The 57671-nt window shown below is 38.1% G+C and carries 51 protein-coding genes and 2 pseudogenes (2 of these 53 cut by a window edge); 27 read left to right on the forward strand and 26 right to left on the reverse strand.

Features of this window, described 5'->3' with window-relative positions:
* Positions 1-2, forward strand: partial view of a hypothetical protein gene (locus L655_RS0116975; protein ID WP_007581829.1) — a 2-nt sliver only. Its footprint begins 244 nt before the window's first position; a 2-nt sliver of its 246-nt coding sequence is all that appears in the window; its start codon lies off the left edge, out of view; only part of the stop codon is in view: it crosses the left edge, with 2 bases visible at positions 1-2.
* Between the two features lie 9 nt (positions 3-11).
* On the opposite strand, the gene L655_RS0116980 is transcribed toward L655_RS0116975, so the two are convergent.
* Positions 12-848 carry a patatin family protein gene (locus L655_RS0116980; RefSeq protein WP_024605671.1) on the reverse strand — a complete coding sequence of 279 codons (837 nt, stop codon included), beginning with the start codon at positions 846-848 and terminating at the stop codon, positions 12-14.
* A 166-nt stretch (positions 849-1014) separates the two neighbouring features.
* Here L655_RS0116980 and L655_RS0116985 point away from each other — a divergent pair, with 166 nt between their 5' ends.
* Positions 1015-1887, forward strand: coding sequence for an SMP-30/gluconolactonase/LRE family protein (locus L655_RS0116985; protein ID WP_024605672.1), 873 nt, complete (start codon positions 1015-1017; stop codon positions 1885-1887).
* Positions 1888-1921: 34 nt separating this feature from the next.
* Here the strand turns inward: L655_RS0116985 and L655_RS0116990 are convergent, their stop codons facing one another.
* The 3 genes from L655_RS0116990 to L655_RS0117000 all read right to left on the reverse strand — a co-directional run bounded on the left by L655_RS0116990 (position 1922) and on the right by L655_RS0117000 (position 4922).
* Entirely contained in the window at positions 1922-2377 is a 456-nt protein-coding gene (locus tag L655_RS0116990) for an NfeD family protein (protein ID WP_024605673.1), read from the reverse strand.
* Between the two features lie 21 nt (positions 2378-2398).
* Positions 2399-3352 (reverse strand): slipin family protein, encoded by a 954-nt coding sequence (locus L655_RS0116995; protein WP_007581832.1) that lies wholly within the window; start codon positions 3350-3352, stop codon positions 2399-2401.
* Between the two features lie 85 nt (positions 3353-3437).
* The gene (locus tag L655_RS0117000; RefSeq protein WP_024605674.1) at positions 3438-4922 is read right to left on the reverse strand and encodes a diguanylate cyclase; all 1485 of its coding nucleotides are present in this window, start codon (positions 4920-4922) and stop codon (positions 3438-3440) included.
* A 218-nt stretch (positions 4923-5140) separates the two neighbouring features.
* Between L655_RS0117000 and L655_RS0117005 the strand changes: the two genes are divergently transcribed.
* Complete coding sequence (locus tag L655_RS0117005; protein WP_024605675.1) at positions 5141-6034, forward strand: cation diffusion facilitator family transporter; 894 nt, start codon at positions 5141-5143, stop codon at positions 6032-6034.
* A 79-nt stretch (positions 6035-6113) separates the two neighbouring features.
* On the opposite strand, the gene L655_RS0117010 is transcribed toward L655_RS0117005, so the two are convergent.
* Entirely contained in the window at positions 6114-10613 is a 4500-nt protein-coding gene (locus tag L655_RS0117010; RefSeq protein ID WP_024605676.1) for an EAL domain-containing protein, read from the reverse strand.
* 166 nt (positions 10614-10779) lie between these two features.
* Between L655_RS0117010 and L655_RS0117015 the strand changes: the two genes are divergently transcribed.
* The 3 genes from L655_RS0117015 (at position 10780) to L655_RS0117025 (ending at position 13447) form a co-directional block, all read left to right on the forward strand.
* The gene (locus L655_RS0117015) at positions 10780-11331 is read left to right on the forward strand and encodes a hydrolase (protein ID WP_024605677.1); all 552 of its coding nucleotides are present in this window, start codon (positions 10780-10782) and stop codon (positions 11329-11331) included.
* Positions 11332-11472: 141 nt separating this feature from the next.
* Positions 11473-12939 carry a methyl-accepting chemotaxis protein gene (locus L655_RS0117020; protein ID WP_024605678.1) on the forward strand — a complete coding sequence of 489 codons (1467 nt, stop codon included), beginning with the start codon at positions 11473-11475 and terminating at the stop codon, positions 12937-12939.
* On the forward strand, positions 12923-13447 hold the full coding sequence (locus L655_RS0117025) for a DUF6436 domain-containing protein (protein WP_024605679.1): 525 nt from the start codon (positions 12923-12925) through the stop codon (positions 13445-13447). Before L655_RS0117020 ends, L655_RS0117025 begins: the two co-directional genes overlap by 17 nt.
* Before the next feature lie 61 nt (positions 13448-13508).
* On the opposite strand, the gene L655_RS0117030 is transcribed toward L655_RS0117025, so the two are convergent.
* Positions 13509-14066: a TMEM165/GDT1 family protein gene (locus L655_RS0117030; RefSeq protein ID WP_024605680.1), complete on the reverse strand. Its 558-nt coding sequence runs from the start codon at positions 14064-14066 to the stop codon at positions 13509-13511.
* A gap of 315 nt (positions 14067-14381) precedes the next feature.
* Between L655_RS0117030 and L655_RS0117035 the strand changes: the two genes are divergently transcribed.
* On the forward strand, positions 14382-14576 hold the full coding sequence (locus L655_RS0117035) for a (2Fe-2S)-binding protein (protein WP_002960627.1): 195 nt from the start codon (positions 14382-14384) through the stop codon (positions 14574-14576).
* A gap of 65 nt (positions 14577-14641) precedes the next feature.
* Here the strand turns inward: L655_RS0117035 and bfr (L655_RS0117040) are convergent, their stop codons facing one another.
* The 5 genes and pseudogenes from bfr (L655_RS0117040) to L655_RS0117060 form a co-directional block, all read right to left on the reverse strand.
* A complete protein-coding gene (gene bfr / locus L655_RS0117040; protein WP_002958984.1) occupies positions 14642-15106 on the reverse strand; it encodes a bacterioferritin in 465 nt (154 codons plus the stop codon).
* Between the two features lie 12 nt (positions 15107-15118).
* On the reverse strand, positions 15119-15589 hold the full coding sequence (gene bfr / locus L655_RS0117045; protein ID WP_002958985.1) for a bacterioferritin: 471 nt from the start codon (positions 15587-15589) through the stop codon (positions 15119-15121).
* A gap of 274 nt (positions 15590-15863) precedes the next feature.
* Positions 15864-17994: pseudogene (locus L655_RS01000000125800) on the reverse strand (TonB-dependent receptor).
* Between the two features lie 72 nt (positions 17995-18066).
* Positions 18067-19137 carry a PepSY-associated TM helix domain-containing protein gene (locus L655_RS0117055; protein ID WP_024605681.1) on the reverse strand — a complete coding sequence of 357 codons (1071 nt, stop codon included), beginning with the start codon at positions 19135-19137 and terminating at the stop codon, positions 18067-18069.
* 57 nt (positions 19138-19194) lie between these two features.
* A complete protein-coding gene (locus L655_RS0117060) occupies positions 19195-20070 on the reverse strand; it encodes a cation diffusion facilitator family transporter (RefSeq protein WP_024600553.1) in 876 nt (291 codons plus the stop codon).
* A 257-nt stretch (positions 20071-20327) separates the two neighbouring features.
* Between L655_RS0117060 and L655_RS0117065 the strand changes: the two genes are divergently transcribed.
* The 8 genes from L655_RS0117065 (at position 20328) to L655_RS0117100 (ending at position 30248) form a co-directional block, all read left to right on the forward strand.
* Positions 20328-25091, forward strand: a complete 4764-nt coding sequence (locus tag L655_RS0117065) for a PAS domain-containing protein (RefSeq protein ID WP_024605682.1) — start codon at positions 20328-20330, stop codon at positions 25089-25091.
* A 12-nt stretch (positions 25092-25103) separates the two neighbouring features.
* Positions 25104-25586, forward strand: coding sequence for a GNAT family N-acetyltransferase (locus tag L655_RS0117070; RefSeq protein ID WP_024593105.1), 483 nt, complete (start codon positions 25104-25106; stop codon positions 25584-25586).
* Between the two features lie 79 nt (positions 25587-25665).
* The gene (locus L655_RS0117075) at positions 25666-26172 is read left to right on the forward strand and encodes a hypothetical protein (protein ID WP_024605683.1); all 507 of its coding nucleotides are present in this window, start codon (positions 25666-25668) and stop codon (positions 26170-26172) included.
* A gap of 22 nt (positions 26173-26194) precedes the next feature.
* Positions 26195-26806, forward strand: a complete 612-nt coding sequence (locus L655_RS0117080; protein ID WP_024605684.1) for a superoxide dismutase — start codon at positions 26195-26197, stop codon at positions 26804-26806.
* Positions 26807-26884: 78 nt separating this feature from the next.
* Entirely contained in the window at positions 26885-28237 is a 1353-nt protein-coding gene (locus L655_RS0117085) for an AlkA N-terminal domain-containing protein (RefSeq protein ID WP_024605685.1), read from the forward strand.
* Positions 28237-28707, forward strand: a complete 471-nt coding sequence (locus L655_RS0117090) for a methylated-DNA--[protein]-cysteine S-methyltransferase (RefSeq protein ID WP_024605686.1) — start codon at positions 28237-28239, stop codon at positions 28705-28707. The genes L655_RS0117085 and L655_RS0117090 overlap by 1 nt, the downstream gene beginning before the upstream one ends.
* Positions 28708-28779: 72 nt before the next feature.
* The gene (locus L655_RS01000000125805; RefSeq protein WP_240917420.1) at positions 28780-29469 is read left to right on the forward strand and encodes an amino acid ABC transporter substrate-binding protein; all 690 of its coding nucleotides are present in this window, start codon (positions 28780-28782) and stop codon (positions 29467-29469) included.
* A gap of 185 nt (positions 29470-29654) precedes the next feature.
* The gene (locus tag L655_RS0117100; RefSeq protein ID WP_007582344.1) at positions 29655-30248 is read left to right on the forward strand and encodes a thymidine kinase; all 594 of its coding nucleotides are present in this window, start codon (positions 29655-29657) and stop codon (positions 30246-30248) included.
* Here L655_RS0117100 and ltaE read toward each other — a convergent pair.
* Together ltaE and rlmF are read right to left on the reverse strand one after the other, a co-directional pair.
* Positions 30222-31226 (reverse strand): low-specificity L-threonine aldolase, encoded by a 1005-nt coding sequence (gene ltaE / locus L655_RS0117105; RefSeq protein WP_024605687.1) that lies wholly within the window; start codon positions 31224-31226, stop codon positions 30222-30224. The two genes, L655_RS0117100 and ltaE, sit on opposite strands and share 27 nt — an antisense overlap.
* Before the next feature lie 40 nt (positions 31227-31266).
* Positions 31267-32199 carry a 23S rRNA (adenine(1618)-N(6))-methyltransferase RlmF gene (gene rlmF / locus L655_RS0117110; protein WP_024605688.1) on the reverse strand — a complete coding sequence of 311 codons (933 nt, stop codon included), beginning with the start codon at positions 32197-32199 and terminating at the stop codon, positions 31267-31269.
* Between the two features lie 128 nt (positions 32200-32327).
* Here rlmF and L655_RS0117115 point away from each other — a divergent pair, with 128 nt between their 5' ends.
* A complete protein-coding gene (locus L655_RS0117115) occupies positions 32328-33236 on the forward strand; it encodes an alpha/beta hydrolase (protein WP_024605689.1) in 909 nt (302 codons plus the stop codon).
* Here L655_RS0117115 and L655_RS0117120 read toward each other — a convergent pair.
* From L655_RS0117120 to L655_RS1000000126765, 3 genes are all read right to left on the reverse strand, one after another.
* The gene (locus L655_RS0117120; RefSeq protein ID WP_024605690.1) at positions 33233-34666 is read right to left on the reverse strand and encodes a sulfotransferase; all 1434 of its coding nucleotides are present in this window, start codon (positions 34664-34666) and stop codon (positions 33233-33235) included. The genes L655_RS0117115 and L655_RS0117120 overlap by 4 nt on opposite strands.
* A 250-nt stretch (positions 34667-34916) precedes the next feature.
* A complete protein-coding gene (locus L655_RS0117125) occupies positions 34917-37499 on the reverse strand; it encodes a TonB-dependent receptor (RefSeq protein WP_024605691.1) in 2583 nt (860 codons plus the stop codon).
* Between the two features lie 310 nt (positions 37500-37809).
* Positions 37810-37980, reverse strand: a complete 171-nt coding sequence (locus tag L655_RS1000000126765) for an oxidoreductase-like domain-containing protein (protein ID WP_010553991.1) — start codon at positions 37978-37980, stop codon at positions 37810-37812.
* Positions 37981-38092: 112 nt separating this feature from the next.
* On the opposite strand from L655_RS1000000126765, the gene L655_RS0117130 reads away from it, so the two are divergent.
* Together L655_RS0117130 and L655_RS0117135 are read left to right on the forward strand one after the other, a co-directional pair.
* The gene (locus tag L655_RS0117130; RefSeq protein ID WP_007582356.1) at positions 38093-38515 is read left to right on the forward strand and encodes a hypothetical protein; all 423 of its coding nucleotides are present in this window, start codon (positions 38093-38095) and stop codon (positions 38513-38515) included.
* An 87-nt stretch (positions 38516-38602) separates the two neighbouring features.
* A complete protein-coding gene (locus tag L655_RS0117135; RefSeq protein ID WP_024605692.1) occupies positions 38603-39967 on the forward strand; it encodes a leucyl aminopeptidase family protein in 1365 nt (454 codons plus the stop codon).
* A 38-nt stretch (positions 39968-40005) separates the two neighbouring features.
* On the opposite strand, the gene L655_RS0117140 is transcribed toward L655_RS0117135, so the two are convergent.
* Together L655_RS0117140 and L655_RS0117145 are read right to left on the reverse strand one after the other, a co-directional pair.
* Positions 40006-40392 (reverse strand): VOC family protein, encoded by a 387-nt coding sequence (locus tag L655_RS0117140; RefSeq protein WP_024605693.1) that lies wholly within the window; start codon positions 40390-40392, stop codon positions 40006-40008.
* 70 nt (positions 40393-40462) lie between these two features.
* A complete protein-coding gene (locus tag L655_RS0117145) occupies positions 40463-41545 on the reverse strand; it encodes a ketoacyl-ACP synthase III (protein WP_024605694.1) in 1083 nt (360 codons plus the stop codon).
* 153 nt (positions 41546-41698) lie between these two features.
* On the opposite strand from L655_RS0117145, the gene L655_RS0117150 reads away from it, so the two are divergent.
* The 6 genes from L655_RS0117150 (at position 41699) to L655_RS0117175 (ending at position 46083) form a co-directional block, all read left to right on the forward strand.
* Entirely contained in the window at positions 41699-43006 is a 1308-nt protein-coding gene (locus L655_RS0117150) for an amidohydrolase family protein (RefSeq protein ID WP_024605695.1), read from the forward strand.
* A gap of 8 nt (positions 43007-43014) precedes the next feature.
* Complete coding sequence (locus L655_RS0117155) at positions 43015-43425, forward strand: DUF4440 domain-containing protein (protein ID WP_024605696.1); 411 nt, start codon at positions 43015-43017, stop codon at positions 43423-43425.
* 61 nt (positions 43426-43486) lie between these two features.
* Entirely contained in the window at positions 43487-44728 is a 1242-nt protein-coding gene (locus tag L655_RS0117160) for a histidine kinase (protein WP_029752066.1), read from the forward strand.
* Positions 44725-45252 (forward strand): response regulator, encoded by a 528-nt coding sequence (locus L655_RS0117165; protein WP_024605698.1) that lies wholly within the window; start codon positions 44725-44727, stop codon positions 45250-45252. Before L655_RS0117160 ends, L655_RS0117165 begins: the two co-directional genes overlap by 4 nt.
* 27 nt (positions 45253-45279) lie before the next feature.
* Entirely contained in the window at positions 45280-45702 is a 423-nt protein-coding gene (locus L655_RS0117170; protein WP_024605699.1) for a DCC1-like thiol-disulfide oxidoreductase family protein, read from the forward strand.
* A gap of 102 nt (positions 45703-45804) precedes the next feature.
* A complete protein-coding gene (locus tag L655_RS0117175; RefSeq protein ID WP_002959014.1) occupies positions 45805-46083 on the forward strand; it encodes a peptidylprolyl isomerase in 279 nt (92 codons plus the stop codon).
* Between the two features lie 61 nt (positions 46084-46144).
* On the opposite strand, the gene L655_RS0117180 is transcribed toward L655_RS0117175, so the two are convergent.
* Positions 46145-46876 (reverse strand): MauE/DoxX family redox-associated membrane protein, encoded by a 732-nt coding sequence (locus L655_RS0117180; RefSeq protein WP_024605700.1) that lies wholly within the window; start codon positions 46874-46876, stop codon positions 46145-46147.
* A gap of 599 nt (positions 46877-47475) precedes the next feature.
* On the opposite strand from L655_RS0117180, the pseudogene L655_RS1000000128090 reads away from it, so the two are divergent.
* Positions 47476-47665 (forward strand): annotated as a pseudogene (locus L655_RS1000000128090) (peptidylprolyl isomerase); the annotation flags it as partial.
* 187 nt (positions 47666-47852) lie between these two features.
* Here the strand turns inward: L655_RS1000000128090 and drt4 are convergent.
* From drt4 to L655_RS0117210, 6 genes are all read right to left on the reverse strand, one after another.
* Entirely contained in the window at positions 47853-49445 is a 1593-nt protein-coding gene (gene drt4, locus L655_RS0117185) for an antiviral reverse transcriptase Drt4 (RefSeq protein ID WP_024605701.1), read from the reverse strand.
* Between the two features lie 230 nt (positions 49446-49675).
* On the reverse strand, positions 49676-50335 hold the full coding sequence (locus tag L655_RS0117190; RefSeq protein WP_024605702.1) for a DsbA family oxidoreductase: 660 nt from the start codon (positions 50333-50335) through the stop codon (positions 49676-49678).
* Positions 50336-50449: 114 nt separating this feature from the next.
* Positions 50450-51670 carry a Xaa-Pro peptidase family protein gene (locus tag L655_RS0117195; RefSeq protein WP_024605703.1) on the reverse strand — a complete coding sequence of 407 codons (1221 nt, stop codon included), beginning with the start codon at positions 51668-51670 and terminating at the stop codon, positions 50450-50452.
* A gap of 101 nt (positions 51671-51771) precedes the next feature.
* Positions 51772-52380 carry a flavin reductase gene (locus L655_RS0117200; protein WP_024605704.1) on the reverse strand — a complete coding sequence of 203 codons (609 nt, stop codon included), beginning with the start codon at positions 52378-52380 and terminating at the stop codon, positions 51772-51774.
* A gap of 9 nt (positions 52381-52389) precedes the next feature.
* Positions 52390-53112, reverse strand: coding sequence for an SDR family NAD(P)-dependent oxidoreductase (locus L655_RS0117205; protein ID WP_024605705.1), 723 nt, complete (start codon positions 53110-53112; stop codon positions 52390-52392).
* Positions 53109-53507 carry a DUF393 domain-containing protein gene (locus tag L655_RS0117210; protein ID WP_024605706.1) on the reverse strand — a complete coding sequence of 133 codons (399 nt, stop codon included), beginning with the start codon at positions 53505-53507 and terminating at the stop codon, positions 53109-53111. The genes L655_RS0117205 and L655_RS0117210 overlap by 4 nt, the downstream gene beginning before the upstream one ends.
* Before the next feature lie 120 nt (positions 53508-53627).
* Between L655_RS0117210 and ppc the strand changes: the two genes are divergently transcribed.
* Both ppc and cdd read left to right on the forward strand, forming a co-directional pair.
* On the forward strand, positions 53628-56273 hold the full coding sequence (gene ppc / locus L655_RS0117215; RefSeq protein ID WP_002959021.1) for a phosphoenolpyruvate carboxylase: 2646 nt from the start codon (positions 53628-53630) through the stop codon (positions 56271-56273).
* Between the two features lie 136 nt (positions 56274-56409).
* Complete coding sequence (cdd, locus tag L655_RS0117220) at positions 56410-57336, forward strand: cytidine deaminase (protein WP_024605707.1); 927 nt, start codon at positions 56410-56412, stop codon at positions 57334-57336.
* Between the two features lie 90 nt (positions 57337-57426).
* Here the strand turns inward: cdd and udp are convergent, their stop codons facing one another.
* Positions 57427-57671: the 3' portion of a uridine phosphorylase gene (gene udp / locus L655_RS0117225; protein WP_007375563.1), read on the reverse strand. The gene runs 511 nt beyond the window's last position; the window shows 245 of its 756 coding nt (coding positions 512-756); its start codon lies off the right edge, out of view — the gene reads right to left on this strand; its stop codon occupies positions 57427-57429.

Genomic DNA, 57671 nt, shown 5'->3' on the forward strand with positions numbered 1-57671 from the left:
AAATAATGCAGTTATTTAGCTAAAAAGGCCTTAGCAGTATCAACTCCCATGTTGTAACCACTATTAAGTATTTCAAACTTTTTAGTGGTACGCCCAACTTTAAAATTAGCCGGTGGTGCAATGATATTGATTTTGCAGTCATTTGGTGGATTCATAATAAAATCGATAGACTTATTATAAAAATCAGCCCTATTTAAGGTCGTTTGAATTAATGCGGGATAGTTTTTATACATTTTTTTAGTAAGCCAAGGTGCCTTACTTGGTTTTTTACGATAGCCTAAACATTGAGACAAAATAACGGTGATTTCGCGTGCACCCATTTCGTAAGCTTTTATAACCGGAATTGAATCAGCAACACCGCCATCGGTCATCGCTATGTCATTAATAATAGGGTAGTCACGATATGCAATGGGTATAGCGCATGATGCTTTTAATTGATGCACCATATCGGCGCTGGTGGCTTTTAAATAGTGTGCTTTGCCTGATTCGATTGCCGTAGATACAATATAAAACTCGTGTGGAGTTTGTTCGAATACCTCTGTATGAAGACGTATTTCGCGAATCGTTTCTTGCCATAACCAATCTAAATCAAATAAATGACCACCTTTAATAAAGCGCGCTAAATTAATAAATTCAGGACGGCATGAATAGTCAGTAATCACTTTATAATTTCGCATTGGTTGTTTGCATAAAAATGCGGCTATATTAGTGGCCCCGGCTGAAACACCAAAATAGCGTTCAAACGGCTGATATTGCTGTTTTAAAAACTCATCAAGCACACCTGCGGCAAATATACCGCGCATTGCACCGCCTTCAACGACGAGTGTATTTTTATTATTGTTGTTCATGGTCAATCCTTTTTATTAAATTTGATGTTATCAACTCAGTCTAAAAAATGCGATAGAGATTACTGAAGGTGTTGATAAATTAAAGCCAGGTACACATCGCGAAATCAACTGTTTTCTGGTAAGGTTTGGGTTACAAGGCTTTGTTAATAATAAAGAATAAGTATTTATGTTTGACCCTAGCGTAACCATTTTTGAAAGCACACAGAATCGGCTTGCAGAAAGTCCTCTTTGGCACCCTATGCTGAATACTTTTTATTGGGTCGACATAAATAAAAAATTACTTTTAAGCAAAAAAATACACAGCGAAAGCCAACTAAAAACAGTTAATATGCCTGATACACTCAGTGCAATAGCGTGGATTGATGAGCAGCACTTGTTGCTAGGTACAAGTACTGGTTTATACAAATACCATATTAATTCGTGCACTCGCCACCTTATTCTTAATATTGAAAATACACAACTAAATAGGCGTTCAAACGACGGCCGCGCTGATCCATGGGGTGGTTTTTGGTTAAGTACAATGGACGTAAATGCTAAAAAAGGTGACGGTAAGATATACCGTTATTATAAACACCAGCTTAAAGTCGTTGTAAGTAACTTGAGTATCCCAAATGGATTGTGCTTTGATAAGCCACGTTTACGCGGTTATTACTGCGACTCTTTAACGAGTTGTATTTATGTATTAGATTTGGATGAGCAAACTGGCGAACCTTGCTCTGAGCCACGTGTTTTTTATCAATTTAATAATACTGATGTTGACCCCGATGGCTGCGTAACCGACCAATTAGGTAATTTGTGGCTAGCTGTGTGGGGAATGGGGTGTGTTATGTGTTTATCCCCAGGCGGTGAGCTAATTAAAACAATAAAGCTTTGCGCAATAAAACCGACATGCACTGCATTTGGCGGTAAAAATGCTGAATTGTTACTTGTGACATCGGCATTTGATGAATCGATTAATAATACTGTTACTGAACAAGGCGCTGTATTTCAAATCTCAGGCATAAAAAACGGGCAGTTTGAGTCGCCCGTTTTACTGTAATTTATTATACACAGTGCTTGTTTTAAAGTGATGGTTAGCTTTTAGGCTTAACCCACATAACACCCACTTCTTTTTTGGTTACTAAAACCTCAGTACCGGCGCTAATTGGTTGCTCACTTTTGAGTTTCCAGCTAATACCTGAATATTGATGGGTAGTTAAACCTTGTTCTGTTACATCGCTAGTAAGTACAAAAGTAAGTTCAGCAAAATCACTATTCACTTGCTTCTTATCTACGCGATTTTGCATTTGTTTTAATGGTTTCCAAAGTGCAACGGCTAAGCCAGCTGTTACAACTGCATTACTCCAAAGGGCTGTTGCTAATGAGTCAGGTAAAATACCAAAACTCATTAATAATCCTGTAAGGAATAGCGATAATCCAAAAAACAACAAAATAAATGTAGAAAGGCCAAGTACTGCTACTTCTATTATTAAAGCAACAATACCAAGTACCATAAGTGTTTGCGGTAAATTTTGCGTAATAAAATCCATACAAACCTCTTTATTTAGTTATTAACCCAAATGCTTTTTATTTAAGCTATTAATGATTGCCATACCTTGGGCAACCATTGAGCTTGCATCTGTCGCGTTGTCTGGCAGTAATACAATTGATGATTCACGAGCAATCGCTTCTTTAGCCGCGATTGCTTTAGTTGCTAAATCTAACTGAATTGCTTTTTGACCTTGCTCTGTATCTGCAGCTTCGCCTATTTTAATAAGTGCATTTGCTTGTGCTTCTGCAACCGTAGTAATAGCTGTTGCTTCACCTTCAGCGCGTAAAATTTGCTCGGCTTTGTCGGCTTCAGCAGCAAGTACTTGTGCTTGTTTTTTACCTTCAGCAACGTTGATATTTGCTTGGCGATCACCTTCTGACTCTAAAATTTGAGCTCGTTTAACACGCTCAGCTTTCATTTGTGCTTCCATCGCTTCCATAATAGAGTTAGGCGGCACAATATCTTTAATTTCGTAGCGAAGTACTTGAATACCCCAAGGCTCAGATGCCTGGTTTATAGCTGCAACAATGTTGGTATTAAGTAAATCACGCTCTTCAAATGTTTTATCAAGCTCCATTTTACCTAATTCTGAACGCATTGTTGTTTGTGAAAGTTGTACAACTGCAAACGTATAGTCGTCAACGCCATACGTTGCTTTGTACGGGTCTAGTACTCTAAAGTACAGTACGCCATCAACTATAAGTGAGATGTTATCTTTAGTGATAGCTGACTGCGATGGTACATCTTGAGCTTGTTCTTTTAAGCTACGATCAGCCGAGATTCTATCAATAAATGGAATAATAAAGTTAAGGCCGGCTTCTTTAGTTGATTGGTATTTACCAAAACGTTCGATTAACCAGGCGCGGTTTTGTGGTACAAATTTAACGCTACTTTTTAAAAGCACGATAACAAAAACAAGTAAAAAAGCCTCAACAGTAAAAACCATATCGAGAATTTGTGTGACTGGATCCATTTAAACATTCCTTATAATAATTAAACGCTGAGTGGTTGTATTGTTTATAATTTCAGCGTGTATAGATTATCACTACAGCGAACTTTTAACCACTAAAACTCACTGTAGCGCGCCGGCTTAGTAGGTTTTTGTAAAAACTGGCTATTTTATTTCTGCCTGTTTCTTTTGCGTTATAAAGGGCTATGTCAGCGTTAGTTATAACTTCTTTAGATGTTGTTTTTTGATTGGGTATAAGGCTATAAAACCCAATGCTTAAAGTGAGGTATTTACTGACAGTTGAAAAGTTATGTTCAATTGCAAGTTCTGCGATTTTTTCCTGAATAAGAACAGCAAACCTTTGACAGTGATCTGTGTCGACTGCAGGTAAAATTATCGCAAATTCTTCACCACCGAAACGAGCGGCTAAATCACCTTCACGTTTACAAAGATCATACAGCGCTTTGGCAACTTGTTTTAACACTTCGTCACCTAGCTGATGCCCATAGTTATCGTTATAACGCTTAAAAAAATCAATATCACACATTATTAAACTAATGGGTTCTTTATTACGTGCGCCGCGCTTAATTTCACATTTTAAAGTTTGATCAAAACAGCGTCGGTTAGCAATGTTTGTAAGGCCATCAGTATTAACTTGTTTGTTAAGTTTATGATTGGCATTAATGAGTTGCTGCTGAGCTTGTTGTAGCTCTTTCTTGTAATTTAAACTTTTGAAAGCATTAGCAAGCATCTCGCCTACTAACCTTAAGCGAATGAGGTCTAAATCAGTCCAATTTCGCTTTTTAACTACGCAATCACAGCCAATAAAACCAACGAGTTCTTTGTCATAACGTAAACCAATACAAAGTACCGATTTTATTTTTTGCTGTTGAAAAATTGTTTTTTCACTTATTGCCTGAATAGGTAACGTCGCTACATTATTAACTCTGAATAAGTGAGTGCGAACCATTGAACTAAAAAAATAAGGGAGAGTGTTTTTTGGAAGATCCTGTAAGTCCTCTTTAAATGCTTGTATACCATTATTGACCCATTCGTGAGTATTATTCATGGTTTTACCATCTTCGGCGAATTTAAAAAGATAACTTCGGTCTGCTTGGCAAACTGTACCGATTGCTTTTAATGCATAATTGATATGCTTATCAACATCGTCATTTTGAATATCAATTAAGTCAGTTGAAATTTTCGAAATGATATTATCGAAATCATACTGTTCATCTACATTGTTATTTAATATATCGATGATGATAATAGAGTTTGAGTTAGATAATTTTGCAAATTTTACATTGAGTACTAATTTACATGCTTGTTTTGATAAAACAAACTGGCATTGGTTATTTGCCATAAAATAATCAATGAAGAGTTCCTCTATTAAGAGCTCTTTTTTACTATGATGATTGGTTAACGTAATATGTGAAAAATCAGCTTTTTTAAAATGTGGTTGTTCTTTTAAGTCAAATAAACTCAGTGCCTGACTGTTAACTTTGAATATATCTTCATTGGCATCATAAAGTAATATACAAAATGGCAGTAACTTCATGTTTTGCCACATTTCATCTGATCGATTATTACTCACTTAACTCTCCATGTGTTTAAGCCACAATTAAATTGTTATCTATTGTATTTTTATTGTTTTTACCTACTAATTATTAGCACATTTTTTTTGATTTACTAAGTTTTTAGTGCGTTTGATGGCGGTACGTATTATAATTGATACTGTATATCATTACCCATTTCTACTCTAAGCCATCTTTGGCTTATTTGCACTTTAAGTATAGGTTATTCAAGCATTTCATGACAGAAATCACTACACACCAAGCTTCTCGTCGTCGGTTACTCATTGCGCTAGCAATTACGTGTTCGTTTATGGTAATTCAGGTTATAGGTGCTTATTATTCTAATTCGCTTGCTGTACTTGCCGATGCGGGGCATTTGTTTGTTCACAATAGCTCGTTATTCATCGCACTTATTGCATCAAGTCTCGCTATTCATTTTGCTAAAACTTATAACGATGGTCATCAAAGAGCCGAGCTTTTGGGTGGTCTGGTGAACGGATTTTTATACCTAGCAATCAGTTTAATTATTTTGTATGAAGGTGGTGAGCGCTATGTACACCAGCATGAAGGAAATGAGCTGGCTATTAATAGTTATTTAATGTCGGTTATTGCTGCTATTGGTTTTTTGTTTCATGGTGCTGCTGCATGGGTTTTATATAAAGGCCGCAAAGCGAGTATTAATGTTTACGCGGTATTTTTACATTCATTCTTTGATTTGATTTCTACCGTATCGACATTTGTGGCTGGTATTCTTATATATTTTACGGGCTGGGTTGTTATCGATATTTTATCGAGCATGTTAATCGCCTCTTTCGTGTTGTTTACCGGTGTTAAGGTCATTATTAGTTGTATAAAAGGTTTACGCTTAAATAAGGCCAAACTCCCTAAAGTAGCAGATATTGAAAGTGAGATTACAGATATGGAGCATGTTCATAATGTCCATAACGTCACTGTAACGCGCAAGTATAATGGTATTGTAGTAGGCGCACACGTTGTCCTTAAAGAGCATTGTACGATTGAAAAACATGATGAAGCGTGTCGTATGAAGGTAGAGCAATTGTTAGCCGAAAAATTTAATGTACGTAATAGTGTATTACAAATTGAAAGCCATGAATGCCATCATATCCATTAGTAGCATTTAATTAATATAAAAGCGTGTAATAATGATTAGCACGCTTTTAATGTTTTAAATCAAATCAAATCAAATCAAATCAAATCAAATCAATGATATTGCTAAAACAATCGCTTTTACGTAAGTCTTTAGCATCCATTGGCCTTGCAAAGTAATAACCCTGCAATACATTGCATCCAATTCCAGCTAAAAAGATCATCTGTTCGCGCGTTTCTACTCCTTCTGCAATACAGTAAAGATCTAGGTTTTCGGCCAATGAAAGAATGGTCTTAATAATCGACTCATCACCTTTATCTATACCAATACTGTTTACAAAGCTTTGATCTATCTTAATAACATTAATAGGAAATTGGCTCAAATAGGTGAGTGATGAGTAACCAGTACCAAAATCGTCAAGCAGTAATTTAAACCCAGCAGCTTTTAGGTTTTGCAGCTGTTTGGCTGCTTTAAGCTTATCTTCTAATAAAATACTCTCTGTTATTTCAAGTCTTAATTGTCTTGGATGAACTTGAGAGTCCGCTAATATAGACATTAGCCGCTGTGTTATGTTTGTTTTTAAAATGTGTTTAGGCGATAAGTTTAAAGATATATAAAACAATGGGTTTGCGCTGAGTATAGGTGCAATTTCAATAAGAGCTCGTTGCAATGCTTGCTCAGTAAGGAGTTCTATTAAACCAGTTTCTTCTGCTACCGGTATAAAAAGTGCTGGCGATACCAACTGTCCTTGATTTTTCCAGCGCATGAGTAATTCCACGCCATTTATTGTTTTTTCTTCTATGTCGATAATGGGCTGATAGTGATTAAAAAATCGGTTGTCTTTTACTGCATCTTTTAAATCATTTTCGAGCAGTAACTTTTGTTTTATCAGCTCATTCATTTCATCGCTAAAAAACTTAAAGTCGTTTCTCCCGCCTTGTTTAGCGTGCATCATCGCAACATCGGCATTACGGATAAGTATATCGGTGGTTACAGCATCGAACGGGTATAAAGCGACGCCAATACTGGCTGAAATATTAATAGAGAAGTCTTCAATAATTACTTTATTAGCTAATTCATTACTAATTTTTCTTACTGTATCGCGAAGAGACTGAAGCGATTTTATATTTTGAATCAGCACTAAAAATTCATCACCACTTTGGCGGCCAAGTTTAGCATTTTCGCCAAGCATACCGTTTACTCTTTGGGTAATATTACACAGTAGCTTATCGCCTACTGCGTGGCCAAAAGAGTCATTAACAGGTTTAAATTTATCTAAATCAATAAATAATAATGCGCATTGTGTATTACTTTCATTGGCATGTTTAATCGCTTCTTCAATATTTTGATACATTAAACTACGATTAGGTAGATGCGTTAGAGGGTCAAAATTAGCCAAATAGCGAAGTTCGTTTTCTGCACGTTTTTGCTCGGTTAAATCTGTAATAACAACAACATAATAGCTTGCGGTATCTTTAGTTACAGCTGTGGCACTTATATGAATAGGATGCTTGTTATTCTTTGCTGTTTTTATGTAAGCATCACTTTGCCAGTTTTCAGTCGGTTTTAATTTTTTTAAAATACGAGCAAATTCTTTACATTTATTTTTACCAATCGCTTTTATGAACAATTTAGGACTAATTTTAGTGGCTGCCTGTTCATTTGAAAACGTTTCAATAAAGCTGTTATTCGCAGAAAATGGCATTAAATGCTTATCGAGTATAAGTAACCAGTCGTTTATTTGGCTAAACGCTTCACCTAAAATTTTTGCTTGTTGCTCATTAGCACGTTGCTCAGTTATGTTGGTATATATGCCAGAAACATATAAAGGCTCATTTGTTTGAGGGTTATAAATAACTTGCCCTGTATCTTGATACCACAGCCAGTGGCCTTTTTTGTGTTGTAAACGATAGGTTGCTTGCCAATTTTGCTGTTTTTTATATTTGAAATAGTTTTCCCATTGGCTTTCAAAACGACGACGATCATCTGGATGTATAAGTACTAAAAATTGGCCTATGTGCACGCGTTCAGGTAAGTCTGAGTAACCTAGCTCACTTCCTCTAAGTGTGTTTACAGAATTATCTTTAAAATTATAATCCCAAACACCGCTTTTATTATTTTTAAGCGCGAGTTCTGTTTGTTTTTGTGAATGAATAGTGGCTCTATGGGCTCGTTCAATTGCAACTTGGCGGCTGCGGTATTGCCAAAAAATGAAAAACAATACGGCAAGTATTAAAATTACATAGGCGGCAATAGAAAAGGGCGATTTCCAAGGAGCGTAGGCTACGTTGATGTTGAGTGTGGCTGGTTCGCTTGTAACAACACCATCACGATTATGTGCTGATATTGTTAGTGAGTAGCTACCTGGTTGAAGCTTTGTGAAAAACACTTGATTAGATTGTAAGTCTTCATATGTAAGGGATGTTGGCCCTGAAAGAATTACCTTATAATACGCTTTGTCTATATTGGGGTAAGAAAAGCTAGAAAAACTAACCGTAAGACCCATATCCTCATAGTCAAGCTCAAGCGGTTGGCTAAGGTATTTCTGCGGATAATAATTTAGTTCTTTGGTAAAGAGATTTATATCAGTAATAGCTAAGTTATTTTTTTTAAATAACTCTTTCTCATCAAAATCTAAGGGATCAAACAGTAGAGCTCCCGCATTGCTACCAAAAATTAATTTGCCATCATTTAATGTTGTTGCTGCGATTTGTGTGAATTGGTTTATGTTCAACCCGTCTTTTACTGAATAACTCACCACATTGAGTGTATCTAGGTTTATTTGATATAAACCATTGTCGGTACTTGCCCATAAAAAACCATTTTCATCAGGAAGTAACGAATAGATAGAGTCAGTATTAAATGAATTTTTTAATCCTATGTAGTGTTTTCTCTCATAAGTAACTTGGTCAACACCAAGCAAGCCTTCGTGGGTGGTTGCCAACCATAAGATATTTCGTTTTGAGTCTAAGTAAAAATTTTCTACAGTGTAAAAAATATCTTCTTTAGGATTAAATGACTGAAATATAGTCGTTAAAGTTTTCGTTTTTTCGTTGTACCTAAAAAAACTTTTTGATGTGCCAAGTACAAACTCTTCAGGATGTGTGTCGAGGGGTTTATAAAAAGCATAAGAAAATAAAGGGTCAACTTGCTCTTTGAGTCCTTTAATAATTCTTGTTTTTCCGGTTGTTTCATTAAAAATATAAAAATTATCATCAGACATAAATGCATATGTGTCTGCAGATAATTGGGCAAAGCCAAATAAATTGGATTGGTTAATTACGTTATTGTCTGTGTCTTTATTTTCAATAACTTTACCACTTTGCTTATCAAAAAGTTCAAATCCGTTATAAGTAACAAGCCAAAGAAATTGATTATCACCAATTGAAGACGCAAAAATATCATAAACGGCAGATGCCCCGTATATTGCTTTTGAGTCGGTTGAGCTTAGATATACATCACTTTTATTTGTTGCTTTGTCGTACCGTGCAATTCCATCTTCTGTTCCTAACCATATAATATTATTTTTGTCTTGGTAGGTGGCATGAATAGTATTGTTACCGGGTAAAGTAATGTGTTTAAACCGTCGGGTTTTAATTGGCCATGTAAACACGCCCTGGGTTCTAGATGCGAGCCAAAGTACGCCGGACTTATCAACCATTAGATCGTTTATTGAGTTTTCATTAATATTAAACTTACTTTTTTCATAATTTAATACGAATTCTAGTTCTTTGGTTTCGCGGTGATAACTGAACAATCCACTTTGGGTTGCTACAAACTCCCCGTAAACAGTATTGGCATAATCCCATATATTATAATCAGGGATTAAAGTTGTAATATTTGCTGCAGATATATTTTTGTTATTATCGAATGCTAATTGATACATGCCTTCAACAGTACCAACAAGTAATCCTAATTCATTATCAACACTTAAGAATTTGACGTTTACATTATCTATCGTATTTTTTTCAGGGGGATGAAGAGGTATTTTTACAAGTTCTGAATTATCTATATTTGCAGTGTATAAACCATCATTTGTACCAATATATAAAGTGTTTTTATATATTGTTAATGACCGAATGTAGTCACCTTTATTTGGCAGGATTAGCTTAAATGTGAAGCGTTTACTCGTCTCATCAAATGTATATATTTGGGCATCTATGGCGAAGTAAAAAGTACCTTGTTGCTGAGTCATTGCAGAGATCGGAGAGAATATTTTTTGTTCTTTATCTATTTGACCAGAATAGATTTTTTCGGTTTTTAAAGTGAGGGGATCTATTATATAAGCACCAGAAAGGTCTGTTGAGACAATGATTTTTCCGTCTTCGGCTTTAAATAACGCATAAATATAGTGTTTATCTAGGCCAAAGCCGCCACTAAAAGTTTTTACATTATATCCATCAAAACGGTTTAAACCCTGTTGGGTTGCTATCCAAATATAACCAATATCATCCTCTTGAGTCTGCAAAACGTAACTTTGTGATAGGCCTTCGTCAGTAGAAATTCGTTGTAATTGTTGAGCATAGTTTTGTGATGCAAAAGTGCTTTGGATGCATAGTAAAAAAACAATAGTGATATGAAAAAAAAGTTTGCTCAAACGCACTTATAAACACTCTCAGTGGAGGATAGGATGATACTTAGCTAGATAGTAAATATAGCATAAGTTTTTATTTTTTAATTACAAATGATATACGTAAAGTTAAAAGCTCTATTTTCAAATAGTGAGCTACTCTATACAGATAATAGTAAATGCTTAGAAGGAGAGTATAGTGGTTTTCTCTAATGTTGATGCAAAAAATAGCGTGTTATTAATAATAGACTTACAAGAGTTGCTTGCTCCTGCAATTAAAGACTTTCCGAATATTTTAAAAAGTACATTGCAGTTAGCGCAGGCGGGTATTATTCACAGTGTCCCAGTCTTAATAACCGAGCAATATGTCAAGGGGTTGGGCAAAACTAATCAGCAAATTAAAAGCATGTTACCTAATGCCGTGTATTTTCATAAGACGTACTTTAGTGCGTGTGCAGAGCCAGGCTTTATTGATAAGTTAAAAAGTTATGGTAAACAGCAAGTTGTTGTTGTGGGAACTGAAGCACATGTGTGTGTTTTACAAACATGCTTAGATTTAATTAAAAATGGTTTTGAAATTATTGTTGCACACGATGGAATTGGTTCTAGAAATCCAGAACATAAAAACCTGGCAGTTGAGCAATTACGCCAAGCAGGTGCGGTAATTTCATGCGCTGAAATAGTTCTTTTTCAATGGACAAAAAAAGCAGCAACGCCTACGTTTAAAAAAATACTGCCTATAATTAAGTAGACGGAATGTAATGTAAATTGAATATGTTTATGGTTGTGCAGATAGTTTATTACTGTGCTCAGTGAACTGAAACTTGTTTATGTACGTATATTGCAGACTGCTTTTATAAACAATAATGCAAACAACAATTTTAAGGTTCTTATGTCTAGTATTGGCCGGTTATTTACGATTATTTTCAGTCTTTTGTTTGTCGAGTCTATCGCTATTGGTTTGTACTTCGACACGTTAGCGCAGGCTTTTATGATAGGTTTGCCATTGTGTTTATTACCTATATGGCTTTTAAAGACACAGGGGGATAGTCCTGTAACGCCGCATGTGGTGGCTGCGGCCATAATGATGTTTTCATTTTTGCACATACAACAAACTTTTGGGTTGATTGAAGTACATTTTGAAATATTTATTTTAATGCCCATGTTAATTGTTTTTGTACAGTGGCGAGTGTTTATTACCGCGATTATTTTTGTAGCTGTTCACCATTTATCTTTTTATTATCTACAAACTCAAAATACGGGTTTCTACGTATTTGACCCCGATAGGCTTGCTTTTACTACAGTACTTATACATGCAGGATATGCAATAGTTGAAGTGTTAGTTGCAGGTTATATAGCTAAAACATTACAACGCGAACGTCGTGCGGGTTTATCTTTAAGTTATGCGACAGAGCAAATAATGAAAGATCCTGAGAATATTAAACTTTCCCTACGTGCTGATGATACTAAAAGCGATGCTGTGGTTGGATTTAATACATTGCTAGACTATATATCTGATGTTATTAAGCAGGTACAAACTCAATCAGAATCATTGCAAAAAAACTCACAAGAGCTTATTGATGTACACGATCAGTTAGCGAGTGGTGCGGTTCAACGCACACAACAAACCGATGATATTGCTAATTCTGGCGCTCAAGTTGCCAATGGCTTTAAACTTGTAGAAGAAGAAAGTGAGGTGCTTAAGCGCCAAGTTGACCATATTACACAATCTGCAGGTGATGCATTAAAAGAAGTGCTTCAAACAGATGCTAAAAGTAGAGAGTTGTTAACACTGCTTAACCATACCGAAGAAAAGATAAATCACTTAGTGGCAGCGGGCGATGTTATTTCAGGGCTTCTTAATGAAATATCAGGTATTGCTGAGCAAACAAACCTACTTGCTTTAAATGCCGCTATTGAAGCTGCCCGCGCAGGCGAACACGGTCGAGGTTTTGCTGTTGTTGCTGATGAGGTAAGATCTTTGGCTAACCACAGTAAAGCAACAACAGATAAAATTAGTCTTACATTAAAAGATCTTGTTAATAATAGTAAAACGTCAACGCAATCAATGAGTCAGTGTGTGAGTTTTGTAGTTGATTTAACAAGTATTAGTGCTGCAATGAAAGAGAATATTTCAGCAATGAGCGAGCAAATAGCCGCAGTATCTTCAAGCTCTGACTCAGTTGCACAAGTGGTAGCGGAGCAGGCAGGTAATACCGAGTTAATAGCAAGCAGTACTGATACTATGCGCCAAAATCAGTACCAAGATACGCAAATAGTGCAGCAGTTAACCGCTAAGGTGCAGTTAATCGATGTAAGTATTGATGTATTAGAGCAAAGCATTGCCAAGTTTAAATAAATCTAACTCTTTTGTATTTTCGCTTATAACTATATGGCTTGTTTGTGTTGTTGCAGGGTTAGTGTATTTTCAGTTAGAGCAACTTAAACCGTTTGATAGCTCAAAAGTTTTATTGCAAAAGCACTGGTTTAATAACTTTAAAAAGCAATTGGACTGGGTTGACACTAATGAAGCGTCGTTAGTGCTTATAACTGAAAAAAATTGCGGGTGCACCATACAAGCCAAGCCGCATATTTCATCGTTAAGCTCCTTTGCTGCCAATAAAGCTATGAAGGTTGTACAAGTTGAATTAACACCAAAGCTTAAACTTGTTATTCCGGCAACGCCTGCCGCCGTTATTATTAATAAAAACGGTGATTTTGTTTATGCCGGTCCTCTCTCCGAAGGGTTAGCGTGTGCCCAGGGAAGTGGCTTTGTTGAAACTGCGGTCACTAATTTAGCTGCAGGTTTTAACTCAAACCTCTTAATTACACAAACCAAGGGATGTTATTGTGTAAATAATACGTAAATAACGTGCAGAAAAAATTAAAGCTCGCACTTAAATTAATAGGTTCGAGCTTTAACATTGATTAAATTGTAACTAAGCCATAAATACCTAATGACACAAACACACAAGCAGCAATAGCACGTACGGTGTTTAGAGATATTCTTTTTAGTAATGCATTACCAGCATATATAACAGGCACGTTAGCAATTAGCATACCTAACGTGGTTCCTACCGTTACCCAAAACACAGACTGATATTGTGCGCCTAGCAACACTGTCGCTATTTGTGTTTTATCACCAATTTCTGCAATAAAAAATAATACAAAAGCAACTAAAAAAGCCCCGTAGCTATCGTATTTACTACTTACATCTTCGTCTTTGTCTGGAACTAATAGCCAAAGGCCAACAACAATAAAGCTGATGTTTACAAGCCAAGGTAAATATTCAGAAGAAAAACTATTACTTAACCACTGCCCAAACCACGCTGATAGGCCATGATTGAGTAAAGTTGCGGCTAAAATACCAAGAATAAGTGCGCTTTTATTACGAAAACGGGCAGCTAACAGGAGTGATAAAAGCTGGGTTTTATCGCCAATTTCGGCAAGTGTAACAGTGACGGTTGAGGTTAAAAAAACTTCCATTATTGATTCTTACAGGCGGGNCCCGCCATGAGGATAGTGTCTACCTAGGTCTCGCCGATAACGCTTGCTACAACATTACAAACTTACCATGCACATGAGGTGCAATTATGTTGATAAGTTTACTCATTACTGAGCGGGCTACTCCCCTAAGAGGCGGCCATTATTCCATAACTTTATTCTTAGGTAAATATAGTTAAGAGAACAAATACCATATTCTAATAAATAATTTATATTTATTAGTGAGGAAGCTATTGATAACAATTGTCGTTTAGATTAGTATGCATCTATTGAATGTAATTAACACGGTTTGTATTGATGTATATTTGTCTTTGTCACGGTGTGACTGATAAAAAAATTGAGCAAACAATTGACGATGGTGCAACGACCATGCGTGAATTAACCAAAGAGCTTAAAGTAGGCAGCCAATGCGGTAAGTGTTGTGGTTGTACTAAAAAGATCCTTAATCGCAGGCTTATTCAAATTGCGGATGTAACGGATCAAGTTGCTTAATTACATATAAAATTTAGATATAAAAAAAGCAGCTTTTTAGCTGCTTTTTTTATGCTTGTTACTATTTACAGTTGAGACTGTAAGTAGTTTTTGATACCCGTATTTTTAATAAGTAATTGTTGGGTTTCTAACCAATCAATTTGCTCTTCTTGTTCATTTAAAATGTGATCAAGGGCTTCACGGGTAATGTAATCTTTTTTACTTTCAGCCAGTTTAACTGCGCTACGTAACTCATCAATAGTATCGAGTTCAAAACTCATGTTAGCAGCAATCATTTCTTCGCTGTTTTCACCAATACGTAATCGGCCTAGGTCTTGAAGATTTGGTAAGCCTTCTAAAAACAAAATACGTTCAATTAAACGATCAGCGTTTTTCATTTTTTGAATTGATACTTTGTAGTCTGCTTTATCAAGCTGTGTAAAGCCAAAATCTTTAAACATACGTGCATGTAAAAAGTATTGGTTAATACCAACAAGCTCATTAGCGAGTACTTTATTAAGCGCTGCAATAACGTCTTTATCGCCTTTCATAATATGCTCCTACTAAGCCATTTGTGCTTGATGATAATTTTCAGAACCAATTTTATCAATTAGACCAAGTTGTTGCTCTAACCAGTAAACATGATCTTCTTCGGTATCAAATAACAGCTTTTCTAAAATGCTACGAGATTGATAATCTTGTTGTTCTTCACATATTGCGATGACGTCTTTAACACACGCAACTACTTCAAGCTCTAGTGTTAAATCGTTTTGCATCATGCTTTTTACATCGTTACCGATAAGTAAATCACGGCGCTTAGTCATATTTGGTACACCTTCTAAAAACAAGATGCGCTTAATAAGCCAGTCTGCGTGATCTTTTTCTTCTTCCATTTCGTGGTTAAGGCGCTCGTATAGTTTGTTTAAACCCCAGTCGTCATACATGCGCGAGTGTATAAAATACTGATCGATTGCTGCTAATTCGTTAGCTAACAATGTATTAAACGCATCGATTACTTTTTGATTACCTTTCATGATAAATCGCCTCAACTATTTCAATTGTATGCAGTGTAGTACATATAGCCTATATTGCAAGTTTTCTCTATAAAAATCATTGCTTTACTATTGGTTTTGATTCTTATTTAAGTTTGCGTTACTGCTTGGTTTGTGGACAGTTTTTTATTTGTATTAGTATCTGAGAATGATTACTAGAGGTATTTATAAACAATAAGTTGAGAGACTGCATTTCATATTATTTTTTAAATAAATAGGCATGCTGATGATGCCTATTTATTGAGTATATTACTAATTAAAACTGGTATTTAGCACCTAGGGTAGCCGTTGTGCCTAATCCTTTGATGTTATAGCCGCCGTAAGTGTAAGATTGTGCGCGGGCAGGGTAGTAATCGCTATTGAACAGGTTTTCGATACCAAAATAGCCACTCCAGCTGGCGTTAACATTGTACTGGCCACTTAAGTTAAATGTGTTGTAGCTACTAACAGGGCCCTGATCGCCAGAGTATTGGCCTTGCGCATTTTTATCAAAACGCTTTCTGTTGCCTACATATAAAAAGCTCATTGCAAGAGATAGCTCGTCATTTGTTTGCCACGTTACATTCGCTGTTGCTTTAGGTGGGCTAATTTGGCTTGCCCCTAAATAGTCATCGGCCTCGGTATTTTTACCTTCAACATAGCTGTACGTTGCGCTTAATTTAAGATCTTGGGTAATAGTGTAATTAACTAACCCTTCGTAACCCCATATTTCTTGTGGCGCACGCACAGGTTCGTAAACTCCTGTTACTTCATTATACTCATTACTTGTACCAAGCTCTGAGGTACTTCTGTAAAGAGCAAATTCAAAACGTACGTTTTCAAACTGTGAGGTAAAACCAACTTCGTAATTGTCGATTATTGAGGCTTGTGTTTGAATAAGTGCAATGTCGTCAACGGTTGCAGCACGAAGTAAGCGACCAATATCAGAAATATCAGAGCCCTGTGAGTAGCTAAAAAACGGGCTAAAGGCATCTGTTAAGTTATATTTAATACCGGCGTTATAAGTTGTTGCATCGTAATTAATGGTGTCGCCACGCACATTTAATGGTACTGAACATTGCGATGCGGTTTTGCAAAGTTTTAGCGTTTGGTAGTCACTTACGCTCAAATCAATGCTTTCTTTTCTTACACCCGCTTTTACAATAATGTCGTCGTTTATTACCCATTTGGTTTGTAAAAAGCCAGCCACACTTTCCATGTCCATTTCTGGCACCCACACACGGCCATCTACTAAAGGTTGCGATGTTTTATCGTTTAAGGCATCAATACCGTAGATTAGGGTGGCTGTTACGTTTTCAAAATCAAACTGACTATTAAATGTAGCTCTGGCACCTTGCTTGTCTGATTTAATAACCGATTGACCACCGCTATAACCTTCATCAAGGTTGGCTAAAGCGGTTGAGAAAAAGAATACGTTTTCTATATTTTGTTTATACAGATCGAGGGTCATTTGTGTGTTTTCAAACAGCGCGTAATCAACATATTTTAGGGTTATATTTTCGTTGCCTTCTGGGCCTTGCGGCTTACCTTGTTTTTGAAGCTCTAAGGGGACGTGTATAGCGTATGTTTTCTCCCCTATATTGCCATCGCCAGTAACATCGCCTAAATCAGTTTTTTGCTGTGAGCTGTAAAAGTTATAGCTAAACTGCAGTTGCTTTTCGTCGTCAAAATCATAAGTTAGTTTGGTAAAATAGTTTTGAGTTTCAGAGTCTGATAAACCATATTGCAAGCCTAAAATATCGCCCTCTGCATCGCGTTGTACGCCGTTTTCTTCATAGCTTGCCGTTAGCAGGTAGCTTAGTTGGTCGAGCTTACCGTTTACTGCGGCTGATACTCTACCNACTTTCTGCTAATTTAACAGCGCTAAAGCGGCTTGAAATACTTATTTCACCTTCCGGTTTACCATCACTGCGAGCCTGTTTTGTTATGTAGTTAATAATGCCACCTGAGGCACCATTACCATAAATAGACGTTGCGCCTTTTATGACTTCAATGCGCGCTATGGCACTTGCATCAAGCGTTTTTACGCCTAAAGAACCATTACGAAGAGGTGTTGATTGCGGTACACCATCAATCATTATTAATGGCGCACGGCCGCGTAGTGTTTGTCCTGAATTACTTGAACTGCCAGTATCTGGGGCAAGGCCAGGAACCATTTGCGCGAGTAAACTTCCCAGTTCTGAGCTTACTTTTAAATGCTGTTGTATTTGTTGCTGATTAATAACGGTAATCGAGGCAGGTACTTCGTCAATGTTCTCTGATATGCGGCTGCCAGATACAATGACATGCTCTAACTGATCAGAAGTGTATTCATTTTTATTATTTTCATTTGCTAACGTGTTAGTACTTATTGCAATAGCAATAAGGCAAAGCGAAGTTTTTAACATGGGGTGTCTTAGTTGATAACAATTTACGTAATGGTAATTATTATCAACTAACGACACAAGTGTTAATGAGATTTATTTCCATTTATGGCGTTTTAACCAAAAATATACACCGCTTACAATAAAAAATGCGAGTGAAAGGGCTATTAATAACCATAAAAACTGCACTATAGGACCTGCAAAATCACCAATGTGAAATTTATACTTAAAGTTCCATGCTTGTGTTGTGAAGTTGGTTTTACTGGCGTCAAATGAGTTTAATACTTTACCAGTAAATGGGTTAGTCCAAACCCAGCTGTAAGCATGGCTTTCGCCAGGGTTTTGCATTCTCAGTGCAATTGCTTCGTCATCTTTTTTAGGCAAGTAAATTCTATATGTTTTGCCATCAGGGAATACGCTCTCGGCATTTTTTATTGCTTCGTTATAATTTAAAACAGCTTGAGAAAGGGGGATTATTTTTGGCGCTTTAGGTCTTTGCTCTACTTTGTTAAACGTTACAAATTCTAATACAGATTGAGTTTGTGTTTTCCAGTTAAATGCCATACCAGTAAATGCAATCAGTATAAGCGGTATAAAAAAGTAAACACCAAGCACTGTATGAAATTGATACATGAGCACTCTAAATTTGGCTTTTGGTTTTATAGCTAAACGTTTAACTCTGTTTTTTGGTTTTACCCATAAGTAAAAGCCCAGTAATACATTTATTAAAAGTAGCAATGCACATACCGACATCCAATTTCGAAAGGTTTTTTCACCCTTACTATTTTCAAACAACAGCCAGCGATGTAAGCCTTGGGCAAACCCATAAATAGTATCGGTTGATTCATAGACGTTTAGTACACTCCCTGAATAGGGATTAACACTAGCGTAGTGTTTATTAGCTAACCTAAACTGCCATGCGGCGTCCGGTGCTTGCTCTGGCATAAAAAAAGTAATTTTTTGCTTAGTTTGAGTTTGTACATTTTGTATAAGCTCATCGTAATGCATAAAAGTAGCTTGTGGTGCTACTTGCCATTTTGCGGGTTCTATTAAGTGCTGAATGTCTTTTGCATAAATCATAACAGCACCGGTTAAGCTCACTATTAATAAAAATAGTCCGCTAATAAGGGCAAGGCCTAAATGAATTCTACGTAACCAAATTTTCAAAAACGGTATCTCATTATGAGTTAATGCTAATATTGTAAATGATAATACGAGCTGTTTTCAATTAAATAGTTGTGTATTTGGTTGGATTTCTATTATGCAATTTTCGATATTATAATTATCGTGTAAGAATATTTTTATGGCTTGCAAATTAATCGCTTGCTGAGTGCTAATAATAAGCTCGCAGTAGCTTTCTTTATCGTCTAATTGCCAAAGCTTAATACTGGTTACCGATTCGATATTAAATTTACTACTAATAGCATCCGATATTGCGTGTGTGTCGATATTGTCAGGCGCTGCTTGCATTAAAACTTTGCAGCTTTGTTTTAAAAGTAAAATGCCATGATAAATTACATACATAGAAATAAGTACAGTGGCGATTAAATCAACAATATACCATTGATATAAAATAATTAAGGTGCCAGCAATGATTACCACAATAGATGCCATTGCATCTGATACGTTATGAATGAAGGCTGCTTTTATATTTATACTGTGATTTGCACCAGCTCGATAGGTTAAATACGCTGTTGCTAAATCAATCACTAACGCTATTGCGGCCACCCACACAACTATCCAACCATTAATTGGTTGAGGGTTTAAATAACTCGAAATTGATTCAAAAATTAAATACACACCAATTATTATTAGTGTACTGCTATTAAAAAGAGTGGCGAGTATTTCAGCGCGTTTATAGCCAAAGTGATGAGTGTCATCAGCTGGTTTATTACCGATTTTTCGTGCAATCAAGGCTATAAATATAGCGGCGGCATCACTTAAGTTGTGAAGTGCATCTGCTATAAGTGACAAACTGCCCGAAAATAACCCACCAATAACTTGGGCTATGGTTAGTAATACATTAATAAAAACTGCAACGGTGAGCTGCTTATTACTTTGGTTTTCGTCTACATGACTATGTGAATGATCGTGCGCCATTGCCATAATCCCTTCAAATACATTGACTGAATATTGATTATATCATGGGTGGTTTAAAACAGCTACAGAAGTTGTCGCGTACATGAACGTAATTTTAAGTTAATGATAAAGGCGTATTTTCTTAAATGCGTAAATTTAAGTTTGTCGCGCTAAATGTCGAGTTTTTAAGGAGTTTACGGCTCAAAACTTGCGTCTTTATATATTTAGTGCATTAATGTAAGTAATATTAAATGATTAAAAGCTGCTGGGTATTAAGCATGGACAAAGGTTTAAACTTTGGTGAATTAACAGGTAAAGGACAATCTGTTCGAAGTAAGTTAATTATAACCTTTATAATTATAGCTTTAGTGCCACTTTGTATACTTACGTGGTTTAGTCTTGAACACGTAAATCGCACCCTTAAACAAAATGCAGACACCGAACTTAACGAGCTTAATAATATAGGCAAGCAATTTGCTGATATTTGGTTTGCAGACCATGTTAAAGATTTATATTTGCTTAGGTCACAACTTGATATTAGCTCTGCTAAAAAACAAAAATTAATAAATCAATTTGTTGAGCAGTATGACTTCGTTAATCATGTAGAGCTTATAGATATAAACCTTGTTAACTCACGACCTTTATCACCTTTTTTTGATGTTATTAAAGAGCAGCGCTTTGACGACATACGCACAGGTATTAAAAATACAGGCAAGATTCAGTTTCGGTCAATGACTGCCTCAGGGCGCGACTATCATATTATTGGCTTGCCAGTATTAAATGATGAAAATAAGTTACAAACAATATTGATCGCAGATATAAATTTAAACGGCTTATTAAATAATTTAAGTAAAATACACGCTGCTAATAAAGACATAACATTTTATGTTATGTACAAAAATAAAATTCAAAAAAGTAATAATTCAGACGATACCCAACCACTATTTTTCTCTCAAAACGGATCACCAACACAACGTGTTTTTACTTATAGTGATAAGAATGAAGTCACTTTATATGGGTATATTAATTCATTAGAGTTTTTAAATGAATCTGGCTGGCAGCTACTCGTATCAAAACCAAAAGAAGTCGCACTACAAGGCGCCAATTATTATAAGCAGCTTGCTGTATTGACTAATACGGGGGCGTTATTGCTTATATTAACGCTGTCTTGGTGGTTTGGTCGCCGGCTTTCTCAGCCTTTAATTAACTTAGCTAAAATTGTTGAAAATATTACAAAAGGCGATTTGGTTAAAGTTCCAATAATAAACGACAGTATAGAGTTTAATCAGCTTTCATTAGGTCTTCGTAAGTTAGTGGACGTAAAAGCAGAGCAACAAAGTATATTACAAAAACAACGCTCTGCACTTCAAATTGCATTAAAACAGTTAGCCGAGCAAAAAAGTGCATTAGATGAACACGCTATTGTTGCTGTAACTGATTTGCATGGCACCATCACTTTTGTAAATAAGAAATTTTGTGAGATTAGTGGCTACGATGAACACGAATTAATAGGTCAAAACCATCGCCTTTTAAATTCAGGAAAACACGAAAAAGAATTTTTTAAAAATATGTATAAAACCCTTAAACATGGCGACATATGGAACGGGCAAATATGTAACAAAGCTAAAAATGGTGATTTTTATTGGGTAGATACGACCATCGTGCCATTTTTAGATGAAAACGGTAAACCACAAAACTATATTGCTATTCGTACTGACATTTCAGCACTTAAATTACAAGAGCTAGAGCTTGAACAGCACAAAACACAGTTACAACTAGTGATTGACTCAACAGCCGTGGGTATTTGGGATTGGTATATCGATTCTAAAAAAGTGACATTTAATAATCGCTGGGCCGAGATTATAGGTTACAAACTCAGCGAGCTTGAACCATGCACTATAGATACTTGGTATACATTTGCTCACCCTGATGATTTAGCTATATCGGAGAGAAAACTTAAAGCGTATTTTGCCGGCGAGACTGACTATTATGTTAGCGAAGCCCGCATGAAGCATAAAAATGGAGATTGGATTTGGGTTCTCGATACTGCAAAAATAGTTGAGTGGAATACCGATGGCTCTCCAAAACGTATGATAGGTACGCATTTAGACATATCTGATCAAAAATCTACACAGCATGAATTGCAAGGAAGTCGAGATAGGTTTGCATCTTTAGTATCAAATATACCGGGCATTATTTATCGATGTAAATTTGATGACAAATTAAGCATGCTTTATATGAGCGACCAAGCGAGTGAAATAACAGGCTATTCGCCTGATGAGTTGATACATAGCGAAGCCATTAACTTTTTTGATTTAATATGCAAAGACGATTCTACAAAAATAAAAGCTGAAATATTAAGCTGTGTCGGCGCCAAGCAGCCATGGTCTGTTGAGTATAGAATTACAGCCCGCGATGGTTCCTTGCATTGGGTAAACGAAAAAGGCCAAGCGATTTACGCAGATGATGGCAACATATTGTATTTAGATGGGTTTATTTTAGATATTACGGATCGTTATAACACTCAATTAGAAATAAATCGTCAGCAAAATTTACTCGAATCAATGAGTAAGCAAGGTCAGATTGGCGCATGGGAAATTGACTTAGAGGCGCATACGCTTTATTGGTCTGATGAAGTTAAAGTTATTCATGAGGTACCAGAGGGTTATGAGCCTAGCATAGATACCGCAATTGATTTTTATAAACCAGGAATACACCGAGACACTATAAGTACCTTGTTTGAATGCGCTGTGACTTTAGGTGAAAGTTGGAGTGTTGAGCTTATTATTTTAACTTATTCGGGGCAGGAGCGTTGGGTTAAATCAATGGGCCAAGCAGAGCTTAGAGATGGAAAATGCGTACGTGTTTTTGGCTCGTTTCAAAGTATTGATGCGCATAAGCGACTTGAACTCGAAAGCGAAAAAACAAACAGGTATAACAAAAATTTAGCCGCACTTACTGTTGCCCCTGAAGTACAAAACAGTAATGTAGAACAAGTTAAAAAGTTAGCAGTTAAATCTATGTGTGAAGTGCTAGATATTACTCGCGCTTCGGTATGGATTTTTAACGATAAAAGAGATGTGATGACATGTCATGGTTTATACATTAAAGGGCAAGGTTTTGTAGATACAAATGCTGTTTTAACTGCTAAAGACTACCCTGAATATTATAACGCCATTTATAAGCAAAACTTAGTAGCTATTGATGATGTTTATACGCACCCAGCAACTGCTGATTTTATAGAAGCGTATGCAAAACCACTAAATATTAAATCGATGCTTGATGCAGTGATAGCAACTGGCGATGGTAATTTAGGTATTTTGTGTGCTGAAACGGTAGGCGAGCACCACAATTGGACGCAAAGCGAAGAAACGTATCTTCGATCATTAGCTACTTTAGTGGGAAGCTCTTTAGTTTCTCAGCAGCGTAAAGTAATCAGTGAGGAGTTAAAAGTAGCGCTTGTTAAAGCTGAAGATGCAGCGCTTGCTAAGAGTCAATTCTTAGCAACTATGAGCCACGAAATAAGAACGCCAATGAATGGTGTGCTCGGTATGCTAGAGCTTGTTCAATTAGAATCATTACCTAAGTCAATAGAGACAAAAGTAGACATTGCCAAAACAAGCGCACATTCTTTATTAGCCGTAATTAACGATATTTTAGATTTTTCTAAAGCCGAGGCTGGTAAAATCGAACTTGAAGAAATTAACTTTAATGGACGAGATTTAATTGGCGAAGTTGCCGCCGCGCAAGCATTTACTGCTCAAGACAAAGGCATTGAAATAATTTTAGATTTGTTAGCCTTGGAGCCTTCGCAATTATGTGGTGACCCCGGGCGAATTCGCCAAGTGCTTACTAATTTACTGAGTAACGCCGTTAAGTTTACGGCTAAAGGCGAGGTTGTGGTAAGTGCGAAAATTAATAAAATGGTTCAAGGTTTAGAATTTGTTGTAAGTGTAAAAGACTCAGGCATAGGAATAAGTGAAGACAAACAACAGCAATTATTTACTCCGTTTTCTCAAGTAGATGCATCAACAACGCGTGAGTACGGGGGCAGTGGCTTAGGGCTTGCCATCTGTAAGCAGCTTTGCGAGTTAATGGGAGGAGCTATTTCTGTCACTAGCGAAGCAGGTAAAGGAAGCACTTTTACTGCCTCTATAATGCTAACATCGGGAGATCAAAAAGAGCGTTATATTCCTAATATTAATATGAAAGAATTAACAGTTTTAGTTGTTGATGATAACGAAACAAATCGAATTGTAATTTCACAGCAGCTTGAACATTGGGGCGCTAAAGTTGCGCTTGCATGTGACGCACGCGAAGCTCTTGATATGTGCGCGCAGCAGTATAAAAGTAACAATTGCATGTATGACATTGCAGTGCTTGATATGCAAATGCCAGGAATGGATGGTATAGAGCTGTGTAAAGCACTAAAAGCACATGAACATTATAAATCAATGCCACTTGTAATGATGACCAGTATTGCTGGTATGGAAGGTGCGCAGCGCTATTCTAATGCAGGCTTTCAGGCATATTTCCCCAAACCTGTAACCACCGCTGATTTAATTTCTGCACTGTCAGTCATAACAAGTAATGATTCAGATGAGACACTCCCACTTGTTACTTCAGGCTATATTTCCTCTCTTAAAAAAGAAAAGGTGCAGGAACCTACCCAAATATTACTTGTAGAAGATAATCCAATTAATCGGCAAGTGGCTACATTAATGCTCAAAAAGCTTAATTGTGACGTTACAATTGCCGGGAATGGTCAACTGGCAATTGATATATTAAAAGCTCACGATTCAGGGTTCTTTAAGTTAGTACTTATGGATTGCCAAATGCCTGTTATGGATGGTTTTGCTTCAACCGCGGCTATTCGCAAAGGATTAGCGGGTGAACAGCACAAAAATATTAGAATTATTGCTATCACCGCTAATGCAATGGACTCCGATAAAGAGCGTTGTATTACAGCTGGAATGGATGATTATTTGAGTAAACCTATTCAATTAGATATTTTAAAAGATAAATTAGAGCAGTATATTTAAGGTAAAAATACAATGAGCCAACCCGTTATAATACGTGATGCAAAACCAAGTGACGCAAAAACAATTTTGCACTTTATTACCGAACTTGCCATATACGAAAAAGAACCGGATGCGGTAAAAACCGATGAACAGGCTATTTTAGATACTCTGTTTAGTGAAGGTGCTACTGCGCACAGCATAATTTGTTTAGAAGGTGATGAGCCAATTGGTTTTGCGGTCTATTTTTATAATTACTCTACATGGTTAGGTAAAAATGGCCTATACCTTGAAGATTTATACGTAAGCCCAGATAGCCGTGGCAATGGTGCAGGCAAAGCCATTATGAAGCACTTAGCTAATAAGGCGATTAGTAATAACTGTGGTCGTTTTGAATGGGTAGTGCTTGATTGGAATAAACCCGCTATCGATTTTTACAATAGCATTGGTGCAAAGCCGCAAAACGAATGGATTATATATCGCTTAACAGGGCAGGAATTACTAGACTTCGCTAAATAGTTAATGAAAATCATTTGCATTTAGTTTTGTGGGTGTGTAAGTTAACTACACGCCCATAAATAAACGTGCAGATGATTATATGATCTCAGGTCAAAAACAATCCCACTCAGATTTACTTTGTCTTGATCAAGCATTAAGCCCTTGGCAGTCGAATATAATGCAAGGTAATTATGCATTTGAACAAGGTGCACTTCTCGAAGCCCGCGATAAATACTTATTAGCTAAAACACTTGCAGATCATCTTCTTCAGCAGTTTTTATATGCTCAGATTAATAACAATGCCATTTATGCTATTGAGCATTGTATACCCGCACTTGTTGTTGCGTCGCATAATTTAGCTGATACCTATATAGCTATGCAGCAGCCAGAAAATGCATGCAAATGGCTATGCGAAGTACACTTAACACTCTGTTCGCTAATTAAGCATACTCATTACGATATACAAAAAGTGAGTAAGCATCATTACACTAAAACGTCCTCTGAACTTGTATTATTTGCAAGACGCTATCATTTTTTACCTGAGCTAATAGAGCAAGTGAATTTTTGCTTATGCTCAGAGAGCACTACAAACAATCAACTGCACTAATTTAAAAGAAAAAGGAGTATTTATGGCTTTTACTTTGCCTGCACTTAACTATGAGTACGATGCGCTTGAGCCTCATATTGATGGTAAAACAATGCATATTCACCACACATTGCATCATCAAACGTATATCAATAAAGCCAATGCTGCTTTAGCAGATACTGTTTATGCAACCGCAAATGCTGAAAAATTACTTAAGGGAATAAACAGTCTGCCTAGTAATTTACAAAAAGCAGTACAAGAGCATGTAGGAGGGCATTTTAATCACAGCTTATTTTGGCAAGTAATGAGCCCTCAAGGAGGAGGTGAACCTGAAGGTAGTGTAGCTCAGGCAATAAATGAACAGTTTGGCAGTTTTGATAAGTTTAAAGAGGAATTTACTGCTGTTGCAATTAGTCAATTTGGCAGTGGTTGGGCGTGGCTATGTGTGACCCCAGATAAAAAGTTGATTGTAGAAAATAGTGCTAATCAAGATTGCCCTTTAATGCAGGGAAATACCCCTATTTTGGGACTTGATGTATGGGAGCATGCCTACTATTTGAAGTATCAAAATAAGCGTCCTGACTATATTGCTGCTTTTTATAATGTAATTAATTGGACTGAAGTTGAAAAACGCTACCTAGCCGCAGTAAGTTGAGTGCCGAATATGGCTANCTAGTAATACAGTTTATTTTCTATAAGCTAGGCTCTATTAGATTAATTTATAGAGCCGTTTATGGACACTTCACATTGGCAAAAAGCACGTCAGAGTCGCGATCCTCGTTTTGACGGGCTTTTTTACGTAGCGGTAAAAAGTACCGGTATTTATTGCAGACCAATTTGCCCTGCACCAACGGCTCACGAAAAAAACGTTGCTTATTATCAGTTTGCCCATAACGCGGCGCAAGATGGTTTTAGGCCCTGTATTCGTTGCAGGCCCGATAGTGCCCCAGGCAGCGCAGCATGGCAGGGTACAAAAACGACGGCACTTAGAGCAAAACAGTTAATAGATCAAAATGACGAGCACGACTGCGAAAAATTAGCAGCTCGTTTAGGCGTAAGTAGTCGTTATTTAAGGCAGTTGTTTAAGCAGTATTTTGGCGTGTCGATTACGCAATATCGATTATTTAACCAATGCCACTTTGCTAAAAAACTGATTCAAGAAACACATTTACCCCTTACCGAAATAGCATTTGCCGCTGGCTTTAAAAGTATTAGGCGTTTTAATGATGCTTTTTTACAGCAGTTAAATATAGCTCCCTCAAAGCTGCGCAGTGGCGATAAAAAACCAACGTCAACACTCATTTTAACCCTGCCATTTAGGCCGCCTTATAATTGGCCTGCTTTGCAGAGCTTTTTACAAAGGCGCTTGATAAAACCAATGGAGTGGATAACACAAACGAGCTACGGACGTACTTTTGCAAGTGAGGAATATAAAGGAAGCTTTACCGCTGAATTTATAGCGAGTAAAAATCACTTTAGTGTATCTATCAATATAGACAATACGGTGTACTTACAACCTGTTATAAATAATATACGCCGTGTGCTTGATTTAGATGTTGATATTAATTTAATTGAAACGCATTTAAGCGCCAATATAAACAATGCGTTTACAGTGTGTGAAGGGCTCAGACTTCTAGGGATTTGGTCAAGTTTTGAAGCCGGTATAAGGGCGGTACTCGGACAACAAGTGAGTGTTACTGCGGCGCATAATTTAGTAACAAAGTTAGTTGACGAATTAGGCGAAAAAGAGGGCGATGCCGTTTATTTTCCTACGGCTAAAATTGTTGCTAATAGTGATTTTGCATTTTTTAAAATGCCACAAGCACGCAAAAATGCGCTACACAACTTAGCCCAGTTTTGTGCACTAAATCCTGAAAATGACGATTTAGACGAATGGCTTAATTTAAAGGGAATTGGTCCTTGGACGGTAAATTATGCAAAGTTGCGAGGGCAAAGCCAGCCCGATATATTACTTGATGGCGACTTAGGTGTTAAAAAAGCTCAAGCGGCGGCAAACCCTTTCGTACCTGCTAACAGCGCTCCTTTTCGCTCTTACTTAACTTTTCAACTTTGGCAGCAATTATAATGATCATTCAAACATCCATTTCGAGCCCTATAGACGACATAATTATTCAAGCGACAGATAAAGGAGTGAGTTACGTTGGGTTTTATCCTCCAGTTGAGCACCTTCATACGCCATTTGAGCAAGTCGCTAACAAGGCGGTGCTTATTTGTGCTGCGCAGTTAAATGAGTACTTTGCAAAAAAACGTACTACTTTTGATGTACCACTTGATACAAATGGTACGGTATTTCAACAAAGCGTATGGCAAGCACTATTAACGGTACCTTTTGGAAAGTCGCAAACATACGGCTATATTGCAAACCAACTCAATAATCCAAAAGCAGTGAGGGCAGTAGGTGCTGCGAATGGTAAAAATCCGATTAGTATTATAGTGCCTTGCCACCGAATTATTGGCGCAAATGCAAAGTTAACGGGCTATGCTGGTGGGCTTGATAGGAAACTTTGGTTGCTGAAACACGAAGGATTAATGTAAATTAATTGATAAAATATAGCCAGTCTGCTTAACTCAACCTATAATTTAAATAATCAACTAATAAAAATTATTATGCGTATTAATAGCTTAGTGTACTTTTTTATTGCCAGTTTAATGTTTACCGCTACTGCGTTTAGCAAGCCGCAAAGTCTCGTGTTTTGTTACGAAGACAAAAATATAGCTCCTATGTTTTTAGGTGATGGCCAAAATATACCAACAGATAAACCTGGTGCATCAATCGAAATACTTCAAAAACTTGATTTAGCATTGCCCAATGTAGCAATATCATTTGTTAGAAAGCCATGGCGTAGATGCTTAAACGATTTAGAATTTAATCGAGTTAATGCTGTTATTGCAAGTTACCGCAAAGGGCGAGAAAACGTTGCTGTTTACCCTGTTGATGAGCAAGGTAAGTTACAAGATGACTACGCAGTAAGTGAATTTGGCAGCTGCCTTATAGGGCGTTATAAATTTCATAAGGAATGGGAGACTCGCGAAGTATTTCAAAATAAAGCATTTACGATAGCTATTCCTAATGGCTATGGACTAAATAGCGCGTTGAAAGAAGAACCATTTTTTATTCATAATACGTTCTCTAAAAGCAAAGCTTTTGAGTTGCTAGATAAGGGCGTGGTGCAGGCAAGTGTCGATCTATGCCAAGTAGATGGCTTAAAAGTGTCGAGTTACCCTTATAAAAGTAAAAATGTTAAACCTATCTACCCACCGTACGAAACCAGCCATGGTTACCTTATTTTTTCCTAAATTCTACGAAGAAAATAGCACTCTAAGCTTGCAAATGTGGCAATGGTTATCAAAATTTGAAAGTGCACCTGTGTATATTAAATACTTACAACCACCTAAATAACCTCATTAAATTCGCGTTTGTAAATTGGTATTAATTTAATATTAAGGTAGCATAAGCGCACTTTTTATAAAATGGCACCGCAATGGCTCAATTATACTTTTACTACTCTGCAATGAACGCAGGTAAATCAACCACGTTATTACAATCTGCATTTAACTATAAAGAACGTGGCATGGAACCTGTCATCCTTACTGCGGCCATTGATGATAGACAAGGCGTGGGTAAAGTATCGTCTCGTATTGGCTTGCAAGCTGATGCGCATGTATTTGATGCTAGCAAAGATGTTTTTGATCTTATTCAATCACTCAACAATGATAAAAAACGCCATTGTGTATTAGTTGACGAGTGTCAATTTTTATCAAAAGAACAAGTAATGCAATTAACCGATGTGGTTGATGAACTTGGTATACCGGTATTGTGTTATGGCCTGCGTAATGACTTTAGAGGCGAGCTATTTATAGGGTCGCAATACTTACTTGCGTGGGCTGATAAGTTAGTTGAGCTTAAAACTGTATGCCACTGCGGGCGTAAAGCTAACCATGTACTTCGTACCGATGAAAATGGTGAAGCAATTGCCGATGGTAACCAAGTAGAAATTGGCGGCAATGACCGATATGTTTCGGTATGCCGCAAACATTATAAAGCCGCGTTAAATATGGGCCGACAAAGCATTTAAAAATGTATCAATATCTTCGCGCGTAATATCTAAATGCGTTACTAGCCTAAGCTGCTTGCTTGGGCTAAATAATATACCTTGTTGTTTAAGTGCCTCAGCAACCTCTTCAATGTTTATACTGTTAGTGTATGTTGCGTAAACCATATTAGTGGTGTTACTCATATCGACAGTAAAGCCACTGATTTCACTTAATTGTTGAGCCAAATAACGTGCATTTGCATGATCGTCTTTTAAGCGCTCTACATTGTGCTCAAGTGCAAACTGCCCAGCGGCTGCAAGCATTCCGGCTTGACGCAAACCGCCACCAAGTACTTTTCTCCATCGTCTTGCTTTATTAATAAGTGCTGGTGAGCCTAATAATAAAGAGCCTACGGGCGCTCCCAAGCCTTTAGATAAACAAATAGAAACTGAATCAAAGTGTTTTGTAATTTCAGTGATATCAACATTTAGCTCAACTGCGGCATTAAATGCACGTGCGCCGTCTAAGTGCAGCGCTAAATTATGTGTGTTAACAAAGTCACGAGCTTGGGCTAAGTACTCAAGAGGCAGCACCTTTCCGCCAATGGTATTTTCTAAACTAAGCAATCGCGTTTTTGCAAAATGGCAATCGTCTGGTTTTATAGCCGCCGATATTTTACTAAAAGGTATACTGCCATCAGCATCGTTTTCGATAGGCTGTGGTTGCACAGACCCTAAAACAGCTGCACCGCCGCCCTCAAACTTATAGTTATGCGCATTTTGGCCACAAATGTATTCGTCACCTCGCTCACAATGCGCCATTATTGCAAGTAAGTTGGCTTGTGTACCTGAGCTACAATAAAGTGCGGCTTCAAAGTTAAAACGCTTACACGCATAAGCTTCTAGTTGGTTAACGCTTTCATCATCACCATATACATCATCACCAACCGGTGCGCTGCACATAATATCGCGCATTTCTTTTGTTGGTTTTGTAACTGTATCAGAGCGAAAATCTATCATGATTGCCTTATCCTTTTTATTGTTTTTAATAAAATTGGTATTAATCAAGCTCGCTACAAATTTGCTCGCGGGTTTCTTTATCAAAGTAGCTCCATGCAATAAAGCGGCTAATTTTTTGACCTTGTGCCATATCAACTATTTTATATTGTGCTATCGGGTGGGCTTTTAATACTTTTTCAAGGGCTGCAATATTATCTTTTTTGGATACTAACGACGTAAACCACAGTACTTGCTCTGCAAAGTCTTCGCTTTCTTTAATCATATTAGAGATAAACTGTACTTCACCGCCTTCGCACCATAATTCATTATTATGGCCACCAAAGTTAAGCGCGTTACTTGGTGTTTTGCCTAAGTTTTTCCATTTACGTTCACTACCTTTAGTCGCTTCTTCTTCACTGGCATGAAACGGAGGATTACAAAGTGTTAAATGGAATAAATCTTTTTGATTTATAACGCCTTTAAAAATATGTGATGCGTTTTTTTGTTGTTTTAGGGTTATTTTTAAACCATTAAACTGAGCAATTTGCTTTGCTATTTTTACTGAGGTTGCATCAATATCAGTCCCTGTAAAATGCCACTTATATTCACTTGTACCAGTAAGCGGGTAAACTAAATTAGCGCCAGTACCAATATCAAGTACTTTAATTTGCTTACCTAAAGGTATTTGTTGTTGATTATCATCACTTAATAAGTCGGCTAAGTAATGAATGTAGTCAACACGCCCAGGTATAGGTGGACATAAGTTGTGCTCGGGAATATCCCAAAAATCAATATTATAATGTGCTTTTAAAAGAGCTTGATTTAGTGTTTTAACGGCTTTGTTATCACTAAAATCAATACTTTTAGTACCTGCAGGTGTGGTTATAACAAAGGGCAGTAGAGCAGGGTGCTCTGTTGTTAATAAATCGAAGTCGTACCCATTTTTATGTAGGTTACGAGGGTGTAATTTTGAACGTGCTTTATTTTCTTTCATGGCTTCATTTTAACAACAGATATGATGTGGTGATTGTAACAAATGCTGATGAGTAAAGTGCAGACATTTCCTTTGGTATATTTAATATTGCTGGTAGGATGAGTTGAAAATAATAAAAAGGAATAACTGTGGCAATTTCTCAGCAATCAATAATAGTTGATTTAGACTCTCAGCAAACTCTTCATTTACGCCGTATTAGCGATGAAGATCAGCAAGGGCCCATCGTATTTTTTATGCATGGAGCAATAGAAAACGGTAAAATTTTTTACACCCATTCTAATAAAGGGCTTGCCCCTTTTTTGGCTGAGCATGGGTATAGATGTTATGTGGCTGATTTACGTGGACGAGGTGATAGTAAGCCAATTATTTCGAGCGAGTCCGAATATGGACAAACTGAGTCTATCCTAGAAGACATTCCTGCCTTTATTAAGCAAATAGAGTTGATTGAAGGCAAGAAGCCTGACTACTGGGTCGCTCACTCTTGGGGCGGGGTATTGATGAACAGCGCGTTTGCACGTTTTCCAGAATATATTAATGATGTAAAAGCGTGTGTGTATTTTGGCTCTAAGCGTTCTTTATTTAATAATCATCCTCAAAAATTATTACAAGCCAATTTAATTTGGTATTTTATGGCACCTTTACTTGCTAAAAAACACGGCTATTTAAATGCTAAAGGTTATAAGTGGGGAAGCGATAACGAAACTCAAAAGTCGCATTATCAAAGTATGCAATGGGCTAAAAAGAAGCCATGGATAGATTCTGATGATAATTTTGATTATGCAAAAGCGCTAAACAACCTGCATTTACCGCCAACGCTTCATATTGCTGCGGTAAAAGATAAAGCATTAGCGCAACCAATCGATATTCAAAAATTTATGGACGAATCGGGGCTAGGCATTCAACAAATGCAAATTTACGGTCGTAAACACGGGCATAATTTTGATTACGATCATATTAATATGCTTACCCACCCAAGTGCGCGTGATGATCAATTTAAAGATTTACTTAATTGGTTTAAAGCACATCCGATTAATTAATTCTCATCAAGTAACTTTAAAAGAGGTGTTTTGTAACGCTCCCACTTAGCGATTGCGGCGTTATTAATAGGTTGGCGAATAGCATGTTTACTCAAGGTCGTTACCGGTGTTTTTTGTTTATAAAATGCTAAGCAGCGCTCTTCAAAACTACAGTTTAAAAAACCAAGTAACTGCGTTAGCTGCTCTTTTGGGTTACTCACTAAATCTTCGTAACTGACATCATAAATTGGCATCTCTTTAAAAGAGTGCCAATGGCTCATCAATTTTTCATACAACTTATGATAAAGCTTAAACTCAGGTAGTGAGCAAAAGTAAGGCTCGTTTTCAGCAAAGTAATTAGTGAAGATAGAAAATGCGGTGGCATTAAAATCACGACTTAAATTTATAAATTTAGCATTTGGAAATAGAATATATATAAGTCCGAGCGACTGATAATTACTCGGCAGTTTATTTATTATAAAAGGTCTGATGGGCGATGCTGTTTTTAATGTTGTAATATACAGCTCGCGGACTTTTTTGATTAAATCCGGCGTTAAATATGCTAAACATTGCGGGTAAGTCACTCCCGTTTTTTGTTCGATAAAAGCAACTGCGTTATTACTAATACTCGTGCTCTCTCCTAGGCTCGAAAACTGACTATGGCTTGCCAGCATTTGCTCCACAAGGGTAGAACCACTACGAGGCATGCCAATAATAAATACAGGCGTGATATTACCCGTAAACTTTTTATCGGCAGAGGCTATAAACTCCTCGGTGTTGTATTTTATTATTTCATCGTAAAAAGGGGTTAAATCTTTAGTGTTAAATTCACTTAATTTTTTTTGTAATTTATTCGCCAATATAAAATAATTAAATGCTTGCTCGGTATCCTCAAGTGCATCGTAACTGTTTGCTAATGCGTAGTAACACACCATTTTTAAACGTAAATTACTCGTTTGAGTTAATAAGTGGTGCAAATTACTTACATAATTATGCTCATTATCAAAGCGACCTAACTGCACAAGTTCAAATAAAATATAAGCTGTTACAGGGTATACCCCAATACTGAGTGCATGAGCAAAGGTTGTATGAGCTTTATCTAACTCGCCATGTGTTAAATAGTGCTGTGCTAAGTAATAATGAGGCTCTGGGTTATGACTTGCTAATTTTTTTGCGTATTCAAGCACCGTTAGTGCATCGTTTGGCGAATGAACACCGTTAAATGCATCAGCAAGGGCATGTAATGGTTCAAGCATATGAGGCAAGCGCTCACAGGCTTTTTGGAGTAGGTATACAGCAGCGTCGTAACGTTCTAGTCGTAAGGCAATTCTGCCTAAGCCAAATAAAGCCTCACCATTTTCAGGGTTACTATTTAATAGCGTTTTAAAATGAAACTCAGCTTCTTTGAGTTTATTTTGTTGCAGTAGTTGGTTGGCTTTTTCAAGTAGCATAGTTATACCAATTTTATTAAAAAAATAATCATTCTATCGCATTAAATAGCGTACTCACTGCGTTAAAAATTATTCATATAGAGCAACTATATATCATAGTTTTCGCCTTGTTATTACGCTATTTTCTGAGCGCTATAATAGAACACTTATTCAATGCAATTGGTATTGTTCATTATTATTTTTATTAACTATAAAATTAAAAAGGCGAAATGTCTTTAACATTTCGCCTTTGGTTCTTCATGAAAATAGTTTAAAAAGTATATGTTGCTTTAGCGTAGTAAAAGCCACCGTTAATACCAAACGGAGATGTTTCGTAGAACTGACCACCCCAGTTGTTATTAGGGATGCCCGTTGCATCTGCAAAATCAAGTTTTTCAGCATCTTGGTCGAATAAGTTTTGAGCACCTACTGAGAAGCTAACTGATTCATTTAAGAAGTAAGTTACTTCAGCATCAATAGTGACTGCAGCATCTGCTGTTTTAGCTGTTGCATCATAATCAACGTGAACACCTTGGTATTCGCCGTAGTAGTTTGCACGAGCAAATGCAGAAACTGATTCCCATTGTTGAGACAATGTGAACGTTGCACGATGATTAGGTAAATCTTCTTCTAAACGCTTAACTTTAAACGCACCTGTAATTTCACTAAATTTAGTTACTTCAGTATCATTCCAGTTATATGCAAGGCTAAATGTAGAGCTACCGCCCATTAATTCAGCTGTATAGTTTGCAACTAAATCGATACCTTGTGTTGTTGTGTCAAAGTCGTTTGTAAAAAAGCTTACCTGAGCAAGACCTTGTACATTAGGTACTCCTGCTGCTGCAAGGGTATCTTTGTCTGCTTGGCTTAAGTTGATTTTATCTGATTGGCTAATACGGTCATCTACTTGGATGTTGTAGTAATCAAGCGTTAAAAATAATTCGCCAATTGTGTATACAGCACCAAGCGTATAACTTTGTGATTCTTCCGGCTCAAGCTCTGTACCACCTAATTGCACTGCAATTGGGTTTGTTGGTGGAAGAAGCGCTGAATCTTGTAATACACCGCCATCTAAACTTGTTTGTACATTACTTACGTTAGCTTGACCAACCGTTGGTGCACGGAAACCACTGCTTACAGAGCCACGAATATTTAAATCTTCAGTTAAATGGTATTGAGCCATTACTTTGTAGTTAGTGGTAGTGCCAAAGCTGTCGTAGTCTTCAAATCGAAGTGCTACGCCCATTAAGAAGTCTTCAGTAAACGGTGCTTCAACATCAACATATGCTGCATAGTTACGGCGAGAAAATTCACCTGCTTGTGATGGTTTAAAACCAGGAAAGCCGTTAGAGCCAATACCAAAACCTTGTGCTGTTAAAGGGCCTGCAGTGTAAGATTCTTCATCACCAGAGACGATAGTGAATGTTTCTTCATGCCATTCAAAACCACCGGCAATGTTTACATCATATGCTAAACCAAAGTCGACACCCTTTGATAAATCAAAGTTAAAGTTTTTCTCTAGCTGTTCGTATTTACCTGGGCTAAAGTCACGTGGCGTATCTGCACCTAAAGAGGCATTAACCGTGTCGTAAATAAAGTAACGTGATTCATTTAAACCTACAGTGCCGCTTAAGTCATAGTAAGTATCTTTTAAGAAGCCACCAGTGAATCGACCTTTAGTACCAATAGTTAAAGAAGTATCAGTAATGTTACCGCCAAAGTTAGGTGTAAAACCACCTAGAAGCATCTCATTAAAGGCAAAACAATCTGGGTTGTTTGCTACACCATTTATGTAAGCAGGATCATCTAGTACATTGCCGTCTGTTATTGTGATAGTTGGACAGTTAGCGCTCATATCAGGTGTTGTGTCGGCAACAAGTAATGTTTCGCCACCATCATTTGAGTAAACACCAGAACGTGTTTGCGGGTTACGGTAATAAAAACCGCCACGTACATCACGTTCAGAGTAGTTACCAAACATGTAAAATTCAGAGTCGTTTGTTAGCTCTAAACCCACATTACCAAAAATAGTAATATCGTCATCTACTTCTGGTGCGCCCCATACTTGTGCAAGAGAAGATACATCAGGCACACCTGCAGCTGAAAGTGCTGCGGCATCGGCACGTTGAACTGAACGACTTGTTGCATCAGCTGTTTTATATTGAAAGCTTAAATTAGCAAAACCATTGTCGGTAAACGGTAAACCTACGTTACCCGACACTTGTGTTGTATCGCCATCACCTTCATAAAATTGACCATGGCGGATTTCTAATTTACCACCTTCTGAAGCGTCTTTTAGTTGGAAATTCATTACACCGGCGATTGCATCAGAACCATACTGCGCAGCCGCGCCATCGCGAAGTACTTCTACTTGTTTAATCGCAATGCTTGGAATAACTGAAATATCTGCGCCTTGCGCGCCATCGTTAATACCACCGCCTAAAAATGCGATTACAGAAGCACGGTGACGACGTTTGCCGTTTAAAAGAACCAATGTGCTGTCTGACGGTAAACCACGTAAGTTAGCTGGACGAACAAGAGAAGCCGCATCACTGATAGGGTTTTGGTGTACGTTAAACGATGGTACTGCACCTTTTAAAAGTTCAAGCATGTCAGTGTTACCTGACTTTTCAAGCTCTTCGCCGCCAATAATGTCGATTGGAACCGGTGAGTCACCTATTGAACGAGGAGCTGAACGCGTACCTACTACGGCAATTTTCTCTACGTTTTTATTTACTTTAGTTTGCTGTTGCTCGTCTGCTGCAATAGCAGAACCCGAAAAAAACAACCCTGCAGTGGTTGTAGCTAAAGCAAATTTGATTGCTTGGTTTAGCGCATTATTTTTTAATTTCATTCTAATTTTCCCCAGTTAGAATAATTCTTATTTTTGATGCTAATTTCACATCATTTATTTTTTACTTAATTTTTTGTTTCACATAAGTTTGAGGGTTTAGCTCAAAAGCCTAATCAATTAAGCTTACTTTTTGTGAAGTCCTATTTACAGACTATAGGTAAAAAACTGGAAGGGCAATTACTAATTAACCATTTGATAACAAAAAGATTCAATTTAAGAAAAAATGCAACAATGGTGCAAAGTAAAGCTAAAATGAACTAAATAAGTGAAAATAGGGTTGTTGAGAGGAAAATTAATGCGTTATCAGTATTTAAATGTTATTTATTTGTTTCTTTTTGGTGGGGTTTTCAATGTTTTGTGCGCATCGCCAAGTTGCTAATTTTTCTTTATATTCATCCCACACGCAGGGGCAGCAACTGCCACCACCACAACATTCATCAGATTTTGGTTTTTCAGGTTTTTGCGGTAGTTGGTTTGTCATATTCAGTGTTGTTGTATGTATTTAATACTAATTTGGTGCAAAGGATAAGTTAAAGGATGTTGTAAGTAAATTATTCTTTGTGAACCCGTGCTGCTGTGTGAAAATAAAAGTTATGCGATTATATAAAGTTATTCACCGTGCACCTTGGCGGGTAGTTAAAATTAGTAAAAAACGCCAACAGCTGCGTTTTCGCCGTGCTATGGTGGCGCTTAAAATTGCACTTGCGCAAGAAAAACAAGAAACCAAAGAAATGCTCTCTATTTATAGGCGCTACACTCAAGGCCAAACAAGTAAAGAGGAGTTAAAGCGCGCAAATGAGCAATTTGTTGATATTTTAAAAGGGTTAGGGCTTGGTGTGTTTGCAGTATTACCTTTTGCCCCGCTTACAATTCCTTTAGTTGTTAAATTAGGGAGTTTAGTGGGAGTTGATGTACTGCCAAGTTCGTTTAATATGAACAAATCAATTAAAGAACTTGATGCTAAAATAGATCAAGAAAATCAAAAGCAAGAATCCAAAAATAGCTTAAAAAAGTAGCTAAAATCCCTTCAAATTAGCGATACCTTTTAGGTGCGCTTATTGATATGCTCTTAAGTACCATTTTTATATTATATGAGCTTTTTAATGAGTGCATTACTACGTCATACATCTTCTGGTATTCCTTTATCTTTTATTCTTAAAAACGAATTATCTGACTGGCAAGCACAGCAGCCTGCATTTATACAAAATTGGTTAACTAATACAGGTTTTGAAAAGCAAGGTGTTGCTTTAATTCCTGATGCTAAAACGGGCGAGTTAAGCCAGGTATTTTGTTTAATGCAAAGTAGCGATGATTTTTGGGCTGCGGGTAATTTAGCAAATACACTTCCTACTGGTACTTATCAAATTCAAGGCGAGAGCGCTTTTGTAGAGCAAGTTGCTTTAGGGTTTGTGCTTGGTGGTTACGAATTTAGTGAATATAAAGAAAAACCAACAGCAAAAGCGCAATTAGCCATTAGCGATAAAGCGTTGTTTGAGCGTATTAGCCAACAAGCTGATGCTATTACACTTGCACGTGATTTAGTTAATACGCCAGCGGTAGATATGATGCCGCAACATTTATCGCAAGTAATGGAAGATTTAGCTGCAACTTACAATGGCGAATTTTCACAGTGGATTGGCGATGAGTTACTAGAGCAAAACTACCCGACTATTCACATGGTGGGTCGTGCAAGCGAAAATAAACCGCGTTTACTTGATTTAAAATGGGGCGCAACAGATGCTCCATTAATTACACTAGTAGGTAAGGGCGTATGTTTTGACTCAGGTGGACTTGATTTAAAGCCAAGCTCTGGCATGCGTAACATGAAAAAAGACATGGGCGGCGCGGCGCACGTAATTGCACTAGCACAGCTTATTATGGCAGCTAACTTACCAATTAGATTACGAGTGCTTGTACCTGCTGTTGAAAATGCAGTATCGCGCAATGCATTTCGCCCGGGCGATGTTGTTAAAACACGCAAAGGCATTATGGTCGAAATTGATAATACAGACGCAGAAGGGCGCTTAGTATTGTGTGATGCATTAAGCGAAGCACAAAACGATAATCCTGAGCTAATTATTGATTTTGCTACCCTCACGGGTGCATGTCGTGTTGCACTGGGCACGGAGCTTCCGGGCTTTTTCTCAACAGAGCGCGATGTAGCAAACGGTATTATTGATGCAGGTTTAAGTGTACATGATCCTGTTTGGCAACTTCCGTTGTTTGAGCAATACAAAAACTTACTAAAAAGTGATGTAGCCGATATGGCAAACTGTGCAAGTACACCGTTTGGTGGTGCTATTACTGCAGCGCTTTACTTAAAAGAATTTGTTGAGCCAACAACACCGTGGGTACACTTTGATGTAATGGCGTGGAACTTACGTGCATTACCAGGTCGTCCAACGGGTGGTGAAGCATTAGGTATTCGTGCAGTGTTTAACTACTTACAAAATCGTTTTAATAAGTAAGTTTTTGATTCAATAGTAAGAACTTGAGCTTATGAGTTTTAAACCTCATAAAGCTCAAGTGGCAAGTTATCTGGATCGGCAAAAAAGGTAAACTTTTTGCCGGTTATTTCATCCACTCTAATATCCTCAACGTTTACATCGCACGACTCTAAATACGTTTTTGCAATCTGTACATCCGCTACCTTAAAAGCTAAATGTCTTAAGCCTTGTGCTTCGGGATAGCTTGGTCTTGCGGGCGATCCATCAAACGAAAATAGCTCTATTTGGCTACCATCGGGCATGGCTAAATCTAACTTATATGAATTACGATCAGCTCTAAAGTGCTCATTAATAACGTCAAGTTTAAGTACATTGCTATAAAAGTGTTTAGAACGTACATAGTCACTACAAATAATCGCAGCGTGATGAATACCTAAAAGTTTCAAGTTTAATTCCTTAAAAAGCAAAAACGCACTTAAATAAGTGCGTTTTAAATGTGGCTTATTACATGTTGTGTTAGCTTTGCTCGGCTTCTTTACATGCTTTAACAGCCGGTGCTACAAGCTCTAAACCAGTTTTATCACATGGCGGTAAAGCGGCATCACTTACACTAATAGGCGTTACACGTTCGCCCCATTTTATGTAACTTGCAGCCCACGTAAGACCTGCACCAAATGCAGCAGACATAATATTTGAATGCGGTTTAATTAACCCTTGCTCAACCGCTTCACATAACGCAATAGCAATCGTAGCAGCAGAGGTATTACCATACTCACCAATGTTAACCATTACTTTTTCGTCAGGTACTTTTAAGCGATGCTGAATAGCCTGAATAATACGTAAGTTAGCTTGGTGTGGAACGAGTACATTAATGTCGTCAAGGCTCAAATCAGCTTGCTTAAGTACGTCGTCGCAGGCTTCACTCATACCTTTTACAGCACGTTTAAATATTTCACGACCTTCAAATAATAAATCAGAAGGGCCAATTGGCTCATACTTATTTAAATCGCTACCAAAGTTGGTGATGTGTAAAATATCGCGGTCTTCGCTGTCACAACCGGTTTTGGTACCAAGTAAACCAGCAGGCGTATCGGCAGNAGCTTCAAGTATTACTGCACCTGCGCCATCGCCAAATAAAACAGCGCTATCGCGACGTGCCCAGTTTACGTACCAGGTCATACGCTCAGCGGCAATGACCACGGCTTTTTTGATCATACCCGCTTGAATTTGTGCTGTAGCAGCTTGCAATGCATATAAAAAGCCCGAACATGCCGCGTTTGTATCCATTGCGGCAGCGCCGGTTGCACCAATATTTTTTTGCACTTGTGAGGCGGTATTTGCCACAACAGTAGAAGGTGTACAAGTGGCTAATATCACTAAATCAATATCTTTAGGATCAACGCCCGCGCACGCAATAGCATGCTTAGCAGCAACGGTTGCCAGCTCGGCGGTACTTACATGGCTCACTCGGCGAGATTTAATGCCTGTACGCGTGGTTATCCACTCGTCGGTGGTATCAACTATTTCACTAATTTCATCGTTGCTAATGCTTGCTGGTGGAATGCATTTACCCCAACCAGTGATATGTGCGTAAGGCATAGTATGTTCTCTTAAGGTGGTCTGACATGTATTTCTAATGGGTGAGTTATACCAAAAAACGGCTTTCAAGACTAGTTTATAGCATGCTTTGTGTCGTAAATATTCGCAATTACAGGTTATTTAAGGTAATGCTAGTATAAAAAAGGAGCAAGTATGAAAACAACACTAATAACAACATTCACTTCAATAGCGCTGGCATTAATTGCAAATGGGGCTTTTGCCCAACAGCATAAAATTATTTATGCGGGCAGCTTACTTGCATCTGAGGATCAAAAAGCAAAAACAGAGCAAACGTTAGTCATAACAGATAATACAATAACAGCCATTAAAAACGGCTACCTCACAAAAGCAGAACTTAACCTATCTGATGCCGATATTATCAATCTTAAAAATCAATTTGTAATGCCTGGTCTTATTGATATGCATGTTCACGTTACGTTTGAGCGAGATGCTAAAGCAAACCCTCACCGCTGGGCAACAGAATATGATGCCGATTATGCTTTGCGCTCAATTAAATATTTGCAACGTACGCTCGATGCGGGTTTTACATCAGTGCGAGATTTAGGTAGCGATCATAAAGTTATATTTCCGCTAAAACGCGCTATCGAGAGAAATGATATTAACGGCCCTCGTATTTTTGCAGCGGGTAATACAATATCGCCTACCGGTGGACACGCTGATATGCACGGTTATCGAAAAGATATTACAGATGCGGTTACAGGTGGGATTGGTATTTGTAATGGCGCGGATGATTGTAGCCGTGCGGTACGCGAGGTAATAAAAAGTGGCGCTGATGTAATTAAAATTACTGCCACAGGCGGAGTATTGAGTAATACCGCCGCAGGGGTTAACCAACAACTTACAGATGCAGAGCTGATTGCAATTGTTGCTACTGCTCATCACTTGGGTCGTAAAGTTACAGCGCATGCGCACGGTACACAAGGTATAAAAGCGGCCTTAAAAGCCGGTGTAGATTCTATTGAGCATGGCTCTTATTTAGATAAAGAGGCAATAAAGTTATTTAAAAAAACGGGAGCTTATTTAGTACCGACGCTTTTAGCGGGTGCAACGGTAAGCGAAGAGGTGCTTACAAATCCAAATATGCCACCGGCAATAGTCGACAAAGTGCGTGAAGTGACTCCAAAAATGCAGGCTTCGTTCAAACTTGCACTGAAAAACAAGGTTAATATAGCCTTTGGAACAGACTCAGGTGTGTCGCGTCATGGGCTTAATGCTAACGAATTTAGTTTAATGGTAAACAATGGTATGAGCGAAGCCCAAGCTATTAAGTCAGCAACCATACATGCAGCTAAACTACTGGGGCAAAGCGCACTCATTGGCGACTTGAGTGTTGGTAAACAAGCAGATATTATCAGTGTGAATGGCTCACCGCTTAAAAATATCGACGTACTTAAAAACGTGCAATTTGTTATGAAAGCCGGGCAAGTTTATAAACAATAGGGAAAGTTATGAGCAGCAAAATAAAAGTGTCGTTGTTTAATCATTTGATTGACGCTGAGCGCCAGTTACTAGACCCAGAAGTTCGCCAATCTGAGCGCGCATTAGATGCTTTACTCGATGATGAATTTATCGAAATTGCTGCCAACGGCACTACATTTAATAAATACCAAGTACTTACCCGCTTACCTACCGAGGTTGTGCCACAGTTTTATAATCAGCATTTTAAGGGCCGAATGCTGAGCGATGATGTAGTGCAACTTAGTTATCAAGCAGCTTATAGGCGCTCTGCTCGCAGTGAATTTAATTATTCATTGCGTATGTCGCTTTGGCGCCAAACTAACGGGCAATGGAAAATGGTGTTTCACCAAGGAACGCCTTGTGCACCGTTTTCAATTTCAATTTCGATGGATGATGATTAAAAATCATATAACCGTTAAAATAACCTTATTAAACATTTGATTGGGCAATCACCTCTTGTTAATGCAAACCGACCCCACCATTAGTCGACTATTAATGCTGCGAAGCGGCGCTATTGCGGTGCAATTAATTGCTGTGCTTAGCGTTTATTTTTTACTAGAACATCAAATCGCATTACTGCCATTACTGATTGTTATTGCCGTTGAGGCTGTGTTTCAGCTTATTAGCCTGTTTGCCTATCGTAATGTAAGCCGCGCTAAACCTTTGGGTATGTTGATGCAGTTAACCGCTGATGTATTATTTTTAACGGTTTTGCTCTCTCTAAGCGGTGGTGCAACCAATGCATTTGTATCACTGTTATTGCTCCCGATAATGATCGCTGCTGTTACGTTGCGAGAAAAAGGATTAGCTTATATTGCGGTATTAGCCATTGCCGCATACAGTTTTTTACTGATAAAGATGCCCGATCACAGCATGCATCAAATGAATATGAGTGGTCACTTTATTGGCATGTGGGTCAATTTTGTTTTAAGTGCCAGCGTAATCGCATTAGTAATTGGCGCAATGAGCAGGGCACTTAAAGAGCGAGAGCGAATTATTGCAAACGTGCGTGAAAAACAATTGCGTAATGAACAGCTTGTTACCCTTGATGGGGCCGCAGCACAAATAACCCATCAACTAGCGACCCCAATTGCAAATTTACAGCTATTGTTTGAAGAGTTATTAGAAGAGCAACCAAACAACCCCATTGTTAAGCACATGCAAGCGCCGCTTACTCAGTGTAGTACGCAACTTAACGACTTTAGAAGGCTCTCAGAGCAATTACGCGTTAAAAATTCGCAAGAGCATACCACCGTAAAGCAACTGCAAACGCAAATTACAGATACGCTTTTACTGCAATACGCTGATCAGCACATTAAATGGATTACGCCACCTATTGCAGCAACATTGATAAGTGATGCCATGTTATTGCCTGCTATTTTAAATTTATTGCAAAACGCCGCGCTCGCTAATCAAAAACAAGGTCAAACTCAATTAGAGCTGAGTTGGCAGCAAGATAACTTACATAGTGAATGCGTTTACTTGTTAATTCGCGATTTTGGCCCTGGCTTTTCATCATCGCAATTAGCAGAGCTGGGTGGTCAACTTATGCCAAGCGATCAAGGAATGGGGCTTGCTGTGCTTTTATCAAATGTTACCTTCGAGCGTTTAAATGGCTCACTTACCTTGTTTAACCATGCAGATGGCGGCGCTGTCGCCAAAGTTAAACTCGCTATTGTAAACACTGAGAATAACGCCTCATGAAGTTACTTATAATTGAAGACGACATTAATTTAGCCTGCACACTGGCAAGGCGCTTAACTAAACAAGGCTTTACCTGCGAGGTGGCGCATAATCAAAGTGATGCATTACTTACCGCGCGTAAACTATTGCCCGACTTTGTTTTATTAGACATGAAACTAGGTGACGATAACGGACTTACACTAATAAAGCCGCTGCGTAGTTTGCTCCCCCAAACTCATATTGTTTTACTAACCGGGTTTGCAAGTATAGCAACCGCAGTAGAGGCAATGCGTTTAGGCGCAAACGATTACCTTACTAAGCCGGTTGATATGGCAACTTTATTAAAAGCGCTTAACACCGAGCCTGTGGCAACGGCATCGAGTGCTATTGATGATGCGGTTATGTCGCCAGAGCGTTTAGAGTGGGAGCATATTCAACAAGTATTACACAGTAATAATGGCAATGTGTCGGTTACCGCAAGGCAACTCAATATGCATAGGCGTACTTTGCAGCGCAAGTTACAAAAAAAGCCAGTGCAGCAGTAGTTTAGTGCTTAATTTGAGGAAGGTGTTATGAGCGATGATGCAGTGACAATAATGCAAAATCAAAAAATTATATTATTCGACGCGCAATGCAAGCTGTGCAGCACGTGGTGTAATTTTATTATTGCTCACGATAAAAATACTATTTTTAAATTATGCAGCGTACAATCTCCTAAAGGTGAATTGTTGTTAACACACTTTGGTTTTTCAACAACTGAATATGCCTCAATGGTGTTTGTTGAAAACGGTAAAGCGTATACGCAAAGCCATGCTTTTTTTAATGTTGTTAAGCAGCTAGGTTACCCATACAAACTAGCAACTGTATTTAGTATTTTGCCAACTAGGTTTAATAATTGGTTATACAATAGGATTGCTTTAAACCGCTATACCTTATTTGGAAAATATCAGTATTGCAGAATTCCCAACCCAGAGGATGCCAAACATTATTTATAAATTAGGCGTTAATACACTGCAGTATAAGTAGATGCTAGGTTTATGAGGTTGTGTTAAAATCGCCGCGTTTAATTTTAGCTAACGGTATAAAAGGCTTTTTTCATGGCAAACACAGCACATGCACTTCACATTTTGGTTAAACATAAAGAAATAGCAGAAGACATTATTAAGCAATTAGGTAAAGGTGCAAAGTTTCAAACCTTAGCTAAAAAGTATTCGTCATGCCCATCTGGTAAAAAAGGTGGTGACTTAGGTGAGTTTAGGCGCGGCCAAATGGTCCCTCAGTTTGATAAAATTGCATTTAAAGGTGCAATTTTAGAGCCTCACTTAGTTAAAACTAAATTTGGCTGGCATGTAATTAAAGTGCTTTATCGTACTTAATAAGCTCGCTGACAATTATTTAATAGGCTGCACACTGCAGCCTTTTAAGTGTTAAGTCTTTTTATTTAATCAACATCCAAATACCTGCAGCAATCATAAACAGGTTTTCGGTCAGAGAGACAAACCCCAGCGGTACATTACTATCACCGCCAACGCAGGCACACTTAAGCTCTCGTTTGTCTATGTAAACAGCCTTAATCACTGACACGGCTCCAACTCCTCCAATAAATAAAGAAATTGGTGCAACAACATAAGCTGAAAACCCTGCAATCATGCCTATACTGACAAATGCTTCTAAAAATGGATACACATAAGCATACCTAACTACTTTCATAGCAAATAAATCATAGGTTATAAAAGAATTACTAAAGCTGTATAAGTCGCGTAATTTTTGAATAGCCAGTACGCCCATTGTTAGCGCGACAAACAGCATAACTGTATGTATAGAAAAAAGTGCAAAGCCAGTCGAGTAGCTAAATGCAAAGGCAAGTAATAACGTGACAGCAAAAATGGCCGTAACGGGGGTATAAGTTGTACCTTGTTGGCCTGGCTCTGATTTATTAAAGTAAGCGCGCAAATCATCATATCCGCCAATGCGTTCGTTATCGATAAATGTTTGGGGTGTGGTATCAACATTGTGTTTTTGTTGAAATGCATCGGTTTCTTCACGCGAAGTCAGTGGTTTATCATCTACCTTATAGCCCTTTCGCTTCAGTAAATCTTTTGATTTGAGTCCAAATGGGCAAATATGCTCATCGGTTACCATTCTGTATAATATTGCTGACTTAGCCATGCTTGCTCCTCATATGTAATTCGTTATTAATTAGCCCTTTAGTAATAGTGAGAGTGTATAGCGGTATGAAAGAATTTAATGGCACCTTGTAATATTTACGTGGCATTTGAAATAAAATAGCGCGCAGCACACTCATTAAGAACACATAATAGACAATGCACGTATAGTGCCAGCGCTTTTATAAAAACGTAGAGGGTAAGATTTGAGTAGCAGAGGGTTTTTGTTAAAAGCTTATTGAAATATCGGCTTACATTAAAGGTTAGTGTCAGGTATTAATTTATACAATTTAATAGGTTATAAAATGGTTTGGTCTCTAAAGTTGGAAGGTGCGGGAGTATTGTAAGAAAATCCATCGAAAATTAATAGAAGCTATATGCTGAATTTCTCTTATTGTGAACATAGGAGGTGAATATGAAAAAGCTTATACTTTTATTGTTATCATTTTAACTATGGGCTCTGTCATTTAAATATATGTTACAGATGGGGATAGTGATGGTTACAAGCAAATAAATTGGAGTTGCGCATTTGAATACCACAAAGAACTAGTTGGTCAAAAAGTAACTTCAACTGCCTTTTATACGCAACTAGGTTAGTGTTAAAAGTTTCAAATCTTAGCTAAAAAATATTCATCCTGCCGATTAGGGCAAGAGGCAGTGACCTAGGTAAATTTGGGCGCGACCAAATGTTTTATCAGTTTGAAAATTAGCCTTTATAGGCGCTATTTTAGAGACGCTCCTAGTTAAAACTAAATTTGACTGGCGTGTAATTAAAGTACTTTATCGTACTTAATAAGCTCGCTGACAAATACTAAAAAGGCTGCACACTGCAGCCTTTTTAGTTATCAAGCTATAAATTTTATTGAATGTATAGCTTGGAATTGTTGGGTTTAAATGAAGTTGGAAACTTTTTAGTGAAAATCAGATGACCACTACACTAGTTAGTTATTATGATGGGGTAAATAGGAAAACTAAAAGTTTTACTTTTTAATCTTTTCTAATAAGCCTTCAATAGGTCCGAAGACAAAACCTGTATTAATTCCGTCACATTTATGTTCTGCTTGAGTATGTGTTTCACCGGGTATGAAATTAACATCAAACTCCAAGAGAGTATCAAAGATTTTAATATTGGTGTAAGCATTTTTTACATCACCATCTCTGAATAACTGATAAAGCAAAAGCCAATATGTATCAATAAAGTAGTTGTCGTTTGAGTTAATTACTTTATCTGCAAAATCAACAATTTGCTTATTACCAATAAGTATTGAATTCAGAATAGTCAAGCTGACGCAATCTTCACTCGCTATAATCGCATCTATAGTGTTATCGGCAGGAGCAATTCCTAATTTTTTCATTATGTGGAGAGGCCAACAGATTCCATCTGAACGACGATGTTTACAGTTTTCAATAATTAGGGCATTTAGATGATTATCAATGTCACCTCTTTTAATATTGGATTTTTCAATTAACCTATCAAGGTATGGGATTAAAATAGGGTAGTGCCAAGATAAGTTCAGAACACAGCTGTATACGGTCGCTGGGGCTTGATGATCAAGAAAGTTTACTATCAACTGAATAGCATATTTCAATACACTGCCGTCAGGTGTTTGCTTGTTTACAAGAATTGCATGATTGATGAATGTGATAGCTTCAGAAGCTGTTAGCTTTGGCTCATCTTCGTGGGATTTATTCAATCTACTAGGTAGGTTGCCAAGCAATTCTAATACCCACGCATCTTGATCTGGTGCAGGCTGCTCGATAATCTGAGTTTTTTGAATATTCAAAGATAGCTTGTATCTTGCTAATAAGTGTCCAAGTAGTAATAGAAATTGATGTGCGGATTCATTTGTTTCACAGTAACAATTGTAATCATCCACGTATCGGTGAAAGTGATAACCAGCTTCTAATAGCTCCGAATCTATTTTTCCAAGTATGATTTCAAGACTAATATTTGAAGTGGCAGAACCTATTGGAATACCTTGTGTTTCGTTACGTTTGCATTTTCTTTGGTATTTATCGACCAGATTGAACCACAAGTGATGTTGGCGATTAGTCTTGGCGTAGTCGAATCCAACAAGCCCCCATGCGATAGCATGTGAATATATACTATTGAAGCAGTTTGATATGTCAGCTTTGACTTGAAAGCGCTTACCAAAACTCTCAGTTAGTGCTCGTGTGGTTTTTTCAATGGGGTCTTCATAGTTCATTACCATGATTCGACCATCTTCATGTTCTTCAGGTTTTATAATACTGCTTTCGCTGGTGGTAAATGGCTGAATCTTATTCCAGTGGTCGTGCAAGTGACTTGCGAGCAACGCGTATGCTTTAGGATGAATCAATGATAGTTCACGGAATGCGTTGTTATACCTAGTAGCATTATATGTCACTACATCATAGCCACTGCTTTCTCGGGTGTCAGATTCCCTAAGTACTGCTAATGCTTCACAGACCTCTGGAGTAAACTGCCTAGTGCTAATAAGTGGTGGTAGTTCCCCTATATTAGACTTCTGGTTTGGGAAATAATTGTAGCGAGTCAAAGCTCTGTAGAACTTTCTTTTTGTATAAGCGTCCATTCTTACATCCAGATAACGAAAGTGAATGAGGATATTACGTTATTAAAAAGCTGTTTAAAATATTTATTTTACGCATGTTTATGTCACAAACATAAGAAGGCAGGTTGAATCTTACGTGTACTAAGGCACTTTATCGTACTTAGTTTTCTTTAAAGTAAAGAAGCAACCTTCGCTATATAGAAAAAGACTGCATTGCGCAGCCTTATATATGTTAAACAGCAATTTACTCGCTAAGCGTCTTGCTTGGCTTCTTCTTCACTAATTTGTTTTAGTGCTTGAATGAACGAGTCGCTTGGTTGTCCGCCAGTAAGTGCATATTTATCGTTTATGATAAATGTAGGTACTGAAGTAATACCCATCTGTTTAAAGTTGTCTTGCTCTTGGCGTACGTCTTGAACGTATTTGTCTGAATGTAGGATACTGCGCGCAGTTTCTTTATCAAGACCTACTTTTTCAACAACGTCGAGCAACGCTTCTTCTTGATTTAAGTATTTTAAATCTGTGAAGTGCGCTTCAAAAAAGGCGAGTTTTAACTCGGTTTGCTTACCTTCTTCACGTGCCCACATTAATAAACGATGCAAATCAAAGCTGTTGATCATGATGCGTTTGCCATCAAAATTAAAGGTAAACCCAGCACGCTGACCGGCTTCGAACATGTTTTTACGATTTTCGTCGCCTTGTTCTTCACTTAGGTTGTACTTTTGCATTAAGTGTTCGTTTAAGTCTTGACCTTCAATTGGCATATCTGGATTTAGTTCAAAAGGATGCCACGTAATATCTGCGCTCATTTCGTCTTTGAGTTGCTCTAGTGCAGTTTCTAGGTTTTTATAACCCACTACACACCAAGGGCACATTACGTCTGAAACGATATCAATTTTAAAGTTTTTCATATTTATCCTTTTGAGGATTGCTTTGGTATAACAGGAGATATTGGGATGAACTGCACTTTATCAATACCAAACTAAAAAGAGCAGCTAAACAGCTGCTCTTGAAGGAATTCAGTATTAAGCGTTAAGCCCAAATGGGTCGTCAATGCTATAACTTGGTTGTGTAAACCAATGAGGGCCGTTGTCGGTCATGTAAAAATGATCTTCTAAACGTACGCCAAATTCATCAGGTATAACTAACATTGGCTCGTTACTAAAGCACATGCCTGGGGCAAGTGGGGTTTTATCACCGCCAACTAAGTATGGCCATTCATGAATGTCTAGCCCAATGCCGTGGCCAGTTCGATGCGGGCAACCCGGTGTTTGGTACTGCGGACCTAGGCCTTGCGCCGCTAAATAAGTACGTGCGCCAGCGTCTACGTCTTCGCACGTAGCACCGATTTTAGCTGCATTAAATGCCGCCATTTGCGCTGCTTTTTCATGATCCCAAAACATGCGTTGGCGTATGGTTGGTTCGCCAAATACATAGGTACGGGTTATGTCTGATAGGTAATCGTGTACTTTACAGCCGGTATCAATTAATACCATATCGCCTTTTTTAAGTACTTGGGCATCTTTAACACCGTGCGGAAAAGACGTTGCAACACCAAATAAAACAATACAAAAATAGTTACCTGGCGCGCCTACTTTTTGATGTGCTTGCTTAATAAAGGCTTCTACTTCGGTGGTGGTTATTCCCTCATAAAGCATGCTTGCTGTGGCTTGATGTACGGCTAAGGTCATATCCATCGCGCGCTGCATTAAGCTAAGCTCGTGAATTGATTTATGCATACGGCAATGCGCCGTTACAGGTTGTGCGTTTATGAGTGTTAAACCCGTTTGTGCTTTATTAATGCCGTCGAATATAAAAAATTGTGCGCTTTCATCAATGCCAATGGTTGCGTTTTCATTAATATTTAACTTTTTTAGTACTTCAACAAAAAGTGCATAAGGATTTTCGTGCTCTTGCCACCCATGAATAGGCCCCTCTATTACTTTAAACCCGTTTAGTGAACCAATTTCGAAATAAGGCGCAATGTATTGTACTTCACCAAGGGCCGGTAATATTGCGCCAACCATGCGCTCGCTCGCGTACCATTTCATACCTGTAAAGTAGGTTAGGTTGGTGCCAGCGTTTAAATAAATTGCATCTATGTTGTTTGCTAACATATAAGCTTGCGCTTTGGCTATGCGATCTAAATGTTCGTCAGCTGCAATAGGGGTTAGCGTTTGCGTCATATTACTTAGGCTTGCCAACGCTTGTTCGCTCGATTGTGTACCAATACCGATGGTAGTCATGTTTTTCTCCTTGGATTTTTAGCTAGTGTGATTAATACCAAGGTAAAATTCAATGTTATGCGATAAGAGGCTAATAGTTTATAGCCTCTTAAAAGGTCATATTATTTTTTAGCGTAAGGTAAACGCGTGAGTTTATTGCTTGTGTGGTAGCTATCAAGCCCGGTTACTGCGACTGTTTCAATTGCTTGTAAATCTAGGAAACCATCGCTTTGCAGCGCAGCTTTATCAACAAAAACATCCATAATTTCGCCAATAACGAGCTCAGTTCCATTGATGGCTAAATGTTGGTTTTCTACAAATTTAACCGAGTACTTTAAGCGGCTTTCTTTTACAAAAGGCGCTGCAAAGTCGTTTAAGTATTCAGGCGTTAACCCTGTAGCATCAAACTCAGACTCGTCTTTATCGTAACGGGCTGAAGTTTGATGAGCTTGTTTATAAATCGACTTATTCACTTGATTAATGGTGTAAGTTCCCGTTTGTAAAATATTTTCAAACGTATGACGCGGCACACTGTGAGGGCGCATAATCATGGCGACTAAAGGTGGGTTAGCCCCAAGGTGAATAACCGAGCTTACAATCGACAAGTTGGTATTGCCGAGTAAGTCTTGCGTGCCAATTAAATTGGCGCTTTTAAAACCCGAAAGAGAATTAATTAAATGTGTACGGGTATGTTTTTCAAGTGCGTCTATACGCGCTTTAGTAAAATGCATTAAAAATCCTTACCACGGTATGGTTGAGCCTTGCCAGTCTAAATAAGCAGGCTCACCGTTTAGTTTTAAATCAGGGTTATTGTTTGTTAATTCAAATAGTTGCTTGGCTACAAATTCAGGGGTAAATAATTTGCCTTCAGGTACATTCTTTTGAAAGGGCTTTGAAAGTGCTGTATCGGTAGTCCCTGGGTGAAATAAAACGAGCTTGGTATTTTTAGCTCGGCGTGAAAGCTCAATCGCTGCGGTTTTAAATAGCATGTTAAGAGCTGCCTTAGAGGCGCGATACGTATACCAACCGCCTAATTTATTGTCGTTAATGCTGCCCACACGCGCACTAAGTGCTGTAATAGTACACTGCGTTTTATGTGTTAAGAGCGGCAAAATACTCTGCAAGCAAAGTAGGGGAGTTAGGGTGTTTGAATTGAGAAGTTGGCTAAAATACTCAGCGTCTAAATCCTCCAGCTTTTTTTCGGGCATATGGGTTTCGTTGTGCAGTGTACCATTGAATATAATAACTTGTTGTATATCGGCATTTTGCTCTTTTAGGTAATTAGTAACGCGCGCTAAACTTTGTTTTGTGTAGTCAGTGTGTAGGTGGACAACACTAGAGTCAGATTCAATGCTTTTTGAACTAATACAAACAATCTGATGAGTAGGCGTGTTTATTTGTAAATGTTCTATATATGCATTTGCTATGGCACTGCTTGCGCCGAATAAAACAATGGTTTTCATTTATCACCTTTTGCTTTTAGTCCACATTGGCCGTTACTGCACTGAGTATTTGGCATCAAAAAGCGACTGATGGGGTGCCTATACTTTGCAAATAACAGGTATCCGCAGTCAGCGAAAAAGCGAATTATTGGCAAGCGAAAAATTTTCAACCAGCTGTGTTTACCCACTATTTTCCATGCTTCGTACGTTACATCAAGCCCGTAAATCATTTCACCTGATTGCTTTTGGGCTTGCAGGTAGTTCATTGCTTTGTCTTTATCAATATACGAGTAGCGTTCACTAAAGTCGCTCGCGTTAAGATCTTCAAGCGTAATTAGATTTTTAGAGTCTACGTGTTTTAGTTGCTGCATTTCGGTGCTGCAAAGAGGGCAGTTTCCATCGTAAAAAATGATCATGTAATTGCTTTGTGATTATTTTATATATACTTTTTTACGACAAGACATTGCAAATGGATCTATTAAATATCTCTTCATGATGATATTAATAGTGTCCTACGAAACAAAGGAGAATGAGAAATGAGTGAACAATATGCCGCCTTGCGAGGTAATGTAAATTTACTTGGGCAATTACTAGGACAAACTATTAAGGATGCTCAAGGCCAAGCTATTTTAGATAAAGTAGAAGAAATTCGGGCTTTATCTAAATCATCTCGCAGTGGTAATGAAGACGACAGACAAGCGCTAATAGACGTTTTACATGCGCTTAGTGATGAAGAGCTTTTGCCGGTTGCCCGTTCATTTAATCATTTTTTAAACCTTGCTAATGTAGCAGAACAATTTCATACCGTTTCGCGTTTTAATGACGTTGGCCTTGGTCAACAAAACCCTCTCACTCAAACATTAAAAACGTTAGTTACAAAAGCAGAACAAGGCCAGCTAGATAGTAATCATTTGGCCGAAACACTCTCAAAACTCCACATAAACTTAGTATTAACCGCCCACCCAACCGAGGTGACGCGCCGTACTATTATTAACAAACATGTTGAACTAAGTGATTGCTTAGCGTCATTAGAGCGAAAAGATAACTTACCGCTAGAGCGAGACGCTATTTTAAATCGTATTGAACAGCTTATTAGCCAGGCTTGGCATACCGACGACATTCGTCGCTCTCGCCCAACGCCAGTTGATGAAGCTAAATGGGGTTATGCGGTAATCGAAAACAGTCTTTGGCACGCTGTTCCGCGCTTTTTACGTGAATTTTCAGCCAATGTTAAAGAGCAATTAAGTTTAGAGCTACCAAAAGATTACAGCCCGATTGAGTTCACATCTTGGATGGGTGGAGACCGTGATGGAAATCCATTTGTAACATCGCAGGTTACAGCAGAGGTGCTTGACCACGGTCGTTGGATGGCGCTTAACTTATATATTCAAGATTTAAAAACGTTATGCGCTGAATTATCTATGTCAGACGCCAGTGATGAGCTTATTGAGTTGGCAGGTCAAGACTTTGAACCATACAGAGCGGTGATCAAAAAGCTTAAAAACCAAGTTGCAGAGACCGTGGCTCACCTGGGCGCTAAAATTAAAAATAAGCGTAGCGATTCACAAGATTTAATTACCGATATTAATCAGCTTAAGCACCCTGTAGAGGTCTGCTACCGCTCGTTATTAAAGTGTAATATGAAAGTAGTTGCAGATGGCTTATTGCTTGATTTACTCTACCGTATTAATAGCTTTGGCTTGCGTTTAGCTAAACTCGATGTGCGCCAAGACTCGTCTCGTCACAGCGATGTTTTTTCTGAGCTGACTCGTTATTTAGGTTTAGGCGACTACAACCAATGGCAAGAGCAAGATAAACAAGCTTTTTTACTTACTGAACTTAACTCTCGCAGACCGCTTATTCCAAAACATTGGCAACCAAGCCCTGATGTTCAAGAAGTGCTAGACACCTTTGATGTTATTGCTAAGCAAGACGAACAAACATTTGGCTTGTATATTATTTCGATGGCGCGAACAGCATCAGACATTTTAGCAGTACAATTATTGCTAAAAGAAAGCGGCTGTAGCTTTGATTTACCAGTAGCACCGTTATTTGAAACACTCGACGATTTAAACGCAGGCAGTGATGTAATTACTACATTACTTGATAATGTTTGGTATCGCGGGCACATTAAAAACACCCAAAATGTAATGATTGGTTACTCTGATTCTGCTAAAGATGCCGGCATGATGGCAGCAGGTTGGGCGCAGTACGAAGCTATGGATAAACTAGTGCAGCTTGCTGATGAGCGTGGTATTGAACTTATTTTATTCCACGGACGTGGTGGCACAGTAGGGCGTGGTGGCGCACCTGCTGCACAAGCGCTGCATTCACAACCGCCAGGTTCGTTAAAAGGTGGTTTGCGTGTAACCGAGCAAGGCGAGATGATCCGCTTTAAATTTGGTTTACCCGATGTAGCACTGCAAAGCTTAAATATTTACGCAGGCGCAGTACTACAAAGTAACTTATTACCGCCGCCGGAACCAAAACCGCAGTGGCGCGAAGTAATGAAGCTAATAAGTGAGGAGTCGTGTGAACACTACCGTAATGTAGTTCGCCACGATGAAAACTTTGTACCTTACTTCAGAATGGCAACGCCTGAGCTTGAGCTGTCTAAGTTGCCGCTTGGATCGCGTCCTGCAAAACGTAATCCTAATGGTGGTGTTGAAAGCCTGCGTGCTATTCCATGGATTTTTGCGTGGAGCCAAAACCGTTTAATGCTTCCTGCATGGTTAGGTGCGTTAACTGGCTTAAAAGCTGCGCTTAATAAGTACGGCGCAGAAACCCTAAACGAAATGAGCCTACAGTGGCCATTCTTTAGATCGCGCCTAGAAATGCTAGAAATGGTATTTAGTAAAGCCGATTGCTGGTTGAGTGAGCATTACGATAATGCGCTGGTGGAAGATATGTACAAACCATTGGGTGTAACACTTCGTAAAGAGCTTCAAGAAGCGATTAGCTTGGTGCAATCACTTAGCCCACAAAAAAGCCTACTCGCCGAACAACCTTGGATTAAGGAGTCGATTAGTTTACGTAATCCGTACACCGATCCACTTAACCTATTACAGGTTGAGCTTTTACGCCGTGCTCGCTCAGAGGAAAAACGAAACGAAGGTGACATTGATAATGCGTTAATGATCACGATGACAGGTATAGCTGCAGGTATGCGTAATACCGGCTAACACTTTATTTTGTTAGGTATACCTATTGGTATTAAAAGGGAGCACGCGATGTGCTCCCTTTTTTTGCGTTAAATAGTCTGGTATTTAACACCCTAACCTTTTAAACTACTTAGCCATTGAATAATTAAAAAATATTATGGCTTCAGCAACTTTTACTGTACAGCAAGATACAGCACTTACAAATTCGCACTTCACATTAAGCGTAGCGCAAACAGCGTCATTACGTAGTCAATTAAAATCACAACGTGGCATATTAAATTCTAATAATATTAAAGCGTTATGCGCGCAACTCAATGTGTCTGATGATGTATTACTACAAGGTTTAGTACCTTTAGCTTCTGAGTATGCTGTTGCGCCAGTGTCAGATTTTCATGTAGGCGCAATTGTTAAAGCACTTGATGAAAAGGGTGAGGTAAGCTTTTACTTTGGTGCAAATGTAGAGTTTGATCATCAAGCATTGAGTTTAGTGGTTCATGCAGAGCAATCGGCTATAAATAACGCATGGTTAAACGGCGCTAAAAAAATAGTTAAAATTGCTATTAGCGATGCGCCTTGTGGGTATTGTCGCCAGTTTATGAACGAACTAGCTGATGCGAAAGAGTTTGATATTTTACTTCCTGATCAGCAATTTAAACTTGTTGAATTACTGCCGCATTCATTTGGACCTACCGATTTAGGTAACGAATTTAGCTTATTTAACCCAAAACCACAGCAAGGTAATTTTAGCGCTGAAGACCTTGATGAAACCCTTGCGCGTTTTGCACTTAATGCGTACGTGCCTTACAGCCAAAACTTTAGCGCCGTAAAAATAAGTACATTTAGTGATGGTGATTTTTACGGAAGTTACGCCGAAAATGCAGCTTACAGTCCAAGTTTATCGCCACTACAAAGTGCACTAAGTCAGTTCTTTTTAGCTGGGCTTAGCTTTAACGAAAGTACGGTGAAGGGAATAACATTGCTCGAAACAGCGGGTCGTGAAAACCAGTCGCAAGTGGCAAAAGCTGTACTTGCCAGTTTTACGCATTTACCTGCACTTAAAGTAATTAGCGCACCACTTAAATAGTGGCTTGCATACAATAAAGCACAGCCGGAGCTGTGCTTTATTAAAGCGAGTCATTCTATCGAATTAACTCACTGACTGCTATAACCTGTATCAATCAAGTAATACTTTAGCTGCTTCTAATACTACTGCTACAGATTTACGCTCAATTTCACCGTGGTCTACATTTGGTATTTCTTGGCGAGTACGGTTAACAAGTACGCCTGCTACACATGCTGCTTGTAATCCAAGGGCTGCACACATAGTAAATAATGTTGCCGATTCCATTTCGTAGTTCATCACGCCCAATTTTTGCCACTCTTCGCAGCTACCTTGTAGTGATTTAGGAACGTAACCAG

This window comes from Pseudoalteromonas sp. TAE79 (genome assembly GCF_000498015.1).
Taxonomy (GTDB): Bacteria; Pseudomonadota; Gammaproteobacteria; order Enterobacterales; family Alteromonadaceae; genus Pseudoalteromonas.

What these genes read in the sequence shown, in the direction of transcription:
- L655_RS0116995 (WP_007581832.1), bottom strand. Translation starts at nt 3,352, where the DNA reads ATGGATCCAGTCACACAAATTCTCGATATGGTTTTTACTGTTGAGGCT.
- L655_RS0116990 (WP_024605673.1), bottom strand. Translation starts at nt 2,377, where the DNA reads ATGGATTTTATTACGCAAAATTTACCGCAAACACTTATGGTACTTGGT.
- L655_RS0117020 (WP_024605678.1), top strand. Translation starts at nt 11,473, where the DNA reads ATGTCTAGTATTGGCCGGTTATTTACGATTATTTTCAGTCTTTTGTTT.
- L655_RS0117135 (WP_024605692.1), top strand. Translation starts at nt 38,603, where the DNA reads ATGAGTGCATTACTACGTCATACATCTTCTGGTATTCCTTTATCTTTT.
- L655_RS0117205 (WP_024605705.1), bottom strand. Translation starts at nt 53,112, where the DNA reads ATGAAAACCATTGTTTTATTCGGCGCAAGCAGTGCCATAGCAAATGCA.
- ppc (WP_002959021.1), top strand. Translation starts at nt 53,628, where the DNA reads ATGAGTGAACAATATGCCGCCTTGCGAGGTAATGTAAATTTACTTGGG.
- L655_RS0117130 (WP_007582356.1), top strand. Translation starts at nt 38,093, where the DNA reads ATGCGATTATATAAAGTTATTCACCGTGCACCTTGGCGGGTAGTTAAA.
- L655_RS01000000125805 (WP_240917420.1), top strand. Translation starts at nt 28,780, where the DNA reads ATGCGTATTAATAGCTTAGTGTACTTTTTTATTGCCAGTTTAATGTTT.
- bfr (WP_002958985.1), bottom strand. Translation starts at nt 15,589, where the DNA reads ATGAAAGGTAATCAAAAAGTAATCGATGCGTTTAATACATTGTTAGCT.
- cdd (WP_024605707.1), top strand. Translation starts at nt 56,410, where the DNA reads ATGGCTTCAGCAACTTTTACTGTACAGCAAGATACAGCACTTACAAAT.
- L655_RS0116980 (WP_024605671.1), bottom strand. Translation starts at nt 848, where the DNA reads ATGAACAACAATAATAAAAATACACTCGTCGTTGAAGGCGGTGCAATG.
- L655_RS0117155 (WP_024605696.1), top strand. Translation starts at nt 43,015, where the DNA reads ATGAGCAGCAAAATAAAAGTGTCGTTGTTTAATCATTTGATTGACGCT.
- L655_RS0117090 (WP_024605686.1), top strand. Translation starts at nt 28,237, where the DNA reads ATGATCATTCAAACATCCATTTCGAGCCCTATAGACGACATAATTATT.
- L655_RS0117075 (WP_024605683.1), top strand. Translation starts at nt 25,666, where the DNA reads ATGATCTCAGGTCAAAAACAATCCCACTCAGATTTACTTTGTCTTGAT.
- L655_RS0117005 (WP_024605675.1), top strand. Translation starts at nt 5,141, where the DNA reads ATGACAGAAATCACTACACACCAAGCTTCTCGTCGTCGGTTACTCATT.
- L655_RS0117170 (WP_024605699.1), top strand. Translation starts at nt 45,280, where the DNA reads ATGAGCGATGATGCAGTGACAATAATGCAAAATCAAAAAATTATATTA.
- L655_RS0116985 (WP_024605672.1), top strand. Translation starts at nt 1,015, where the DNA reads ATGTTTGACCCTAGCGTAACCATTTTTGAAAGCACACAGAATCGGCTT.
- rlmF (WP_024605688.1), bottom strand. Translation starts at nt 32,199, where the DNA reads ATGAAAGAAAATAAAGCACGTTCAAAATTACACCCTCGTAACCTACAT.
- L655_RS0117150 (WP_024605695.1), top strand. Translation starts at nt 41,699, where the DNA reads ATGAAAACAACACTAATAACAACATTCACTTCAATAGCGCTGGCATTA.
- L655_RS0117200 (WP_024605704.1), bottom strand. Translation starts at nt 52,380, where the DNA reads ATGCATTTTACTAAAGCGCGTATAGACGCACTTGAAAAACATACCCGT.
- L655_RS0117030 (WP_024605680.1), bottom strand. Translation starts at nt 14,066, where the DNA reads ATGGAAGTTTTTTTAACCTCAACCGTCACTGTTACACTTGCCGAAATT.
- L655_RS0117035 (WP_002960627.1), top strand. Translation starts at nt 14,382, where the DNA reads ATGTATATTTGTCTTTGTCACGGTGTGACTGATAAAAAAATTGAGCAA.
- L655_RS0117085 (WP_024605685.1), top strand. Translation starts at nt 26,885, where the DNA reads ATGGACACTTCACATTGGCAAAAAGCACGTCAGAGTCGCGATCCTCGT.
- L655_RS1000000126765 (WP_010553991.1), bottom strand. Translation starts at nt 37,980, where the DNA reads ATGACAAACCAACTACCGCAAAAACCTGAAAAACCAAAATCTGATGAA.
- L655_RS0117160 (WP_029752066.1), top strand. Translation starts at nt 43,487, where the DNA reads ATGCAAACCGACCCCACCATTAGTCGACTATTAATGCTGCGAAGCGGC.
- L655_RS0117065 (WP_024605682.1), top strand. Translation starts at nt 20,328, where the DNA reads ATGGACAAAGGTTTAAACTTTGGTGAATTAACAGGTAAAGGACAATCT.
- L655_RS0117060 (WP_024600553.1), bottom strand. Translation starts at nt 20,070, where the DNA reads ATGGCGCACGATCATTCACATAGTCATGTAGACGAAAACCAAAGTAAT.
- L655_RS0117165 (WP_024605698.1), top strand. Translation starts at nt 44,725, where the DNA reads ATGAAGTTACTTATAATTGAAGACGACATTAATTTAGCCTGCACACTG.
- drt4 (WP_024605701.1), bottom strand. Translation starts at nt 49,445, where the DNA reads ATGGACGCTTATACAAAAAGAAAGTTCTACAGAGCTTTGACTCGCTAC.
- ltaE (WP_024605687.1), bottom strand. Translation starts at nt 31,226, where the DNA reads ATGATAGATTTTCGCTCTGATACAGTTACAAAACCAACAAAAGAAATG.
- L655_RS0117080 (WP_024605684.1), top strand. Translation starts at nt 26,195, where the DNA reads ATGGCTTTTACTTTGCCTGCACTTAACTATGAGTACGATGCGCTTGAG.
- L655_RS0117195 (WP_024605703.1), bottom strand. Translation starts at nt 51,670, where the DNA reads ATGACTACCATCGGTATTGGTACACAATCGAGCGAACAAGCGTTGGCA.
- L655_RS0117100 (WP_007582344.1), top strand. Translation starts at nt 29,655, where the DNA reads ATGGCTCAATTATACTTTTACTACTCTGCAATGAACGCAGGTAAATCA.
- L655_RS0117190 (WP_024605702.1), bottom strand. Translation starts at nt 50,335, where the DNA reads ATGAAAAACTTTAAAATTGATATCGTTTCAGACGTAATGTGCCCTTGG.
- L655_RS0117175 (WP_002959014.1), top strand. Translation starts at nt 45,805, where the DNA reads ATGGCAAACACAGCACATGCACTTCACATTTTGGTTAAACATAAAGAA.
- L655_RS0117210 (WP_024605706.1), bottom strand. Translation starts at nt 53,507, where the DNA reads ATGATCATTTTTTACGATGGAAACTGCCCTCTTTGCAGCACCGAAATG.
- L655_RS0117120 (WP_024605690.1), bottom strand. Translation starts at nt 34,666, where the DNA reads ATGCTACTTGAAAAAGCCAACCAACTACTGCAACAAAATAAACTCAAA.
- L655_RS0117070 (WP_024593105.1), top strand. Translation starts at nt 25,104, where the DNA reads ATGAGCCAACCCGTTATAATACGTGATGCAAAACCAAGTGACGCAAAA.
- bfr (WP_002958984.1), bottom strand. Translation starts at nt 15,106, where the DNA reads ATGAAAGGCGATAAAGACGTTATTGCAGCGCTTAATAAAGTACTCGCT.
- L655_RS0117125 (WP_024605691.1), bottom strand. Translation starts at nt 37,499, where the DNA reads ATGAAATTAAAAAATAATGCGCTAAACCAAGCAATCAAATTTGCTTTA.
- L655_RS0117180 (WP_024605700.1), bottom strand. Translation starts at nt 46,876, where the DNA reads ATGGCTAAGTCAGCAATATTATACAGAATGGTAACCGATGAGCATATT.